This is a genomic window from Telluria sp. LT2P80 (assembly GCF_059685955.1).
In genome coordinates this window covers 172,023-227,874 of record NZ_JCASIO010000007.1, presented here as the reverse complement: position 1 = coordinate 227,874, position 55,852 = coordinate 172,023, and the positions used below count along the sequence as shown (strand labels likewise).

53 protein-coding genes, 1 tRNA gene and 1 riboswitch (2 of these 55 only partly in view) are annotated in these 55,852 nt (G+C 64.0%); of the genes, 40 read left to right on the top strand and 14 right to left on the bottom strand.

The genetic code is table 11. The annotated features are described in order from the left end of the window. The 16 genes from dapB to AC56LW_RS18385 form a co-directional block, all read left to right on the top strand. Positions 1-253 carry the 3' end of a 4-hydroxy-tetrahydrodipicolinate reductase gene (gene dapB, locus AC56LW_RS18460; protein WP_332533225.1) on the top strand. 557 nt of this gene lie to the left of the window's left edge, so 253 of the gene's 810 nt are visible here — the last part of the coding sequence; its start codon lies beyond the left edge, outside the window; its stop codon occupies positions 251-253. Position 254: 1 nt separating this feature from the next. After that, the gene (locus AC56LW_RS18455) at positions 255-581 is read left to right on the top strand and encodes a barstar family protein (RefSeq protein ID WP_332533224.1); all 327 of its coding nucleotides are present in this window, start codon (positions 255-257) and stop codon (positions 579-581) included. 129 nt (positions 582-710) lie between these two features. Then, entirely contained in the window at positions 711-3,353 is a 2,643-nt protein-coding gene (gene leuS / locus AC56LW_RS18450; RefSeq protein WP_332533223.1) for a leucine--tRNA ligase, read from the top strand. Then, complete coding sequence (locus AC56LW_RS18445) at positions 3,353-3,922, top strand: LPS-assembly lipoprotein LptE (protein WP_499636645.1); 570 nt, start codon at positions 3,353-3,355, stop codon at positions 3,920-3,922. The genes leuS and AC56LW_RS18445 overlap by 1 nt, the downstream gene beginning before the upstream one ends. Before the next feature lie 3 nt (positions 3,923-3,925). Beyond that, positions 3,926-4,939: a DNA polymerase III subunit delta gene (holA, locus tag AC56LW_RS18440; protein ID WP_332533221.1), complete on the top strand. Its 1,014-nt coding sequence runs from the start codon at positions 3,926-3,928 to the stop codon at positions 4,937-4,939. A gap of 81 nt (positions 4,940-5,020) precedes the next feature. Beyond that, positions 5,021-6,286: a glutamate-5-semialdehyde dehydrogenase gene (locus tag AC56LW_RS18435; RefSeq protein ID WP_499636643.1), complete on the top strand. Its 1,266-nt coding sequence runs from the start codon at positions 5,021-5,023 to the stop codon at positions 6,284-6,286. Positions 6,287-6,311: 25 nt separating this feature from the next. Then, complete coding sequence (locus AC56LW_RS18430) at positions 6,312-6,725, top strand: CopD family protein (RefSeq protein ID WP_183556051.1); 414 nt, start codon at positions 6,312-6,314, stop codon at positions 6,723-6,725. Between the two features lie 91 nt (positions 6,726-6,816). Next, positions 6,817-8,019: a THUMP domain-containing class I SAM-dependent RNA methyltransferase gene (locus tag AC56LW_RS18425; RefSeq protein WP_482896451.1), complete on the top strand. Its 1,203-nt coding sequence runs from the start codon at positions 6,817-6,819 to the stop codon at positions 8,017-8,019. 14 nt (positions 8,020-8,033) lie between these two features. Then, entirely contained in the window at positions 8,034-9,317 is a 1,284-nt protein-coding gene (locus AC56LW_RS18420) for a multidrug effflux MFS transporter (protein WP_499503962.1), read from the top strand. A gap of 344 nt (positions 9,318-9,661) precedes the next feature. Further along, complete coding sequence (locus AC56LW_RS18415) at positions 9,662-11,776, top strand: HDOD domain-containing protein (protein WP_499636761.1); 2,115 nt, start codon at positions 9,662-9,664, stop codon at positions 11,774-11,776. Between the two features lie 8 nt (positions 11,777-11,784). Continuing rightward, positions 11,785-14,007, top strand: a complete 2,223-nt coding sequence (locus tag AC56LW_RS18410; RefSeq protein WP_499636640.1) for a putative bifunctional diguanylate cyclase/phosphodiesterase — start codon at positions 11,785-11,787, stop codon at positions 14,005-14,007. Positions 14,008-14,013: 6 nt separating this feature from the next. Continuing rightward, a complete protein-coding gene (locus AC56LW_RS18405) occupies positions 14,014-15,564 on the top strand; it encodes an SEL1-like repeat protein (RefSeq protein ID WP_499636639.1) in 1,551 nt (516 codons plus the stop codon). Between the two features lie 108 nt (positions 15,565-15,672). Then, entirely contained in the window at positions 15,673-16,902 is a 1,230-nt protein-coding gene (locus AC56LW_RS18400; RefSeq protein WP_332533217.1) for a putative DNA modification/repair radical SAM protein, read from the top strand. Then, a complete protein-coding gene (locus tag AC56LW_RS18395) occupies positions 16,899-18,434 on the top strand; it encodes a UdgX family uracil-DNA binding protein (RefSeq protein WP_499636637.1) in 1,536 nt (511 codons plus the stop codon). Before AC56LW_RS18400 ends, AC56LW_RS18395 begins: the two co-directional genes overlap by 4 nt. 169 nt (positions 18,435-18,603) lie before the next feature. Further along, on the top strand, positions 18,604-19,632 hold the full coding sequence (locus AC56LW_RS18390; RefSeq protein ID WP_499636635.1) for a TraB/GumN family protein: 1,029 nt from the start codon (positions 18,604-18,606) through the stop codon (positions 19,630-19,632). A gap of 93 nt (positions 19,633-19,725) precedes the next feature. Further along, positions 19,726-19,799, top strand: a tRNA-Gly gene (locus AC56LW_RS18385). A 27-nt stretch (positions 19,800-19,826) separates the two neighbouring features. On the opposite strand, the gene AC56LW_RS18380 is transcribed toward AC56LW_RS18385, so the two are convergent. Next, positions 19,827-20,150, bottom strand: coding sequence for a hypothetical protein (locus AC56LW_RS18380; protein WP_499636633.1), 324 nt, complete (start codon positions 20,148-20,150; stop codon positions 19,827-19,829). Positions 20,151-20,173: 23 nt separating this feature from the next. Between AC56LW_RS18380 and AC56LW_RS18375 the strand changes: the two genes are divergently transcribed. Both AC56LW_RS18375 and AC56LW_RS18370 read left to right on the top strand, forming a co-directional pair. Beyond that, a complete protein-coding gene (locus AC56LW_RS18375) occupies positions 20,174-21,103 on the top strand; it encodes an aldo/keto reductase (RefSeq protein ID WP_499636631.1) in 930 nt (309 codons plus the stop codon). After that, positions 21,100-21,792, top strand: coding sequence for a DUF6064 family protein (locus AC56LW_RS18370; protein WP_499636629.1), 693 nt, complete (start codon positions 21,100-21,102; stop codon positions 21,790-21,792). Before AC56LW_RS18375 ends, AC56LW_RS18370 begins: the two co-directional genes overlap by 4 nt. On the opposite strand, the gene AC56LW_RS18365 is transcribed toward AC56LW_RS18370, so the two are convergent. Continuing rightward, positions 21,764-22,879, bottom strand: coding sequence for a succinylglutamate desuccinylase/aspartoacylase family protein (locus AC56LW_RS18365; protein ID WP_499636628.1), 1,116 nt, complete (start codon positions 22,877-22,879; stop codon positions 21,764-21,766). The genes AC56LW_RS18370 and AC56LW_RS18365 overlap by 29 nt on opposite strands. Positions 22,880-23,033: 154 nt before the next feature. Between AC56LW_RS18365 and trmB the strand changes: the two genes are divergently transcribed. From trmB to AC56LW_RS18350, 3 genes are all read left to right on the top strand, one after another. Continuing rightward, on the top strand, positions 23,034-23,714 hold the full coding sequence (gene trmB / locus AC56LW_RS18360) for a tRNA (guanosine(46)-N7)-methyltransferase TrmB (RefSeq protein ID WP_499636626.1): 681 nt from the start codon (positions 23,034-23,036) through the stop codon (positions 23,712-23,714). A gap of 114 nt (positions 23,715-23,828) precedes the next feature. Then, positions 23,829-25,043 carry a sensor histidine kinase gene (locus AC56LW_RS18355; protein WP_499636624.1) on the top strand — a complete coding sequence of 405 codons (1,215 nt, stop codon included), beginning with the start codon at positions 23,829-23,831 and terminating at the stop codon, positions 25,041-25,043. Continuing rightward, positions 25,040-25,789: a LytR/AlgR family response regulator transcription factor gene (locus AC56LW_RS18350; protein ID WP_499636622.1), complete on the top strand. Its 750-nt coding sequence runs from the start codon at positions 25,040-25,042 to the stop codon at positions 25,787-25,789. The genes AC56LW_RS18355 and AC56LW_RS18350 overlap by 4 nt, the downstream gene beginning before the upstream one ends. A 2-nt stretch (positions 25,790-25,791) precedes the next feature. On the opposite strand, the gene recQ is transcribed toward AC56LW_RS18350, so the two are convergent. Together recQ and AC56LW_RS18340 are read right to left on the bottom strand one after the other, a co-directional pair. Continuing rightward, positions 25,792-27,648, bottom strand: a complete 1,857-nt coding sequence (recQ, locus tag AC56LW_RS18345; RefSeq protein ID WP_499636620.1) for a DNA helicase RecQ — start codon at positions 27,646-27,648, stop codon at positions 25,792-25,794. A gap of 58 nt (positions 27,649-27,706) precedes the next feature. Next, on the bottom strand, positions 27,707-28,540 hold the full coding sequence (locus AC56LW_RS18340) for an undecaprenyl-diphosphate phosphatase (protein WP_499503947.1): 834 nt from the start codon (positions 28,538-28,540) through the stop codon (positions 27,707-27,709). A 183-nt stretch (positions 28,541-28,723) separates the two neighbouring features. Between AC56LW_RS18340 and AC56LW_RS18335 the strand changes: the two genes are divergently transcribed. Then, positions 28,724-29,131 carry a hypothetical protein gene (locus AC56LW_RS18335; protein WP_499636618.1) on the top strand — a complete coding sequence of 136 codons (408 nt, stop codon included), beginning with the start codon at positions 28,724-28,726 and terminating at the stop codon, positions 29,129-29,131. A gap of 10 nt (positions 29,132-29,141) precedes the next feature. Here the strand turns inward: AC56LW_RS18335 and AC56LW_RS18330 are convergent, their stop codons facing one another. Next, positions 29,142-29,426, bottom strand: coding sequence for a YkgJ family cysteine cluster protein (locus AC56LW_RS18330; protein ID WP_499636616.1), 285 nt, complete (start codon positions 29,424-29,426; stop codon positions 29,142-29,144). Between the two features lie 179 nt (positions 29,427-29,605). On the opposite strand from AC56LW_RS18330, the gene AC56LW_RS18325 reads away from it, so the two are divergent. From AC56LW_RS18325 to AC56LW_RS18310, 4 genes are all read left to right on the top strand, one after another. Beyond that, positions 29,606-30,256: a TetR/AcrR family transcriptional regulator gene (locus AC56LW_RS18325; RefSeq protein ID WP_332533180.1), complete on the top strand. Its 651-nt coding sequence runs from the start codon at positions 29,606-29,608 to the stop codon at positions 30,254-30,256. A 183-nt stretch (positions 30,257-30,439) separates the two neighbouring features. Beyond that, positions 30,440-31,093 carry a protein-L-isoaspartate O-methyltransferase family protein gene (locus tag AC56LW_RS18320; protein WP_258835862.1) on the top strand — a complete coding sequence of 218 codons (654 nt, stop codon included), beginning with the start codon at positions 30,440-30,442 and terminating at the stop codon, positions 31,091-31,093. A gap of 10 nt (positions 31,094-31,103) precedes the next feature. Beyond that, the gene (locus tag AC56LW_RS18315) at positions 31,104-31,427 is read left to right on the top strand and encodes a rhodanese-like domain-containing protein (protein ID WP_258835861.1); all 324 of its coding nucleotides are present in this window, start codon (positions 31,104-31,106) and stop codon (positions 31,425-31,427) included. Positions 31,428-31,466: 39 nt separating this feature from the next. Further along, positions 31,467-32,825, top strand: a complete 1,359-nt coding sequence (locus AC56LW_RS18310; RefSeq protein ID WP_499636613.1) for a TolC family outer membrane protein — start codon at positions 31,467-31,469, stop codon at positions 32,823-32,825. 58 nt (positions 32,826-32,883) lie between these two features. On the opposite strand, the gene ribB is transcribed toward AC56LW_RS18310, so the two are convergent. The 4 genes from ribB to AC56LW_RS18290 form a co-directional block, all read right to left on the bottom strand. Continuing rightward, entirely contained in the window at positions 32,884-33,531 is a 648-nt protein-coding gene (gene ribB, locus AC56LW_RS18305; protein WP_332533178.1) for a 3,4-dihydroxy-2-butanone-4-phosphate synthase, read from the bottom strand. Positions 33,532-33,634: 103 nt separating this feature from the next. Then, a riboswitch (FMN riboswitch) is annotated at positions 33,635-33,787 on the bottom strand. Positions 33,788-33,856: 69 nt separating this feature from the next. Then, positions 33,857-34,270, bottom strand: a complete 414-nt coding sequence (gloA, locus tag AC56LW_RS18300; RefSeq protein WP_332533177.1) for a lactoylglutathione lyase — start codon at positions 34,268-34,270, stop codon at positions 33,857-33,859. 93 nt (positions 34,271-34,363) lie between these two features. Beyond that, positions 34,364-34,795 carry an OsmC family protein gene (locus AC56LW_RS18295; protein ID WP_183556076.1) on the bottom strand — a complete coding sequence of 144 codons (432 nt, stop codon included), beginning with the start codon at positions 34,793-34,795 and terminating at the stop codon, positions 34,364-34,366. A 3-nt stretch (positions 34,796-34,798) separates the two neighbouring features. Then, positions 34,799-35,140: a hypothetical protein gene (locus tag AC56LW_RS18290; protein ID WP_332533176.1), complete on the bottom strand. Its 342-nt coding sequence runs from the start codon at positions 35,138-35,140 to the stop codon at positions 34,799-34,801. Between the two features lie 144 nt (positions 35,141-35,284). Here AC56LW_RS18290 and AC56LW_RS18285 point away from each other — a divergent pair, with 144 nt between their 5' ends. The 8 genes from AC56LW_RS18285 (at position 35,285) to dnaJ (ending at position 44,759) form a co-directional block, all read left to right on the top strand. Further along, the gene (locus AC56LW_RS18285) at positions 35,285-36,169 is read left to right on the top strand and encodes a DUF3667 domain-containing protein (protein ID WP_332533175.1); all 885 of its coding nucleotides are present in this window, start codon (positions 35,285-35,287) and stop codon (positions 36,167-36,169) included. 130 nt (positions 36,170-36,299) lie between these two features. Further along, on the top strand, positions 36,300-37,202 hold the full coding sequence (locus AC56LW_RS18280) for an NAD kinase (RefSeq protein ID WP_499636610.1): 903 nt from the start codon (positions 36,300-36,302) through the stop codon (positions 37,200-37,202). A 76-nt stretch (positions 37,203-37,278) separates the two neighbouring features. Continuing rightward, positions 37,279-38,943, top strand: coding sequence for a DNA repair protein RecN (gene recN, locus AC56LW_RS18275; protein WP_499636608.1), 1,665 nt, complete (start codon positions 37,279-37,281; stop codon positions 38,941-38,943). A 76-nt stretch (positions 38,944-39,019) separates the two neighbouring features. Next, entirely contained in the window at positions 39,020-39,448 is a 429-nt protein-coding gene (locus AC56LW_RS18270; RefSeq protein WP_183556081.1) for an organic hydroperoxide resistance protein, read from the top strand. Between the two features lie 147 nt (positions 39,449-39,595). Further along, entirely contained in the window at positions 39,596-40,705 is a 1,110-nt protein-coding gene (hemH, locus tag AC56LW_RS18265) for a ferrochelatase (RefSeq protein WP_499636606.1), read from the top strand. 196 nt (positions 40,706-40,901) lie between these two features. After that, positions 40,902-41,465: a nucleotide exchange factor GrpE gene (gene grpE / locus AC56LW_RS18260; protein WP_183556083.1), complete on the top strand. Its 564-nt coding sequence runs from the start codon at positions 40,902-40,904 to the stop codon at positions 41,463-41,465. Between the two features lie 93 nt (positions 41,466-41,558). Continuing rightward, positions 41,559-43,511: a molecular chaperone DnaK gene (dnaK, locus tag AC56LW_RS18255; protein WP_183556084.1), complete on the top strand. Its 1,953-nt coding sequence runs from the start codon at positions 41,559-41,561 to the stop codon at positions 43,509-43,511. Positions 43,512-43,631: 120 nt separating this feature from the next. After that, complete coding sequence (dnaJ, locus tag AC56LW_RS18250) at positions 43,632-44,759, top strand: molecular chaperone DnaJ (RefSeq protein ID WP_183556085.1); 1,128 nt, start codon at positions 43,632-43,634, stop codon at positions 44,757-44,759. Between the two features lie 57 nt (positions 44,760-44,816). On the opposite strand, the gene AC56LW_RS18245 is transcribed toward dnaJ, so the two are convergent. Beyond that, complete coding sequence (locus tag AC56LW_RS18245) at positions 44,817-45,785, bottom strand: IS1595 family transposase (RefSeq protein WP_499636604.1); 969 nt, start codon at positions 45,783-45,785, stop codon at positions 44,817-44,819. A gap of 224 nt (positions 45,786-46,009) precedes the next feature. On the opposite strand from AC56LW_RS18245, the gene can reads away from it, so the two are divergent. Together can and AC56LW_RS18235 are read left to right on the top strand one after the other, a co-directional pair. Next, a complete protein-coding gene (gene can, locus AC56LW_RS18240) occupies positions 46,010-46,708 on the top strand; it encodes a carbonate dehydratase (RefSeq protein WP_332533168.1) in 699 nt (232 codons plus the stop codon). Further along, a complete protein-coding gene (locus AC56LW_RS18235; protein WP_482900146.1) occupies positions 46,671-47,066 on the top strand; it encodes a nucleotide pyrophosphohydrolase in 396 nt (131 codons plus the stop codon). Before can ends, AC56LW_RS18235 begins: the two co-directional genes overlap by 38 nt. A gap of 13 nt (positions 47,067-47,079) precedes the next feature. Here AC56LW_RS18235 and gabD read toward each other — a convergent pair whose 3' ends face one another. Beyond that, positions 47,080-48,534, bottom strand: coding sequence for an NADP-dependent succinate-semialdehyde dehydrogenase (gabD, locus tag AC56LW_RS18230; RefSeq protein ID WP_499636602.1), 1,455 nt, complete (start codon positions 48,532-48,534; stop codon positions 47,080-47,082). A gap of 251 nt (positions 48,535-48,785) precedes the next feature. On the opposite strand from gabD, the gene AC56LW_RS18225 reads away from it, so the two are divergent. Both AC56LW_RS18225 and AC56LW_RS18220 read left to right on the top strand, forming a co-directional pair. Next, the gene (locus AC56LW_RS18225; protein WP_332533166.1) at positions 48,786-49,556 is read left to right on the top strand and encodes a gamma-glutamyl-gamma-aminobutyrate hydrolase family protein; all 771 of its coding nucleotides are present in this window, start codon (positions 48,786-48,788) and stop codon (positions 49,554-49,556) included. A gap of 55 nt (positions 49,557-49,611) precedes the next feature. After that, positions 49,612-50,982, top strand: a complete 1,371-nt coding sequence (locus tag AC56LW_RS18220) for a glutamine synthetase family protein (RefSeq protein ID WP_332533165.1) — start codon at positions 49,612-49,614, stop codon at positions 50,980-50,982. 106 nt (positions 50,983-51,088) lie between these two features. On the opposite strand, the gene AC56LW_RS18215 is transcribed toward AC56LW_RS18220, so the two are convergent. From AC56LW_RS18215 to AC56LW_RS18205, 3 genes are all read right to left on the bottom strand, one after another. Beyond that, positions 51,089-52,531 (bottom strand): high affinity choline transporter 1, encoded by a 1,443-nt coding sequence (locus tag AC56LW_RS18215; protein WP_499636600.1) that lies wholly within the window; start codon positions 52,529-52,531, stop codon positions 51,089-51,091. Positions 52,532-52,607: 76 nt separating this feature from the next. Beyond that, complete coding sequence (locus AC56LW_RS18210; RefSeq protein WP_332532757.1) at positions 52,608-53,342, bottom strand: LytR/AlgR family response regulator transcription factor; 735 nt, start codon at positions 53,340-53,342, stop codon at positions 52,608-52,610. A 2-nt stretch (positions 53,343-53,344) separates the two neighbouring features. Next, positions 53,345-54,406 (bottom strand): sensor histidine kinase, encoded by a 1,062-nt coding sequence (locus AC56LW_RS18205; protein WP_499636598.1) that lies wholly within the window; start codon positions 54,404-54,406, stop codon positions 53,345-53,347. 181 nt (positions 54,407-54,587) lie between these two features. Here AC56LW_RS18205 and AC56LW_RS18200 point away from each other — a divergent pair, with 181 nt between their 5' ends. Further along, positions 54,588-55,364, top strand: coding sequence for a DeoR/GlpR family DNA-binding transcription regulator (locus tag AC56LW_RS18200; protein ID WP_499636596.1), 777 nt, complete (start codon positions 54,588-54,590; stop codon positions 55,362-55,364). After that, a protein-coding gene (locus AC56LW_RS18195) for an MFS transporter (RefSeq protein ID WP_499636594.1) crosses the window boundary here: on the top strand, positions 55,361-55,852 show its 5' portion. It continues 660 nt past the right edge of the window; only the first 492 of its 1,152 coding nucleotides appear in the window; its start codon is at positions 55,361-55,363; the stop codon falls past the right edge of the window. Before AC56LW_RS18200 ends, AC56LW_RS18195 begins: the two co-directional genes overlap by 4 nt.

Here is a 55,852-nt window from a genome sequence, read left to right as displayed (position 1 = left end):
CGCCGTGTACGGCCGCGAAGGCGTCACCGGCGAGCGCGATCCGTCGACGATCGGCTTTGCCACCGTGCGCGGCGGCGACGTCGTGGGCGACCACACCGTCATGTTCCTGGGCACGGGCGAGCGCATCGAGATCAGCCACAAATCCAGCAGCCGCGTGACCTACGCACACGGCGCGCTGCGCGCCGCGCGCTTCCTGGCAGACAAATCCAACGGCCTGTACGACATGCAGGACGTGCTGGGCCTGAAAGCCTGATATGGCCGTTGCAGAACTGAACGGCGCCGCGATCGTCGACGAAGCGTCGTTTCATGCGCAAAGCCGGGCCGCCTTTGGCTTCCCAGCGTCGTATGCGAACAGTATCGACGCCTGGGTGGACTGCCTGAGCTACCTGCGCGACGACGAAAACATGACCAGCTTCCAGCTGGCGCCGGACGAAGTGCTCGAGATCGTACTCCGCGACGCCGCAGCCATGAAGGCCGCCGCGCCGGATCTGTTCGAGGAGCTGGCCTTTTGTATCGGCGGCATCAACGAGCGGTATGAGGATTATGGCGAAACGCCGGCACTAAAACTCGTGCTGCGCTGAATTACCCGGGGCAGCGTTCAGCGGACGCTGTCTCATTGCACCATCCTGCCTGCACCACGCCACGCCGTAGTGCAAAATCAACAGGTTATAATGACCGGTTCCATCTCCCACATTACGTCTGCAGAAATCATGCAAGAAAAATATAGTCCAGCCGAAGTCGAACAGGCCGCCCAGGCCTACTGGAAATCGATCGACGCCTATAAAGCCGTCGAACACGATCCGCGTTTCCCGAAGGGCAAGTATTACGCCTGCTCGATGCTGCCTTACCCATCGGGCAAGCTGCACATGGGCCACGTGCGCAACTATACGATCAATGACGTGATGTACCGCTACCTGCGGATGAACGGCTACAACGTCCTGATGCCGATGGGCTGGGATGCATTCGGCATGCCGGCGGAAAACGCGGCCATGGCCAACAACGTGCCGCCGGCCGAATGGACCTATTCGAACATCGCCCACATGCGTGGCCAGATGGAGTCGATGGGCCTGGCGATCGACTGGTCGCGCGAAATGACCGCCTGCAAGCCGGATTACTACAAGTGGAACCAGTGGATGTTCCTCAAGATGCTTGAGAAGGGCATCATCTACCAGAAGACCGGTACCGTGAACTGGGACCCGGTCGACCAGACCGTGCTGGCCAACGAGCAGGTTGTCGACGGCCGCGGCTGGCGTTCGGGCGCGCTGATCGAAAAGCGCGAAATCCCGATGTACTACGTGCGCATCACCGAATACGCCGACGAGTTGCTCGACCATGTCGACAACAAGCTGCCAGGCTGGCCCGAGCGCGTGCGCACGATGCAGGCCAACTGGATCGGCAAGTCGACGGGCGTGCGCTTCGCGTTCCCGCACACGATCGCCGATGACACCGGCGCACCGATCGACGATGGCAAGCTGTACGTGTTCACCACGCGCGCCGACACGATCATGGGCGTGACTTTCTGCGCCGTGGCGCCGGAGCACGCGCTGGCCCAGCACGCGGCAAAGAACAACCCGGCGCTGCAGCAGTTCATCGCCGAGTGCAAGCTCGGTTCCGTGATCGAAGCCGACATGGCGACGATGGAAAAGAAGGGCATGCCGACCGGCCTGTTCGTCACCCATCCGGTCACGCAAGAACAGATCCCGGTCTGGGTCGGCAACTACGTCCTGATCACCTACGGCGATGGCGCCGTGATGGGCGTGCCGGCGCACGACGAACGCGATTTCGGCTTCGCCAAAAAATACAATCTGCCGATCAAGCAGGTCGTGGCCGTCGAAGGCCAGGAATTCTCGCTCGACGCCTGGCAGGAGTGGTACGGCGACAAGGACAACGGCCGCACGATCAACTCGGGCAAGTACGACGGTCTCGATTACACATCGGCCGTCAACGCGGTTTCGGGTGAACTGGCGAGCCAGGACCTGGGCGCCAAGAAGGTCACGTTCCGCCTGCGCGACTGGGGCATCTCGCGCCAGCGCTACTGGGGCACGCCGATCCCGATGATCCACTGCGCCGAGTGCGGCATCGTGCCGGTACCCGAGGCCGACCTGCCGGTCGTGCTGCCCGAGCACCTGGTCCCGGACGGCACCGGCAATCCACTGAACAAGGACGAAGCGTTCCTCAAGTGCGACTGCCCGACCTGCGGCAAGCCTGCGCGCCGCGAGACCGACACGATGGACACGTTCATCGATTCGTCGTGGTACTACATGCGCTATACGTCGCCGGGTTCGAACGACGCGATGGTCGACGAGCGCAACGATTACTGGATGCCGATGGACCAGTACATAGGCGGCATCGAACACGCCGTCATGCACCTGCTGTACGCGCGCTTCTGGACCAAGGTGATGCGCGACTTCGGCCTGGTCAAGTTCGACGAGCCGTTCGTGAACCTGCTCACGCAGGGCATGGTGCTCAACGAGACCTACTACCGTGAAGACGCATCGACCAAGAAGACCTGGTTCAACCCGGCCGATGTCGAGCTGACCTTCGATGACAAGGGCCGCCCGCACAGCGCCGTGTTGAAGGCCGACGGCCAGCCGGTCGAAATCGGCGGCACCGAAAAGATGTCGAAGTCCAAAAACAACGGCATCGATCCGCAAGCGCAGATCGAGCAGTACGGCGCCGACACCGCGCGTCTGTTTACGATGTTCGCGTCGCCGCCCGAGCAGACGCTCGAGTGGTCGAACAGCGGCGTCGAAGGCGCCAGCCGCTTCCTGCGCCGCGTGTGGGCGTTCGGCTACGCGCAGCGCGCGCGCATTGCTGCGGCACTGACCGGTGAAGTGCAGGGCACGCACACCGACGCACAGAAAACGCTGCGCCGCGAAGTGCACAAGATCCTGCAGCAGGCCGACTACGACCTGAAACGCATCCAGTACAACACCGTGGTCTCGGCGTGCATGAAGATGCTCAACACGCTCGAATCGGGCAAGCTCGATGACAGTGCAGCGTCCAACGCGATCATCGCCGAAGGCTTCTCGATCTTCCTGCGTTTGCTGAACCCGGTCGCGCCACACATCACGCACGCACTGTGGCAGGAACTTGGCTTTGCCGGTGTCCATGGCGACCTGCTCAACGCCCCATGGCCGGAAGTCGATCCACAGGCGCTCGAACAGTCCGAGATCGACATGATGATCCAGGTGAACGGCAAGCTGCGTGGTTCGGTCAAGGTCGCAAAGGATGCCGACAAGGCGACCATCGAAGCGGCTGCGCTGGCCAGCGAAGCAGTGCAGAAGTTCATCGAAGGCACGCCGAAGAAGGTCATCGTCGTGCCGGGCAAACTTGTCAATATCGTGGTCTGATGATGAACACCTCGAACAACAACTACCTCGTGCGCGCCCTCGGTGCCGTTCTGCTGGTCGCGATGCTGGCAGGCTGCGGCTTCAAGCTGCGCGGCAGCGACGGCCAGTACAACGTGCCGTTCCAGAGTCTCTGGCTGTCGTTCAACGAAGCCTCGCCGCTGGGCACGGAGCTCAAGCGCAACCTGCGCGCGGGCGATAACCTGCGCATCGAGTCCGATGCGTCCAAGGCCGAGGCGTTGTTCGATGTGATCAGCGAGTCGCGTGGCAAGTCGATCCTGTCGCTCAACAGCCTGGGTCGCGTGCGTGAATACTCGCTGAGCTACACGCTGGTGTTCCAGGTGCGCGACGCCAACAACCGCCAGCTGCTGGCGCCGACCGAGATCACCCTGCGCCGCAATATCGCGTTCGATGAATCGCAGGTGCTGGCCAAGGAATCCGAAGAAGCGCTGCTGTACCGCGACATGCAGTCCGACCTGGTGCAGCAGATCCTGCGCCGCCTGGTGGCGATCAAGCCGCTGGCGCCCGTGACGGCGCCAGCGACGCCGGCAGCCGCCTTGCCGACGCCGTAAACGATGCAACTGCGGCTCGAAGCGCTCGATGGCCACCTGGCCAAGAACCTGGCGCAGCTGTACGTGATCGCCAGCGATGAGCATCTGCTGGCGCTGGAAGCGGCTGACCGCATCCGCAAGGCGGCGCGCGCGCAAGGCTATACCGAGCGCGATGTGCTCAGTGTGGAGCGCACCTTCAAGTGGGGTGAGCTGCTGGCGGCGAATCAGGCGCTGTCGCTGTTTGGCGACAAGAAGCTGATCGAGCTGCGCATCCCGACCGGCAAACCGGGCAAGGATGGCAGCGCCGCACTGCAGGCGTATGCAAAAGACCTCAGCCCCGACAATCTGACCCTGATCACGCTGCCCAAGCTCGACTGGCAGACGGCCAAGGCGTCCTGGGTGACGGCGCTGCAGCAGGCCGCGGTCTACATCGACATCCCGAACATCGAGCGCGCGCAGTTGCCGGCCTGGATCGGCAACCGTCTGGCAGCGCAGGGCCAGAGCGCCGAGCGCCAGAGCCTGGACTTCATCGCCGACCGCGTCGAAGGCAATCTGCTGGCGGCGCACCAGGAGATTCAAAAGCTCGGCCTGCTCCACGAGCCGGGCAAACTCACGTTCGAGCAGGTGCACGACGCCGTGCTGAACGTGGCGCGCTACGACGTGTTCAAGCTGTCCGAAGCGATGCTCACGGGCGACACGGCGCGCCTGGTGCGCATGCTCGAAGGCTTGAAGGGCGAAGGCGAAGCGCTGCCGCTGGTGTTGTGGGCAGTGGCCGAAGAAATCCGCACGCTGCTAAAATTGAAGAGCGGGATGAGTCAGGGCAGGCCGCTGAATGCGCTGCTCAAGGAATACCGGATCTGGGGACCGCGCGAGCGGATGATGGAGCCGGCGCTGCGCCGCGTGTCGCTCGCGACACTCGAAGCGGCGCTGCAAGAGGCGGCGCAGGTTGACCGTATGGTCAAGGGCTTGCGTGCCAAACAATTCGCGGGCGACGCGTGGGATGCGATGTTGCAGCTGGCGTTGCGGGTGGCGCGGTAAGCCGCTCGCAGTAGAGCCTTGGCTCGACGCCGATGGACAGCGCCGCCTTGCGCGAGCCAGGTTAATGCAATGGGAAACTCGATGGACATCACCGCACACATGCACACGCTGGGCCGGCAGGCCCGCGCCGCCGCGCGCGCCATGGCACGCGCCGACACCGCCACCCGCAACCGCGCCCTGCACCTGATTGCCGATGCGATCGAGCGCGATGCCGATGCTCTGCGCGCCGCCAATGCCCGTGACCTCGAGGCCGCCCAGGCGGCAGGCCTGGCCCCGGCACTGATGGACCGCCTGGCATTGTCCGACGCGGCGATTTCGACGATGGTCGCCGGCCTGCGCCAGATCGCCACCTTGCCCGATCCGGTCGGCGAAATCTCGAACATGAAAGTGCGCCCGAGCGGCATCCAGGTCGGCCAGATGCGCGTGCCGCTGGGCGTGATCGGCATCATCTACGAAGCGCGCCCGAACGTGACGGTCGATGCGGCGGGCCTGTGCATCAAGAGCGGCAACGCGGCGATCCTGCGCGGCGGCTCGGAAGCGATCCACTGCAACCGCGCGCTGGCCAAACTGGTCGCCGAAGGCCTGGCTGGCGTCGGCCTGCCACAGGCCGCAGTGCAGGTGGTCGACACGGTCGACCGCGCCGCCGTCGGCGCGCTGATCACGATGCCGCAGTACGTGGACGTGATCGTCCCGCGCGGCGGCAAGGGCCTGATCGCGCGCCTGATGGCCGAAGCCACGGTCCCGATGATCAAGCACCTCGATGGCATCTGCCACGTCTACATCGACGACAAGGCCGACATCGACAAGGCGCTGGCCATCGCGTTCAACGCCAAATGCCACCGCTACGGCACCTGCAACACGATGGAAACGCTGCTGGTTGCGCGCGGCATCGCCCCGACCGTGCTGCCGCGCCTGGCCGAACTGTATGCGACCAAGGACGTCGAATTGCGCGCCGATCCGGAAGCGTTTGCGATCCTGGCCGGCTATCCGCATCTGGTCGCGGCAACGGAAGAAGACTGGTCGACCGAATACCTGGCCCCGATTCTGGCCGTGAAGGTGGTGGCCGGCATCGACGAGGCGATGGACCACATCGACGCGTATTCGTCGAAGCACACCGAATCGATCGTCACCGAAGACCACAGCGGCGCGATGCGCTTCTTGCGCGAAGTCGACTCGGCGTCAGTGATGATCAATGCGTCGACGCGCTTTGCCGATGGTTTCGAATACGGCCTGGGCGCCGAGATCGGCATCTCGAACGACAAGCTGCACGCACGCGGCCCGGTGGGACTGGAAGGCCTCACGTCGCTCAAGTACGTCGTGTTCGGGCACGGCGAAGTCCGCAACTGAATTCAACGTTCACCACAAGGAAAGCATGTACCTCTGGATCAAAGCACTGCACATCGTCTTCATTGCGTCCTGGTTCGCCGGCCTGTTCTACCTGCCGCGCCTGTTCGTCAACCTGGCCGAGGAAACCAACCCCGCAGCGCGTGACCGCCTGCTGGGCATGGCGCGCCGGCTATACCGCTTCTCGATGATCCTGTCGGTGCCTGCGGTGCTGCTGGGCGCGTGGCTGTGGATGGGTTACGGCATCCAGGGCGGCTGGCTGCATGCCAAGCTTCTGCTGGTGTTCCTGACCATCGGCTACCATCACATGTGCGGCGGCATCCTCAAGAAATTCGAGCGCGGTGTCAATACGCGCAGCCACAAGTGGTATCGCTGGTTCAATGAAGTGCCGGTCGTGCTGATGCTGGCGATTGTCATCCTGGTGACCGTCAAGCCGTTCTAAACCTGCATTTTTTGTATTGCTGCGTCATCGGCCCGGGCCGGTGGCGCGTTTAATTTTTCATCGTTTCATCAACGGACAAAGGGTACCCCTCATGGCTTCCTATTTTTGCCCATGCCCACGTGGCATGGAAGCGGCGCTGGCCGAAGAAATCGGCGAAATCGCCGCACAAAGCACCACGCTGAAAGTGCACAACCAGGTGCCCGGCGGCGTGCACTGCTCGGGCACGATGCAGGACGCCTGGCTGCTCAACCTGCACTCGCGCATCGCCTCGCGTGTGCTGATGCGCATGGCGCAGCGCAGCTACACCACCGAAAACGACATCTACGACCTGGTGCTCGAGCAGACCTGGGAAGACTGGTTCGGCCCCGATCACACGATCCGCGTCGACGTCACGGCCGTCAAGTCGCCGCTGCGCAGCCTTGAATTCACCACGCTCAAGATCAAGGACGCGATCTGCGACCGCTTCCGCGACCAGTACGACAAGCGCCCGTCGGTCAACACGCGCGAACCGGACATGCGCATCGTCGGTTTTCTGGACGCCCGCAACTTCATCGTCTACCTCGACACCTCGGGCGAAGCGCTGTTCAAGCGCGGCTGGCGTGAAGAGACGGGCGACGCGCCGCTGCGCGAGAACCTCGCCGCGGGTCTGCTGCGCGTCTCGGGCTGGAAGCCGGGCGTGCCGCTGTTCGATCCGATGTGCGGCTCGGGCACGATCCTGGTCGAAGCGGCCCAGATGCTGCAAGGGATTCCATCCGGCGCGCGCCGCAGCTTCGCCTTCGAAAAATTCGCCGACCACGACCGCCAGGCCTGGGCCGCGATGAAAGCGGCGGTCAAGCCGAACGTGCTGCCGCAGGAGCCGACCATCTTCGGCTCGGACATCTCGGGCGACATGGTCGAAATGACGCGCCATAACCTGAAGATCGCCGGCATCCTGTTCGACGTGCCGCTCAAGCAGATCGAAGCGCAGCACGTGTCGGCGCCGACGACCGCGCCGGGCATCCTGCTCACCAACCCGCCGTACGGCGAGCGGATCGGCGTGCGTGGCGACAGCACCGTGCCGCAGGACGACATGGCGGCCGGCTTCTACGCCGCGTTCTCCACGACGCTCAAGCAGCGCTTTGCCGGCTGGACCGCCTATCTGTTCACGGCCGACCTGGGCCTGCCGAAAATGCTGCGCCTGAAAGAGTCGCGCAAGACCCCGTTCTTCAACGGCGCGCTCGAATGCCGCCTGTTCCGTTTCGACATGGTGGCGGGCTTCAACCGCCGCGAGGAAGCCAAACCAAAGCAGGACTGACCCGGAACCGCCCCATGCTGCCAGAACCATCCGATCTGCCCAAGGACCCCGTCACACCCGTGCCGGCACCGCCGCCCCACAAGATCGCGATGCTCTCAGCAGGCGGGCTGGCAACGCTGCTGGCGGCGCTGTCGATGCTGGGGCCATTCTCGATCGACGCCTACCTGCCGGCGTTCCCGCAGATCCAGGCCCAGCTTGCCGCCACGCCGCTGCAGGTCCAGCAAACGCTCACCGCCTACATGCTGGCCTTTGCCGTCATGGTGCTGTGGCATGGCGCGCTGTCCGATGCATTCGGGCGGCGCAACGTGATCCTGGTGGCGCTGGTGGTGTTCGCGATCGGCAGCTTCGGCTGCGCCTCGGCGTCCTCGGTGGAATACCTGTGGGTGTTTCGCATCCTTCAGGGTGTGTCGGCCGGGGCCGGCGTGGTGGTGGGACGCGCGATCATCCGCGACCTGTATTCGGATACGGCGGCGGCGCGCCTGCTGTCGATGGTCACGATGATCTTCTCGATCGCCCCGGCCATCGCGCCGGTGGTGGGCGGCTGGATCGTCACGCTGCTCGACTGGCGCGCGATCTTCCTGGCGCTGTCGGTCTATACGGTGCTGCTGTTCTGGTTCTGCTGGAAGCACCTGCCCGAGACGGTGCCGCCGACCGAGCGCCAGCCGTTCAATCCGCGTTTCCTGGCGCAGAGCTACGGCGCCATCTTCAGCTCGTTCCTGTTTCTGACGATGGCCGGCGTGACGGCGCTGAACTTCGCCGGCCTGTTCCTGTACATCGCTGCGGCGCCCGTCATGCTGCCCGAAAGCCTGGGCCTGGGCCCGTCCGAATTCGCGTGGCTGTTCGTGCCGACCGTGAGCGGCATTTTCTTCGGTTCGCTCGTTGCCAACCGGCTGGCCGGCAAGATGGACTTCGCGCGCCAGATCCGCATGGGCTTTTTCTTCATGCTGGGCGCCGTGACCTTCAACGTGGTCTACCACGCGTTCCTGCCGCCGGCCCTGCCGTGGACCGTGGCGCCGATGTTCTTCTTCACCTTTGGCAGTTCGCTGATCGCGCCTGGCGCGACGCTGCTGGCGCTCGACCTGTTCCCGCGCATTCGTGGCACGGTGGCGTCGTGCCAGTCGTTCATCCTGACGCTGCTGGGCGCGGTCGTGGCTGGCGCCGTCGCGCCGGCGCTGTCGCATTCGGTGCTGGCGCTGGCGCTCGGGCAGGCATTCTTCGTACTGTTGTCGCTGGCATGCTGGGATACCGCGCGGCGCCATCGTCGCAAGCTGCGCGCGCGGGGCGAACTGACACCCTGACCTCGCATTGAATGAGCGTGAATTAGGGAAATAGTCGTATCGTTACAACAAGTTTTGGAGTATGGCTGTGTTTACGCCCTGAGGAAGCCCGTTGCAACGAGTATTCCCGTAACTATTGTTCCTGATCAGAAATGTATATATGTTACGATACGTTTTTATCATCTGGAGCAGTTGGCAGACCTCTCGCCTGTTCCATGCACTGAAGTGCAGGGCGACGTGGCATGCCTGTTCGGGCGCGATCGCCACCTACCAGAACCCTTCGACAAGTGGCGGCCGTGCTTGATAATACGCTCCTATCCGATCAGGATATTCGCAATCGCTTGCTGATCGCCCGGCTGCCGGCCATGCCGCAGATCCTGGTCAAGCTGATCGAGCACCTGCAGGCCGACGATCTCGGCATGCCGGAACTCGCCGCGCTGATTGCGAAGGATGCCGGCATGACGGCCAAACTGCTGGCGGTCGCCAACAGCTCGGCGTACCACCGCAGCACGCGCAGCGCCAACCTCGAACAGTCGCTGGTGGCACTGGGTACCGACATGATCAAGACGCTCGTGATCAGCGATTCGGTGTTCCAGACCTTCAACAGCTTCCCGCATGCCGGCAGCATCGACCTGCGCGCGTTCTGGAAAAACTCCCTGACGGCCGCCGTGATCGCGCGCGATGCGGCGCGCATGCTCGACTACGTGCATCCCGAAGAAGCCTATCTGGCGGGCCTGCTGCACAATGTCGGCCGCCTGGCGCTGCTGGCCGCCGCGCCCAAGGAATACGCATTCAACTTTACCGCGCTCGATGACGAAGACCTGTGCGCGGTCGAGCAGCGCACGCTCCAGATCACCCACGCCGAAGCAGGCGCCTGGCTGATCGAGCGCTGGCAGCTCGATTCGTTCCTGGCCGATGCAGTGCTGTACCACCACGAGCCGGGCGACCGCCTGGAAGGCAGTCATCTCCTGATCCGCATCGTGCGCCTGGCGCATGTGCTGACCTGCCACGCGCACGACGAGACGATGGTGCTGGACGCCTGCGCGCTGTGCGGGATCGACGCCGTGCGCACGGCGCACCTGATCGACGGCGCCGCGCGCCAGGTCGAGCAGGCCGCCGCGCATCTGGGCATCGATCTGACGGGCGCCGACGACATCCCGCAGCCATCGGCCTATGCGCCGCCGCCGCCGGTCGACCCGGTGCAAAAGCGCCTGAACGAAGAAGTGCGCAATATGGTGCTGGTGTCCGAGGTCGGCCAGACCCTGGCGCGCCAGCAGGGCGAGTCGGGCCTGCTCGACGCGATGACGCGCACCGCCCGCATCCTGTTCGATTTCGAAAGCGCCGTCGTGCTGCTCGAGAACCCCACCGGCCACCTGTTGTCGGGCGCCCCTGCGCCGGGCGTGGCGCGCATTGCCGACTTCTCGGTGTCGCTGGCCAAGGGCGGCCCCGTGGCGCGCAGCGCACTGGAGCGCCGACCTGCATTCGTGGGGGGCAACCGCCAGCAGCTTGGCCTGGCCGAAGAGCAGCTGCTGCGCATCCTTGGCACCGACAGCCTGGTGGTGGTGCCGCTGGTGGCCGGCGCGCGCTGCCTGGGCGTGCTGATTGGCGGCGTGCCGGCCTGGCAGCTGCCGCATTGCCAGCGCCGCGAGCGGTTCATGCAGGCCTTCGGCGCGCAGGCCGCCGGCGCCCTCGAGAACCTGCTGCTCGAACGCGGTCACGCGCGCCGCCAACTGGCCAACGTGGCCGAAGAATTCCGCGACGCGTCGCGCCGCGTGGTGCACGAAGTGAACAACCCGCTGGCGATCATCAAGAATTACCTGAGCATCCTGGACGGCAAGCTGGCACGCCAGGAACCGGTGGGCGGCGAGCTGTCGATCCTGAACGAAGAGATCGACCGCGTGGGCCAGTTGATCGGCTCCCTGGCCGAACCGCAGGTGCCGGATGCCGGCCTGCGGCCGGTCGATGCCGCCCGCGTCGTCGACGATGTGCTGCGCCTGTTCCGCACTAGCGGCTTCGTGCCGGGCGGCGTGCAGATCGTGGCGCACATGGATGGCGACAGCGCGATCGAGGGCGACCCCGATGTGCTCAAGCAGATCCTGGTGAACCTGATCAAGAATGCGGTCGAAGCATTCGGGCCACAGCACAAGAACAGCGGCCGGATCGAGGTCGTCAACCGCGGCCACGTCAACCGTGAGCGCCACCTGTACGTCGAACTGGGCGTGAACGACAATGGCCCGGGCCTGTCGCGCGAGGTGCTGGCCAACCTGTTCATGCCCGTAAAAAGCAGCAAGGAAGGCGCGCTCGATGGCGGCAAGCGCGGCCTGGGCCTGTCGATCGTTCATGGCCTGGTCAAGAAGATGGGCGGCCATATCGCCTGCCGCAGCGCCAGTTCCGGTACCTCGTTTGAAATACTCCTGCCGGCGTACACCGGCGCTGGCAAGGCGCTCGCGCTGCCGGCGCGCGCGCTCGGTTCCGCCTGACCCTCACCATGCACGCGCACCCTGCCACCATGCTCCCTGGTGAACCCTCCCCATTTTCCCCGACACTCGACGCCGACAGCCAGCCACGCCTGCTGCTGGTCGACGATGAACCCCGCCTGCTGGCGTCACTGCACGAATTGCTGCAGGGGCGCGGCTACCGCCTCACGACCGCGGCATCCGGCACGGAGGCGCTGGCGCAGCTGTCGCGCCAGCGTTTCGACCTGGTCCTGCTCGACCTGCGCCTGCCCGATATCGGCGGCCACGAGATCATGGACTTCATCAACGACAAGGGAATCGACGCCGACGTGATCGTGATGAGCGGCGAGGTAGGCATCGATGCCGCGATCGGCGCGCTAAAGCGCGGCGCTTACAGCTACCTGCGCAAGCCGTACAGCCGCGAAGAGCTGCTCTCGACCGTCAGTAATGCACTGGGGCGCCGGCGCCTGGCGCTGGAAAACGCGCGCATCGCGAACCAGCTCGAGAACTCCGAGAAGATGTACCGCTACCTCGTCGACTCGTCGCCGGACATCATCTATACGCTCAACCACGAAGGCCGCTTCACGTTCGTCAACGACCGCGCCTACCAGCTGCTCGGCTACACCCGCGAAGAGCTGATCGGCAAGCATTACTCGATCGTCGTGCACGAAGAAGACCTGGAACGCGCGCGCTACGTGTTCAACGAACGCCGCATCGACGAACGTGCGTCGCGCAACGTCGAATTGCGCCTGAAGTGCCGGGGCGGGAATGGCAACACCAGCAACGACCGCACGTTCAACACGACGCTGATGACGATTTCGCTGAACGCGATCGGCATGCACGTGCCGGACCAGGAAGTGAAAAAGCTCGAGTTCTTCGGCACCTACGGCGTGGCGCGCGACATCACCGACCGCAAGCGCGCCGAGGAAGTCATCGCCTACCAGGCCTACCACGACATCCTGACCGACCTGCCGAACCGCATCCTGTTCAAGGACCGCCTGGGGCTGGCCGTGATCCAGGCCAAGCGCAAGCAGACCGAACTCGCGGTGATGTTCATCGACCTCGATCGCTTCAAGCTCGTGAACGACACGCTCGGCCACGTCAAGGGCGACGAACTGCTGCAGCAGGCGGCCAGCCGCCTGAAGGAATGCCTGCGCAAGGGTGACACGCTGGCGCGCCAGGGCGGCGACGAATTCACCATCGTGCTGCCTGAACTGGTCAGCCACGACGACGCGCGCATGGTCGCCGATAAATTCCTCACCTGCCTGCAACTGCCGTTCGATCTCGATGGCCACGAAGTGCACATCTCTGCCTCGATCGGCATCGCGATCTATCCGAAAGACGGTGAATCGATCGACGAACTGCTGCGCCACGCCGACATCGCGATGTACCAGGTGAAAGCGCTGGGCAAGAACGGCCACAGCTTCTATCACGACTCGATGCTCGAAGTGTCGCACCAGAAGATCGCGCTGGAGCAGGCGCTGCGCCGCGCGCTCGAGCACGACGAGCTGGAGATGTTCTACCAGCCGCAGATCGACGCCATGACCGGCAACATCACGGGCGCCGAAGCGCTGATGCGCTGGAACCATCCAACGCGCGGACGCTTGTCGGCCGGTGAATTTTTGCCGTTCGCCGAAGAAAACGGCCTGATGCTGCCGATCTCGGACTGGATGATCGGCGCGCTGTGCCGCGACATGCTGCGCTGGAATGCCGTCGGCGGCAGCGACATCCGGCTCTCGCTGAACCTGTCGCCGCAATACCTCGACCGCGGCGACTTCTTTGAAAAGATGCGCGGCTCCCTGGCGCGTTACGCGATCTCGCCGCAGCAGATCGAAGTCGAGATCACCGAGAACATCTGCATCCGCAACCCGCAGTATGCGATCGAGCAGCTCAACAAACTGTGCGAGCTGGGCGTGTCGATCGCGATCGACGACTTCGGCACCGGCTACTCGTCGCTGTCGTATCTGCACCGCTTCCCGATCCACACGATCAAGATCGACCAATCGTTCGTCAAGGAGATCCACGAGGAAGACGGCCACTATCCGGTCATCCTGGCGATCATCTCGATCGCGCGCGGCCTGGGCCTGAACCTGATCGCCGAAGGCGTCGAGACCGAGGAACAGGCGCGCTACCTGCGTGCCAACGGCTGCATGACGATGCAGGGCTACCTGTTCTACCGCCCGATTTCGCTGGGCGACTTCATGGTGGCGCTGCGCACCCGGCCCGGATCGAACCTGCGCGCCGTGCTGGCCTGAGTGGGCATGCCCGACACGTCGTTGTACAGCGCCGAATTCCTGCGTGTGAAAGGACTGGCCGAGCGTGGCGTCGCTGAAGCCCAGCACAGCCTGGGCTTCATGTACGTGAACGGCCAGGGCGTGGCGCAAAGCGATGAACTGGCAGTGCGCTGGTACCGGCTTGCGGCCACGGCCAACCTGGCGCAGGCCCAGTACAACCTCGGCGTGATGCTGCAGAAGGGCCAGGGCGTAACGCAGGACTTCATGCTGGCCGCCCACTGGTACGAGCGCGCCGCCAGCCAAGGCTACGCGCTGGCCCAGTACAACCTGGGCTGGCTGTACGCCAAGGGGCAGGGCGTGGCGCAGGACGTGGGCCGCGCGCTGCACTGGTTCCGCCTCGCCGCAGAACAGGGCGAACCGGGCGCCCAGCACAATCTCGGGATGATGTACGACACCGGCAAGGGCGTGGCGCAGGACCAGGATGCGGCCCTGGACTGGTACCGGCGCGCGGCCACCCAGGGCTACGCGCGTTCGCAGTACAGCCTCGGCCTGCGCTACGACAGCGGCCAGGGCGTGGCACGCGATCCGGCGCAGGCGCTCGAGTGGTTGCGCAAGGCCGCGCTGCAGGGCTACGCGCCGGCCCAGTTCAATCTGGGCCTGCGCTACGACAAGGGCCAGGACGTTGAAGCGGACGGCGAACAGGCGATGCTGTGGTACGGCCGCGCGGGCATCCAGGGCCATGCCAGCTCGCAGTTCAATCTGGCGCTGATGTACGACACGGGCCACGGCGTGCCGCAGGACGATGCACTGGCCGCCATCTGGTACCGGCGCGCCGCGCAGCAGGGCCATGCGGGCGCGCAGGATAGCCTGGGCATGCGCCACGAGCACGGCCAGGGCGTGGTGCAGGATGCGGCGCAGGCGGTCATCTGGTACCGCCGTGCGGCCGAGCAGGGCTTGCCGGTGGCGCAGTACCACCTCGGGCAGCTTCTCGACACCGGCAACGGCGTCGAGCGCGATGCGGTGGAGGCCACCGCCTGGTACCGCAAGGCGGCCGAGCAGGGCCACCTGCGCGCGCAGTTCGACTTGGGCCTGCGCCACGAAAACGGCATCGGCGCAGCGCAGGACAGCGTGCAGGCACTCGGGTGGTACCGGCGCGCTGCAGCGCAGGGTTACGCGGCGGCCCAGTACATGGTGGCCACGCTGCTCGACCGGCTCGATCTGGGCGACCCGGCGGAAGCCACCGACTGGCTGCACAAGGCGGCCGACCAGAAGCACGCGCTGGCGCAGTTCGAACTGGGGCTGCGCTACGACTGCGCCAAGGGCGCGGACAAGGATTACGAAGCCGCCCATTTCTGGTACCTGTGCGCAGCGCGCCAGGGCCACGCGCGGGCCCAGTTCAACCTGGGCGTGATGTATGCGGCGGGACAGGGCGCGCCGCGCGATCTGGTCGAAGCGTATGCGTGGCTGCATCGGGCGGGCGGCGCCGGGATCCGGCCGGCACGCGACTACCTGGCCCGCACCGCGCGCCGCATGGATGCGCAGCAGCTGTCACTGGCCGAAAGCTTGCTGCACGCATAACTAACGTCCCGGCTTTGAACCGGCGCCACCCGCGCACGGGTGTGCTGCCGCACCCTCTGTCATGACACGCCACGCTATACTGTATGCCCATACAGCCACGGGCGTCCGATGGAACTCAACGACAAGCTCGAAATCCTGGCCGACGCGGCCAAGTACGACGCATCCTGCGCCAGCAGCGGTGCGCCCAAGCGCGGCTCCGAGGGCAAGGACGGCCTGGGCGCCACCACCGGCATGGGCATCTGCCACAGCTACACGCCCGATGGCCGCTGCGTCTCGCTGCTCAAGATCCTGCTCACGAACTTCTGCATCTACGACTGCCAGTACTGCATCAACCGGCGCACGTCGAACGTGCCGCGCGCGCGCTTTGCGGTCGACGAGGTGGTCAAGCTGACGCAGGATTTTTACCTGCGCAACTACATCGACGGCCTGTTCCTCAGCTCCGGCATCATCCAGTCGGCCGACTACACGATGGAGCAGCTGGTGGCCGTGGCGCGCACCCTGCGCGAGGTGCACAACTTCCGCGGCTACATCCACCTCAAGACGATTCCCGATGCCGATCCGCTCCTGATTACCGAAGCGGGACGCTGGGCCGATCGGCTGTCAGTCAACATCGAGCTGCCCACGCACGACAGCGTGACCAAGCTGGCGCCCGAAAAGAGCGTGCACACGATCAAGCTGGCAATGGGCTCCATCCGGCGCAAGCTCGATGAAAAAGCCGAAGAGCCAAGGTCACCCGCATTCGCGCCGGCTGGCCAGAGCACGCAGATGATCGTCGGGGCCGATGCCAGCGACGACCACACGATCCTCAACACGGCCGAGACGCTGTACGGCAGCTATAAACTCAAGCGCGTGTACTACTCCGCGTTCAGCCCGATCCCGCAAAGCCCCAAGAGCGTACCGCTTGCGCCACCGCCGCTGCTGCGCGAGCACCGCCTGTACCAGGCCGATTTCCTGCTGCGCAGTTACGGCTTCACGGCTGGCGAGATCATGCCGCAGACAGGCAACCTGGCGCTGGACATCGATCCCAAGCTGGCCTGGGCGCTGTCGAACCGCGACCAGTTTCCGATGGACCTGAACCGCGTCGATGCGACGCTGATTGCGCGCATCCCCGGCATCGGCCTGCGCAACGCCAAGCGCATCGCGGATCTGCGCCGCATTCGCCGCATCCGCTGGGAAGATTTATCGCGGCTGCGCTGCAGCCTGAAAAAGCTGGCGCCGTTCGTCGTCACCGCCGACTACAAGCCGGCGCAGGGCGCGACCAGCTCCGACCTGCTGCGCAAGCACATGGCCGACGCGCCGCAGCAGATGAATCTGTGGCCGGAGCTGCAGGCAGCATGACCCGCGCGGCCAGCGCAGCCGTCGTCGCCAGCGAGGCCGTCGCCGCGGTCCGCGCGGGGCAGCCGCTGCTGGTGGCTTCGTTCGTCGAGTGGCGTGCCACGGCCCGCGCCCTGCTGCGCGCCGGCGTGCCGCCCGAGGCGGTGACGTGGGGCGAGCCCGGTGCCGATTTGTTTTCGAGCGCGCCGGCAGCGCCCGCATCGGCCCTGGAGACGGTGCAGCCGACTGGCGACCTTCTCGCTGCACCGCCTGCCGAACGGGTGGCACAAGCCACGCCCAGGCCGCAAGTCCCGCGCTCCCTGATGGAGATGCTGCAAACCGCCGCCTGCTACCGCGACCATGACCGCTGGGCCTTCCTGTACCGTGTGGTCTGGCGCTGGCAGCAGGGCGAGCACGATGTGCAGTCGCCTGCCGACCCCGATGGCGCGCGGCTGACGTCGATGGTCAAGGCCGTGCGGCGCGAGGTGCACGACATGTTTGCGTATATCCGCTTTCGCGAACGGCCGATCGAGGCCGGGCCGCCGCAATTTGTCGCCTGGTTCGAACCCGCGCACGACGTGCTGCCGCAGGTGGCCGAACATTTCGTTGCCCGCATGGGCAAGATGACCTGGATGATCGCCACACCGGAGGCGAGCGTGCTGTGGGATGGCGCCACGCTGCACGACGCCGGGCCGTTGATGTCCGGCCCCGCCGACCTCGAAGACGACGGCGAGGCGCTGTGGCTGACCTACTACCGCAGCATCTTCAACCCAGCGCGCCTGAACACCAAAGTCATGCAAAGCCATGTGCCGTCGCGCTTCTGGAAGAACCTGCCCGAGGGCGCGCTGGTGCCGTCGATGGTCAGCCAGGCCGGCCTGGGCGCGCGCCGCATCGGCCAGGTCGCCGAGGTGGGCCAGCGCCGCGGCACGACGATCCCGATCGCGGCCGAGAAAGCGCAGCCCGACCGCGAGCAGCCATCGAAGCTCGATGAATGCCGGCGCTGCGAACTATGGCAGCACGCGACGCAGGCCGTCGGCGGCATCGGACCGGACCACGCGCAGATCATGCTCGTCGGCGAGCAGCCGGGCGACCAGGAGGATTTATCCGGTCAGCCGTTCATCGGTCCGGCGGGCCAGTTGCTCGATCGCGTGTTTGCGCAGGCGGAGGTGGACCGCCAGGGCGTGTACATCACCAACGCCGTCAAGCATTTCAAGTGGGAGCCGCGCGGCAAGCGACGCCTGCACAAGACGCCGGCGCAGAAAGAAATCGAGGCCTGCCACTACTGGCTCGAAAAAGAAATCGCTACCCGCAAGCCGAAGGTGATCGTGGCGATGGGCGCTACTGCGCTGAAATCGGTGCTGCAGAAGGGGAACGTGACGCTCAGGGACAGTCTCGGCCAACCGGTGCGCCATGGCGACGCGTGGGTGGTGACGATCTACCACCCGTCCTACGTGCTGCGCGTGCCGGACGAAGCGACCAAGCACGAGGCGTTTGCCGTGATGGTCGAGGGCTTGCGGGTGGCGCAGTCGCTGCTTGAGCAGTCTGGCGAGAACTGATCCACGTCGCGATATCGTGACGCGTGCGGAGGCGGGCTGGCACCCCTCCCAGGCCATCCTTGTCCGCACACTGCGTCTTGCGTATGCATTCGAAAGTCCTTGTGATCGCCGCGATGGCCGCCGCATAATCGGCGCACGCTTCTGGCCACTTTCACAACAGGATATCTTCATGCGCCCACTCGTCGTTCCCGCACTGTGCTTGTCGTTGCTGGCTGCCCCTGGATGGGCACAGTCGCTTGACGGGGCCGGTGCTCCGCCTGCCGCTGTTGTCACCACGGACGCGGTCGAACCTGCGCCTGAACAGATCCACGTCGTCGCCCAACGGCCCGGCCCCGGCATGTGGAAGGTGAAGAAGGGCGATCATGTGCTGTGGGTGTTCGGCACCTATGCGCCGCTGCCGAAGAACATGACGTGGCGTTCGCAGCAGGTGGAAAACGTCATCAGGAATTCGCAGGAATACCTGGCGCCGCCGGGCGCCACAGCCAAGCCGGGCTTTTTCAAAATGGTCACGCTGCTGCCGAGCCTGATCGGCGTGCGCAAGAATCCCGATGGCGCGCAGCTGCGTGACGTGCTGCCGCAGGCAGATTATGCGCAGTGGAGCACGCTCAAGGCAACCTACCTGCCCGAGAACAGCGACGTCGAACGCGAGCGGCCGATCTTTGCCGCGCAGGCGTTGACGGAAGCGGCGCGCAAGGAGGCGGGCCTGGTCAACGGCTATGCGGTGCGCAAGCAGCTGCTCGCCCTGATCAAGAAGAGTGAGCTGAAACAGACGTCGACGGAGGTTGAACTACCGACGGACAATGCGCGCGCGTTGATCAAGAACTTCAAGAAGTCGAACCTGGCTGACGCCGCCTGCCTGAGGACAACGATGGCCACACTGAAGCAGGATCTCGACGGCGCAACGGCGCGCGCCAACGCCTGGGCCAAGGGTGACGTGGATGAAATGCGCAAGCTGAACTACGCCGAACGCGAGGAGGCGTGTTTCGGCGCGCTGATGAACAGCGCCGCGCTCGATACGGAGCCTGAATGGAAGAACGTGAAGGCGCGCTCGCATGCGAAGTGGATTGCGTCGGCCGAGAAAGCACTTGCTGCCAATGCATCGACGTTTGCGCTGTTGTCGATGGACGATATTTTCGATCCGAAAGGCGTGATTGCGGTGCTGGCGGCGAAGGGGTATGAGGTCGAGGCGCCCGAATGATGTGATGCTGCGCGCATGGCTGGTGAGCAGCATGCGCGCACTTCGGTTGGGAATTTGTCAAACCTTCGCAAACGCGCGTAGAATGCTGGCAACGCGGGTGTAGCTCAATGGTAGAGCAGAAGCTTCCCAAGCTTACGACGAGGGTTCGATTCCCTTCACCCGCTCCAATCATGACCTAACGCGAACGCCTGAGTTCAAGACTTCCTCAAATCGACAGGCACATCGCCGCTGCGTATCGGCTTCACCAGCTCCCACTCATTATCGGACAATGGACGCGCGTCAGGGTCGTCCATCGCTGCCGCTGTAATTTCCGCATCTTCTTTCGGTGTCGGAACGATCGTTCCAGGTCTGAGATTTGGCATGGCATTGACTTCCTCGGCGTTTGCTTCGTTCAAACTGGATGCGGCACGTGCTTGTCGGATTGCGGCGATGATGTAGTGTAGACGCTGCCTGACCCAGCATCCCACCGTGTAGCGCTGCGCCACGTTCAGTCGCGCCGATGTAGCCTTGCGTTTCACCGTCCAAGCAAGGAGCGCTCTGCATGCCACCGACCTCCCCATCACGCCGTCATCTGCTGGCGTCCATGATTGCCGCCTCGGGCGGACTGGCCCTGTCACCTCTGCTGGCTGCTGCACCGCCCGCGCACTTGCTCACGCGTCCGATCCCTTCGACCGGTGAACAACTCCCCGTCATTGGCCTTGGCAGCTGGATCACCTTCAATGTCGGCCGCGACCCGCAAGGCCGCCGTGAATCGGTCGACGTGATGCGCCAGTTTTTTGCCGGTGGCGGCAGACTGGTCGATTCGTCACCCATGTACGGCTCGGCCCAGGACGTGATCGGCGAGGCCGTGCAAACCCTCAAACCTGCGCGGCTGTTTGCGGCCGACAAGGTCTGGGTCAGCGGCGGCGCGCGTGGCGTGGCGCAGGTCGAAGCATCGCGCAAGCTGTGGCGCGTGCCGCGCTTCGATCTGCTGCAGGTGCATAACCTGCTGTCGTGGGAAGAGCATTTGCCAATCCTGCTGGCGATGAAGCGGGAAGGGCGGCTGCGCTACGTCGGCATCACCACGTCCGAAGGCCGGCGCCACGCCGAGATCGAGAAAATCATGGCGTCGCAGCCGATCGACTTCGTGCAGATCTCGTACAACGCGCTCGATCGCGACGTCGAGCAGCGCATCCTGCCGCTGGCGCGCGAGCGCAGGATCGGCGTGATCGTCAACCGGCCATTTCGCCAGGGCGACCTGACGCAGGCGCTGGCCGGCAAGCCGTTGCCTGGCTGGGCGGCCGATATCGGCTGCACGACGTGGGCGCAGGCGCTGCTCAAGTTCATCGTGTCGCATCCAGCTGTCACGTGTGCGATTCCGGCCACGTCCAGCGTCGTGCATGTGCGCGAGAATCTGCTGGCCGGCACCGGTCGCATGCCGGACGAGGCGCTGCGCAAGCGCATCGCGCAGGATGTCGAAAGGCTGGCATGAGCGAGTGGTGGACGTATTCGCTGTCCGATTTTTTGATGTTTTCAAGCCGCAGCTACTACCGGCTCATCGAGAGCTACAACGCAGCGATCTGGCCTGCACATTTTCTGGCGCTGGTGGCGGGCATCATCGTGCTCGGCGTCATCGCGCGGCCACGCCAGCACCTGCAACGATCAGCGGCGCTGGTGCTGGCCGCCGCCTGGGGTTGGGTCGCATGGGCGTATCATCTGGAGCGCTATGCCGAGATCAACACCGCAGCGCCGTATTTTGCTGCGGCGTTTGCCGTGCAGGCGCTGCTGCTGTGCTGGCTCGCGTACAGGCCAGCTAACGTCGCTAACGCAGCGCCAGCACCGCAACCTCTAACACTCGGTCTTTCTGGCCTGGCCATCTGCGCCTATCCCTTGCTGGCGCTGGCGCGCGACAACGGCACATGGCGCCAGGCAGAAGTCTTCGGCATCGTCCCCGATCCCACGGTCGCCGCCACCCTGGGCGTGCTGCTCGCATGGCGTGCCCCTGCAATCTTCTGGCTGATCCCGGTGAGCTGGTGCCTGGTCAGCGGCGCGACACTGATGGAGTTGAAGATCAACCATGCATGGCTGCTACCGGCGCTCGCATTGACAGCCGTACTTGCCCGAGTCATGCGCAGCAAAACACCGCACGACCTTAACTCGACAGCAAATCTCCGATCCTGAACGAGTCCGTCCCGGCCACTTTACAGACGTGCATCCCGCGCAGCAGATGCCGGTGCGCCGTGCAGGCAAACAGCAACCCCGGCCGGCTCGCCGCCACCGGCGTGACCTGCCCGCTGACCGGATTGACGATGTCCGCGATCGGTTCGCCCGCTTCGACCCGGTCCCCCAGCGTCTTGCGCAGCACCAGCACGCCCGCATGCGGCGCGGTCAGCGGTTCGACCGCGTCGAGCGGTGTCGGCGCGCAGGCGTAGGCGGGCATGTTGCCAACCGGGATGTCCAGCACGCCCTGGTGTGCCAGATAGCGCAGCAGCGCGTCGGCATCCTTGCGCGCGTAGTCGTAATTGACGTCGTTCTCGCCCCGCAGTTCGACGGTGACGGCCACGCAGGCCGGCGGAATTGCAGCATCCGGATAGTGACGCGCGAGGTCCCACCACAGGCGCCCGCAGGCTTCGTCGAACGGTTCGCCGCCCGATTCCGTCGCCACCAGCAGCACGCGCGCTTCCATCAGCGCGGCCAGCGGCAGCACTGCCTCGACCAGCGGCGTGCCGGCGTACATGTGCAGCACCGCCTCGGTATCGCAGTGCAGGTCGAGCATGATGTCGGCGTCGATCGCCATCGTGAGCAGCGTTTTCTTGAGCACGGCGGTCGCGTTGCCAGGCTCCCAGTTTGCCACCGAGCGCCGTGCATGTTCGCGGATCAGCGCGACGTTGGCGGCGGCGTCCTGCCCCAGCTGGCCGGCTATTCCCGCCATCACATCCTGCGCCACGTGGCGGTAGGCGCGATTGAAGTTGGTGCCGGTTGCCAGGTCGTAGCGCCCGAACGGCGCGCCGTGGATTACCTGCGCCAGCCCGATCGGATTGGCCACCGGCACCAGGATCACCTCGCCCTGGATGCGGCCTTCCGCATCCAGCCGCTCGAGTTCCTGGCGCAGCACGTGCGCGACCAGCATGGCCGGCACTTCGTCCGCGTGCAGCGAGGCCTGGATGTAGACCTTCTTGCCGCTGCCCGGCGCGCCGTAATGGAACGAGGTCAGGTTGACGGCGGCGATATGCTCGTCGGTGGCGATCGGGTGTTTCGTGGAATGCATGGACAGACTCCGGCAAGCTGGGTGAAGACGCGATTATGGCCGATCCGGGCGGCGCGGCGCGTCGGCTATAATGACAGCCGCATTTTCCTCTTCACTTTCTTCGTCCCCACATCCCATGTCTCTTGATAAGCCCAACAATGGCCCGGCGCGGTCCATGCTGTACGATCCCACCGAACACCGCATCCGCAGTTTTGTCACGCGCGCGGGCCGGCTGTCGACCGCGCAGGCGCGGGCCTTCGATGAACTGGGCCCCAAGTTCCTGATCGGGTACAAGAAAGAACCGCTCGACGTGGCGCAGGCCTTCGGCCGCACCGCGCCGGTGATCCTGGAAATCGGCTTCGGCATGGGCGACACCACCGCCCATATCGCCAAGCTGATGCCCGAGAAGGACTTCATCGGCGTCGAAGTGCACACGCCGGGCGTCGGCAGCCTGCTCAAGCAGATCGGCGAGCAGGACATCGCCAACCTGCGCCTGATCCAGCATGACGTCTTCGAGGTGCTGAACCACATGATCGTCGACGGCTCGCTCGACGGCGTGCACGTGTTCTTCCCCGACCCCTGGCACAAGGCGCGCCACAACAAGCGCCGCCTGATCCAGCCGGCATTCGTCAAGCTGCTGTGCCAGAAGCTGGCCCCTGGCGGCTACCTGCACCTGGCGACCGACTGGGAAGACTACGCAGTGCAGATGCTGGAAGTCTTGAGCGCCGAGCCCGAACTGACCAATACCGCCGACGGCTACGCGCCGCAGCCGGCCTATCGTCCGCTGACCAAGTTCGAGAACCGCGGCATCAAGCTCGGTCACGGCGTGTGGGACCTGGTCTTCACGCGCAAATAAAGAAGTCGTCGTTCGCACCAATCCCTTCGTCGTTCGTCACGCGCCGCTGTCCATGGCAGCGGTTCTTCCCCAGACTGGTCTCGTTGCTATACATTGACGAGAACGGAGGAAGCCATGTGGGGATGCGTCGCGAACTGGTGGACAGAGTGGGAACAGGAGCTGCTGGCGGTGTTGAAGACGCCTGGCCTGGCTGACCAGGCGCCAGCCGGATGGCGGCGCGCCATGGCGTGCAAGGCTGCAAAGCTGTCGCACATGGAGCGCCAGGAGGTGTATCGCATCTCGGTAACCTACCGTGGCTGGGCGCTGGTACGCCTCCTTGCCAAGCTGTGTCTGGTCTTTTCGATATTCGGCGCGCTGGTCAAGATGGCGTTTCTGCCCAAGCTGTCGATGCTGGGGGCTGTCGTGGCAGCCAATGGCGTCGGGCTGGGTGTGCTGACCGCCCTGGTCGGGATCTGGTTCAACCATGAAAAGTATTCGCTGCGCGGAGGCAAGTTGCTTGCCAATACCATCCTCCTGGGGATGCTGGGTGGCTTGTTCGGCTCGGTAGTGGCCATGATTTTTCGGGGGGGCTCCTGGGCGCGCCTGCTGGAGTCGGCGCCGAGGGTGCTGATGTTGAGCGGTTTCGGCGTCCTGGTGCTGGTGGTGTTGCCCGGCTTCGTGCTGGCGACGGTGCGCAATCGCCACTATGCGCTGCTCGCCTTGAAGCTTGAGCAGGACGCCGAACAGGCGCGCCTGGCCCGCGAACTGAGCGAAACCCAGCTGCGCCTGTTGCGCGCCCAGATCGAACCGCACTTCCTGTTCAATACCCTCGGCGCCGTGCAACAACTGGCGCAAGAGAAAGCGCCGCGCGCCGCCGAACTCACGGCGCACCTGATCGATTTCCTGCGCGCCAGCATGAGCGACATGCGCTGCGAGCAGGTGAGCCTCGCCACCGAATTCGGCCTGGTCGAATCGTACCTCGCCGTGATGCAGATCCGGATGGGCGAGCGCCTGCGGTTCCGGATCGATCTCCCCACCAGCCTGGCCGCCACCCAGGTCCCCAGCATGCTGGTACTGACCCTGGCAGAGAACGCGATCAAGCACGGCATCGAGCCGTCCCTGCGTGGCGGCGCCATCACCGTCACCGCGCAGGAAGATGCCGGCCGGATCCGCATCGCGGTGCATGACAGCGGCGTGGGCATGAGCGATACGCCCGGGAACGGCACGGGCCTGGAGAATGTGCGCAGCCGTCTGCGCCTGGCGTATGGCGAGAGCGCCAGCCTGGTGCTAAGCGAAGCCGAACCTGGCCTGCTGGCCGAACTCCTCATCCCCCGCAAGGACGCGCAATGACAGTCACGATTCTGGTTGCCGAAGACGAACCGCTGATGCGCGAGCGCCTGCTCGGCATGCTGGCGCTGGCCTGGCCCGAGGCGCAGGTGGTCGCGGCGGTCGACAATGGCCTCGATGCCTGGGACGCCTATCTGGAGCATGCGCCGCGCGTGGTGTTTCTGGATATCCGCATGCCCGGCCTGTCGGGCCTGGAAGTGGCCGAGCGCATCGGCCGCCAGGCGCACGTGGTGTTCGTCACCGCTTACGACCAGTACGCCGTCGATGCGTTCGACGCCGGCGCCGTCGACTATCTGCTCAAGCCCATCCAGCCGGGCCGCCTGGATAAAGCGCTGGCGCGGCTACGCGAAAAACTCGACGGCCAGCCGATGGATGTCAGCGCAGTCGTCCGGCAAGTGAAGGCGGCGTCGCCCGCGCCGGCGCGCGAAAAACTGAAGTGGCTCAAGGCCAGTGTGGGCAAGCAGATTCGCCTGATCGACGTCGAGGAGGTGCTGTTCTTCCAGGCCGATACCAAGTACACGCGCGTGGTGCTGGAAGGATCGGAAGCGCTGGTGCGCATCCCGCTGAAGGATTTATTGGGCGGGCTCGATGCCGACCGTTTCTGGCAGATCCATCGCGGCACGGTCGTGAAGGTGACGGCGATCCGCGCCGCCGAGCGCATCGACGCCGAGCGCATGCAGGTGCTGCTGCGCGGCAGCAGCGAAGTGCTGCCCGTCAGCCGCAGTTTCACGCACCTGTTTCGCGAATAGCGTTACAGCATCTCGTTGATGATCGCGACGATCGCGTCGCCATACGACACGAGCTTTTTCTCGCCCACGCCGGTCACGCCGCGCAGCTGGTCGATCGAGGTTGGCTTGACCTTGGCGATCTCGCGCAGCGTCGCATCCTGGAACACGACATACGCCGGCACGCCGTGCTCGCGCGCGGTGCCCATGCGCCACGAGCGCAGGCGCTCGAAGATGCCTTGCTCGGAGCGCGACAGCTCCACTTCCTCGAACGTCGAGCGTGACGTGGAAGGGCGCTTGGCCTTGACCGGTTTCTGGTACTGGCGCAGCTGCACCGTCTGCTCGCCCTTGAGCACCGGGCGCGCGGCGTCGGTGAGCTTGAGTGAGCTGAACGCGTCGTGGTCGACCGTGACGAGGCCAAGCGCAATGGCCTGGCGCAGGATGGCGCGCCATTCCTGCTCGCTGCGGTCGGCGCCCACGCCATACACGGTGAGCTTGTCGTGGTGCCACTGGGTGATGCGCTCGGTGGTCGCGCCGCGCAGCACGTCGATCACGTGGCCGCCGGCAAAGCGCTGGTCGACCCGGTAAATGGTGGACAGCAGCTTTTGCACCGGCACCGAGCCGTCGAAGCTCACTGGCGGGATCAGGCAGGTGTCGCAGTTGCCGCATGGGCCGGAGCGTTCGCCGAAATAGTCGAGCAGGCGCATGCGGCGGCACGACAGGGTTTCGCACAGGCCCAGCATGGCGTCGAGCTTCATCGAGAGCACGCGCTTGAAGGTTTCGTCGGCCTCGGATTCGTCGATCATCCGGCGCTGCAGCACCACATCTTGCAGGCCGTAGGCCATCCAGGCGCTGGCGGGGCCGCCGTCACGGCCGGCGCGGCCGGTTTCCTGGTAATAGCCCTCGATGCTCTTGGGCAGGTCGAGGTGGCACACGAAGCGCACATCGGGTTTGTCGATGCCCATGCCGAAGGCGATGGTGGCAACCATGACGATGTTTTCTTCACGCAGGAAGCGCGCCTGGTTCTTGGCGCGCACCGCGTATTCCATGCCGGCGTGGTATGCCATGGCGCGGATTCCGTTTTCGTTGAGGAAGTCGGCGGTTTCTTCGACCTTCTTGCGCGACAGGCAGTAGACGATGCCCGAGTCGCCCGAGTGCTCGCCGGCGATGAAGTCGAGCAGCTGCTTGCGGCCGTTGGCTTTCTCGACGATCGAGTAGCGGATGTTCGGGCGGTCGAACGACGAGACGAACTGGCGCGCTTCGCCCAGTTGCAGGCGCAGCGCGATTTCGGCGCGCGTTTGCTGGTCGGCCGTCGCCGTGAGCGCGATGCGCGGCACGTTTGGGAAGCGCTCGTGCAGGATCGACAGGCGGATGTACTCGGGGCGGAAGTCATGGCCCCACTGCGAGACGCAGTGCGCTTCGTCGATCGCGAACAGCGAGATCCTGGATGCATCGAACAGCTCGAGGCAGCGCTGCGTCATCAGGCGCTCGGGCGCCACGTAGACCAGGTCGATTTCGCCGGTGCGCACGAGGCGCTCGATGCGCATCGCCTCTTCGAACGTCTGGGTCGAATTGAGGAACGCGGCGCGCACGCCGACTTCTTCGAGCGCATCGACCTGATCCTGCATCAGCGCGATCAGCGGCGAGATGACCACGCCGACGCCGTCGCGCAGCAGCGCGGGAATCTGGTAGCACAGCGACTTGCCGCCGCCGGTGGGCATCAGGACCAGCGCGTCGCCGCCACTGGCCACGTGCTCGACGATTTCGCCCTGCTGGCCGCGGAACGCGGGGTAGCCGAAGACGGTCTCGAGCACGTGAAGCGCACGTGCGCTGAGGTCGGCGCCAGTGTCGGTGACCATGTCGGCGCCGGTGTCTGAATTCATACGTTCAATGTCGGACAGAGTGTTCAAGCTGTGTGTTGGACCGGCTGATGCTGCAAGTTTAGTCCGCCCAGGTAAGCAGATCGAATTGGGCGGTCACGAGGATCAGGATACCGAATACGATACGGTACCAGGCGAAGATCGTGAAGTCGTGCGTGCTGATGTAGCGCAGGAGCCAGCGCACGCACAGGAATGCGGAAATAAACGCCGAGAAAAAGCCCAGGCTAAACAGCGGCACATCGGCCATCGACAGCAGGTCGCGCTCCTTGGCGATCGAATAGACCGTGGCGCCGAGCATCGTCGGCATGGCCAGGAAGAACGAGAATTCGGTGGCTGCCTTGCGCGACAGGCCAAACAGCATGCCGCCGATGATCGTCGAACCCGAACGGCTGGTGCCCGGGATCAGCGCGAAGGCTTGCGCGAAGCCGACCTTGAGCGCATCGAGCATGCTCATGTCGTCGACCGTCTCGACCCGCGCGGCCTTCGGGTTCTGGCGGTTGCGGTGTTCGACCCACAGGATGACGATACCGCCGAGCACCAGGGCAACGGCCACGGGAATCGGGTGGAACAGCACTTCGGTAATGGCCGCGCTGAACAGCACGCCAGCAATCGCGGCAGGGAAGAATGCAATCACGACATTGCGCGCAAAGCGCTGCTGGACGGGATCGGCGCCCAGTCCGGCGAACACCTTCGCGATGCGCGCACGGTATTCCCAGACCACGGCCAGCATGGCGCCGGCCTGGATGACAATCTTGAAAACAGTTGCCTTGGTACCCGTGAAATCGAGCAAGCTGCCCATCAGGATCAGGTGGCCGGTCGACGAAATCGGAAGGAATTCAGTGAAACCCTCGACCAGGCCCATGATGATTGCCTTAATGGCGAGAACGATATCCATGGTGTTTTTGTGCTGTGGAAGTGAACTGTGGGAGGTACATGCGAGGGGGCAAAGCTTACCATGAGCGCGGGGGCTGCCGTTGGGCTAACTGAACCGTACGAGCTGCCGCGGATGGCATCGGGGCCGTTTTAATCTCGCTGTAAAGATGTGTCATGCGTAAAAACGCGTGCTACACTCAAAGCCATGAGTCTTTTTCTTGTCCTCATTCTTGCTGCGCTGGCCTGGGTAGCATTTCATGATTGGCAGTTGCCCAACGCCCTGCGTTACCGGCCTTTCCAGGGCCGGGCGTGGCGCAGTTCTTTCCCTTCCGCATCCCGCAAGGACATCCGCGATTTCCTCGCCGTATGTGGCTCGGCCTGCGCCTTTGGCGCTTGCGACCGTTTGCATTTGCGCCCTGACGACCCGGTACTCAATGTCGTGCGCGCCGCCAGGCCAACGCGCTGGATGCCCGACGCCACCGACATCGAACCGCTGGCACGCGCAGTGCGCGAACGCTATGGTGTCTTGCTGAGCGACATCTGGCACGACGGCCTGACGCTTGGCGGATTGTTCCAGCGTGTGCAACAGGCACGCGGCAAGCCAGCGGTTTAAGCCACCGCGTTTACACGCGCTCGGGCGCGGTCAGCCGTTCCAGCTCGCTCAACCAGACCATCGCCTGCGTCCGCGTATCGCCGCACATCTCGTACGACGGTTGCAGTCCGCCGCAAAAGGCCGGCCGCTCGGGTTGACCGAAGATGCGGCAACGCTCGTCCTCTCCCAATTGCACGCAACGTACGCCTGCCGGCTTGCCATTGGGCATGCCGGGGATCGGACTGGTGATCGACGGGGCGGTGCAGCAGGCGCCGCATTGCGGCCGGCACTGGAAGGGGGCGGGAGTGGACAGCATGGCGTTTGAAAAGTAGCAGACCGCGAGTATACAACGGACCGCGACGCCAGCATCAGATGATGCATTGACTACTTATTGTGGCTAAATATAATATATTTTTAGTTACGCAGCGGTCGCTTGACGGCAGCAACATGACGGGTCTATATTGGTTGTTCCTTAGATAATTTCTGAGTGGGAAAATGGACTGCCAAACAGACAGCAAGCCACGCTGGGAACGTCGCAAGGAAGCGCGGCCGCAGGAGTTGCTTTCGGCTGCCGTCGAGCTGTTCGTCGAGCGTGGCTTTGCCTCCACGCGCCTGGAAGACGTGGCCAAGCGCGCCGGTGTCTCCAAGGGCACCTTGTATCTGTATTACACCAACAAGGAAGATCTGTTTAAGGCCGTCGTGCGCCAGAGTATCGTGCCGATGCTGGGCCAGGCCGAAATCTCGGTCGCTGAATTCGAAGGCCACAGTGCCGACCTGCTGCGCAGCGTGATCCTGTCGTGGTGGCATCGGGTGGGCGCGACCAAGGCGTCCGGCATTAGCAAGCTGATCTTTGCTGAAGCCGATAATTTCCCTGAACTGGCCCGCTTTTATCAAACCGAAGTCATGAGCCGCGGCATGCGCATGATCTCCAGCATGCTCGAGCGCGGCGTGCAGCGCGGCGAGTTTCGCGCGATCGATATTCCCCAGACCACCCAGGTTTTGATCGCGCCGATGCTGATGCTGTCCACCTGGAAACACACCATCGCCCCGTGCGAGCGCTGCGACCTGCATCCCGAAGCCTTCCTCGACGCCTTCCTCGATATCACCCTCAATGGCCTCGTGCCGGCTGGCCAACCGGCCCGCTGAACGCCCGTTCACGTCAGGGACGGTTTTCTGGCGTTCATCCCCTCCAAACTGCAGACTGTCGCAATTTTCCTCTGGGGAAGGCGTGCGTCGATAAGATGTGCCTCGAGATACCTATTCAGGTAGGTTCCAGCACCGTTCACGGATTAGAATATCGGATTGTTTATTTTTCCACCGAGAACTGAAATGAATATCGAACAAGCCCGCTTCAATATGATCGAACAGCAGATCCGTCCTTGGAATGTGCTGGACCAGGATATCCTCGACCTGCTGCACGTGGTCAAGCGTGAACAATTCGTGCCACAGGCCTACCAGAACCTGGCATTTGCCGACACCGAAATCCCGCTGCCGGGCGGTGAAGCCATGCTCAATCCGAAGGTCGAAGCGCGCATGGCGCAAGAGGCTGGCGTCAAGCAGGGCGACAACGTGCTGCAGATCGGCACCGGTTCGGGTTACCTGGCAGCGCTGCTGGCGAGCAAGGCACGTCACGTGACGAGCGTTGAAATCCTGCCGGAAACCGCCGCCCAGGCCAAGCAGAACCTCGACGCTGCCGGCATCACCAATGTGGCGGTCGAAGTGGGCAATGGCGCGCAGGGCTGGGCGACCGGCACCGATTACGACGTGATCGTCGTGTCGGGCGCACTGCCGCTGCTGCCAGAGTCACTGATCAAGCAACTGAAAATCGGTGGCCGCATGATCGCGATCGTCGGTGCTGCGCCGGCCATGACGTGCCAGCTGATCACCCGCACCTCGGCCACCGCGCATGAGGCGGTCACCGTGTTCGAAACCGTCGCCAAGCCGCTGACGGGCGCAACGAAGCCGTCCGGTTTCACGTTCTGAGGACGCTGTGATGCAACAGATTACTGCTCCCGAACTGGCCGCCTTGCTGGCCGATCCGGCGCGCGAGCAGCCGCTGCTGCTCGACGTGCGCGAAAATTGGGAATTCGAGACGTGCCGGATCGCCGGCTCGACCCAGATTCCGATGAACCTGATTCCGGTGCGCGTGACCGAGATCGACGATGACCGCGAGGTCGTCTGCATCTGCCACCACGGGGCGCGCAGCATGCAGGTTGCTGCCTTCCTCGAGCGCAATGGTTTTGACAATGTAACCAACTTGACGGGCGGGATACACGCCTGGGCTGTGCAAGTCGATCCGTCGATGCCGACGTATTGACCTGATTCCAAAAACTTGATGACCCCTGTGGAGATAGCAATGCAGAAACCCCTTATCGCCGTGCTGCTTGCGAGCGCGTGCTTCTCGCTCAACGCCGGTGCTGCCGACCTGATCCAGGTGTATCAGCAGGCACTGGCCAATGACGCGACGTACGCGAGTGCGCGTGCTTCGCTGTCGGCGAGCCGCGAGCGCATCATCCAGGGGCGTGCAGGGCTACTCCCGACCGTTGGCATCAGCGGTGCACTGAGCAAGAACGACAGTGACTTCGACCCATGGAATGTGGGTCAGCTCGGCACCTTGCCGAACGGCCAGCCGGGCATCGTCGGCAGCAGTGGCTCGAATCTGCGCACCAACGAATACACGCTGGCGTTGCAGCAGCCGCTGTATCGCTGGGATCGCTGGGAAACGTATCAGCAGAGCAAGCTGCAGCAAGCCATTGGCGAAGCCCAGTTTGCCCAGGCCCAGCAAGACCTGATCACGCGCGTGGCGCAAGCCTACTTCGACGTGCTGGCAGCACAGGACAAGCTGGAATCAACCCGCGCCCAGAAGGAAGCAACCACGGAGCAACTGGCATCGGCCAAGCGCAATTTTGAAGTCGGCACCCAGACCATCACCGACACGCACGAGGCGCAAGCCGCGTACGACCTGGTGCTGGCGCAGGAATTCGCCGCCGTCAACGACCTGGACAACAAGCGCAATGCGCTGCAAGCCATCATCGGCACTGCGCCGGGCAACCTGGCGGCCCTGAAGCCCGGCACGACGCTGGCCGTGCCGCAGCCGGCCACGGTTGATCCATGGGTGTCGTCGGCCGAGAACCAGAACTATGGCGTGACGGTCAGCCAGCTCCAGGTGGAAATCGCCACGCGCGACATCTCGCGCAACCGCGCCGGCCACATGCCGACGCTCGACCTCGTGGCCAGCTCGACGCGCCGCGACGTCAACGGCCGCACGGGCAATTCGGGCGACACCAAGAACAATGCGATTGGCCTGCAATGGAGCGTGCCGATCTTCAGCGGCTATGCCGTCACCAGCCGCGTGCGCGAATCGATCGCACTGGAAGACCGCGCCCGCAACGATCTCGAAGCAACGCGCCGCAATGCAGCGCTGCAGGCGCGCCAGTCGTTCCTGGGCGTGAACAGCGGCCTGGCGCAAGTGAAAGCACTGGAAGCAGCCGAAGTGTCGAGCCAGTCGGCGCTCGAATCGAACAAGCTCGGTTACCAGGTGGGCGTGCGGATCAATATCGACGTGCTCAATGCGCAGCGCCAGCTGTACCAGACCCGCACCGACCTGTCGCGTGCGCGCTATGACGTGATCGTCAATGGCTTGCGCCTGAAAGCGGCGGCAGGTTCGCTGCGCGAGACCGACCTGACGCCAGTGAACAGTTTGCTGGTAGAGTAATTTCTGCTGCATCACGCAAGCCCGGTCGACCATGCAAGTGGCGACCGGGTTTTTTGTTTTACAGCGCCCGCGCCTTGCGCCACTGAATCAGTTCAGCAATCGTCAGGATCGGAAAATCGCGCTCCTGCGCGAACTGCTCGATCTGCTCGCCGCGCATCATCGTGCCATCGGGGTTCATCAATTCGCACAGCACGGCTGCCGGCTGCAGACCGGCCAGCCGGGCCAGATCGACCGAACCTTCGGTGTGCCCGGCGCGGGCCAGCACGCCGCCGGGCGTGGCGCGCAGTGGGAATACATGGCCCGGGCGCACGACGTCGTCCGGCCGGGCGTCATGCGCGATCGCAGCCCGGATCGTGGTCACGCGGTCGGCGGCCGAGACACCGGTGGTCACGCCATGGCGCGCCTCGATCGACACCGTGAACGGCGTGCCGAAGCGGCTACCGTTGTCCGGCGCCATCGGCGGCAGTTCAAGTGCGCGCACCTTCTCGTCAGGCAGGCACAGGCAGACGATGCCGCTGCATTCGCGGATCATCAGGGCCATGGTGTCACTGGTGATGTGTTCGGCGGCGACGATCAGGTCGGCCTCGTTCTCGCGATCGAAATCGTCGAGCAGGATGACCGGAATACCGGCGCGCATGGCGTCCAGCGCCGCGGCGATGCGGCCTTCCAGGTCGTGACTGAAAAGGGTATGGGTAGAAACCAGCATGTGAAACGCTCCTCGCAAAGTGGGCGAAAAACGCATCAGGGCAAAGCGCAGCCGCGCGCCCGTCTGCCCCACGCAAGGCAGGGCAGGCCGGGCGCGTGAACGCGCACATCTTCTTTCATCCGGACTATACCGTCGGCTCTGGCATCGCACCAGATCTGCTGACCCTGCCCGGCATGATGCCGGGCAGGCGCTCGCGGGCTCGACCGTTGCCGGTCATACCGCCGGTGGGGAATCGCACCCCGCCCCGAAGACGTAATGTTGTGTGCCTGCAGGATGCAGGCGCGGCGATTGTAGCAGCGCCGCGCGATCCCTGCAGGCGGCAGGCTTACTTGCTCAGGCCGCCACCGCTGGCGTTGTCGGCGCGTTCGATCAGCTCGACCTTGTAGCCGTCCGGATCGGTGATGAAGGCGATCACCGTGCTGCCGCCCTTCACCGGGCCTGGCTCGCGCGAGATGTTGCCGCCGGCCGTACGCACCTGATCGCACGTGGCGTAGATGTCAGCGGTGGAGATGGCGATGTGGCCGTAGGCCGTGCCCATGTCGTAGCTGTCGGTGCCCCAGTTATAGGTCAGCTCGAGTTCGGCGTGATCGGGATTGCTGCCGTAGCCGAGGAAGGCCAGGCTGTATTTGTACTCGGCGTTCTCGCTCGTGCGCAGCAGTTTCATGCCCAGCACGGTGGTGTAGAAGTCGATGGAGCGTTGCAGGTCGCCGACCCTCAACATGGTATGCAGGATGCGCATCGTGTGTGCCTTATGTGGTTCGGAAAGACCGTCATTTTATGCCTTCGACGGTTTCCTTGCCGGACAGGGCCCGATGCGCATCCAGTCCCGCTATCAGCTCTCGAGCTTGGCGTCGAGCGTGATGGTGGCGTTCAGCAGCTTCGATACCGGGCAGTTTTCCTTTGCCGTGGTCGCTGCCTTGTCGAAGGCTTCCTGGCTCGCGCCCGGAATCTTCGCGCGCAGTTCCAGGTGGATTGCCGTGATCGAGAAGCCGCCTTCGACCTTTTCCATCGACACGGTGGCCTTGGTGCGCAGTTCGTCGGCGGTCAGGCCGGCCTGGCCGAGCTGGCCCGACAGTGCCATCGTGAAGCAGCCTGCGTGCGCCGCACCGATCAGTTCTTCGGGGTTGGTGCCTGGTGCATCTTCAAAGCGGGTGTTGAAGCCATATGGCTGGTCCTTCAGTGCGCCGCTACCGGTCGACACCTGGCCCTTGCCATCCTTGATGCCACCACTCCATACGGCGCTGCCGTCGCGTTTGATTGTCATGTTTTATTTCCTTTCGTTGGTGTTGTCAGTATCGTCGTCTTCGCTTGCCTCGGGTGCCGGTTCGGCCTCGTGGTCGCGCATGTCGCGATGGCGGTCCGGCAGCGGGGTGGCCTGGCCACTAGCGCCGGGTGCGGCGTTGACCGCTTCGGAAATGCCCGGCGTGCCGCGTGCTTCGGTATCGATCAGGCCTTGTTCGAGGTCGCTTGCTGCCTGCTTCATGATGCCGCGTGGCTCGGTATCCTGGCCATCCGGCGTTTCATCGCGTTCGTGTGGCTGGCGTTTGACGCCATCGTTGCCCATCGGTTCGTCCGTATTCACGGCGCGGTCTTTTGCGTTGGTCGCCATCGCGATCTCCTTTTGTATTTTCGTCATCCTCATCCTAACTGCCCACGCCCAAAACGGTCGCTCAATTGAACTTTGTAAATATGATGCTTTTTTGCAATTACTTGGCTAAGATAGGATTTTGAACGTCTTGACGGAAGATGCACCGTGACGCCTGACACCCTGCCGCAGCACGCCACCTCAGTCTGCAAGAACTGCTGCGCCGCCACCGATGGCAACTATTGCCATCAGTGCGGCCAGGCCACGCACCTGCACGTGCCGAGCGCGCGCGAGTTCCTGCACGAATTCATTGCGCACTACGTGGCGCTGGAAGGCGCGCTGTGGAAGTCGCTTGGCGGGCTGATCTTCAAGCCGGGCTTTCTCACCTGCGAATATATTGAAGGCCGGCGCGCGCGCTACCTGCAGCCGCTGCGCCTGTATCTGACGTTCAGCATCATCTTTTTCGCACTGTTCAAGTTCAGCGGGATGGAAGTGATCAATCTCGGCGAAGAGATACCGCCGTCGGCCGTCGTCGTGTCCGGGGACAGGAAAACCCCTGAGCCTGCCACTGAATTCAACCGCGCCGTCGCGCCACTCGTGACTGGGGCCGGATCCTTCAATGCCACCCTGGGCCAGAAAGTCCAGCACTTCCTCGACCTGCCGCGGCGCGATCAGGAAGTGGCGCTCAAGGGGGCGTTCTTCAGCTATACGCCATATGCGGTATTCGCACTGATGCCGGTGTTCGCCTTCTACCTGCGCATTCTGTACGTGCGCACGGGGCGGCGCTATGGCGAGCATTTCCTGTTCGCGCTGCACACCAATGCGTTTGCCTTTCTGATGTTCAGCGTGCTGCTGACGCTGCCGCCGATGCTGGATTTTCTTGAGCTGCCGCTGGCGCTGTGGCTGCTGCTGTATCTGCCGCTGGCGATGCACAGGGTGTATGGCGGGGCGCGCCTGGCCACCGGCCTGCGCTGGATCGTGCTGAGCCTGCTTCATGTGCTGAGCCTGGTCCTGGCGGTCGTGGTGGCCATGGGAGCAGCACTGGTGGCCTGAACTTGCGGGACCGGGGCGGCGACCGGTATACTGTGCATCTGTACAGTGTTTGCCGAGCGCTGCTATGGCAGCCGCAGGAATTATCGGTTAATCTCCAGCGTGTTGTTAACCTACTACTGCCGAGATCGCTATGCCTGCATCACCCCAACCGCAACAGATCATCGCGCTCGTGGTGCGGCATAACACGCCAGGCGTCGAAGAGCCGGTCAGCCGCATCCGCGATTTTCTGGCCGGGGCCGGCTACCGCGTCGTGTTCGAGGCCGATACCGCCGCCAATCTCGCGCTCGACAATCTCGAATCGATGACCGTGGCCGAGATCGGCGTGCAAGCGCAGATCGGCATCGTCCTCGGCGGCGACGGCACCATGCTCGGCATCGCACGCCAGCTGGCCGAATACGATATTGCCCTCATCGGCATCAACCTGGGGCGCCTGGGCTTCATCACCGACATCGCGCTGGACGACATGCTGCCTCAACTGAGCAACATCCTGGAAGGCCGCGCACGGCGCGAAGAGCGCACGCTGCTCGAGGCGCGCGTCATGCGCGATGGCGTGCTGATCTTTTCCAGCGTGGCCGTCAACGACGTGGTCGTGGCACGCGGCACGGGCGCCGGCATGGTCGAACTCAAACTGAGCGTCGACGGTCAATTCATGTACAACCAGCGCTCGGATGGCCTGATCGTCTCCACGCCCACCGGCTCGACGGCGTATGCGCTGTCGGCCGGCGGGCCATTGCTGCATCCGAGCCTGGGCGGCACGGTGCTGGTGCCGATCGCGCCGCATGCACTGTCGAACCGGCCGATCGTGGTGCCCGACACGAGCGAGATCGTGGTCGAACTGGTCAGCGGGCGCGACATCAGCGTCAACTTCGACATGCAGACCTTCACGAGCCTGCAACTGGGCGACCAGATCGTGATTTCGCGCTCGCCGCACACGATCACGTTCCTGCATCCACTCCACTGGAGCTATTACCACACGCTGCGCCAGAAACTGCACTGGAACGAGTACCCCACCAACGACGGCAGGCTCAAGTAAGCTATCCATCGCAGCCGCCCGCATTTGCTACAGAGTCGTCAAAGAATCGCCCTAACCGCCGGAGACCCGATTTTTCATGCTGCGCACACTTACCATCCGCGACTTCGTCATCGTCGACGCCATCGAACTGGAATTCTCGAACGGCTTCTCGGTGTTCACCGGCGAAACCGGCGCCGGCAAGTCGATCCTGATCGATGCGCTGCAGCTGGCGCTGGGCGGCCGCGGCGACGCCAGCATGGTGCGCGAAGGCGCTGCCAAAGCCGACATCACCGCTGACTTCGCACCGACCGAAGTGGCGCGTGTCTGGCTGGCCGAGCACGACTTCAGCGCCGACGAGGGCGGGGCGCTGCTGCGCCGCGTGATCGACAACGCCGGCCGTTCCAAGGGCTATATCAACGGCGTTGCGGCCACGGCGGCGCAATTGCGCGAGCTGGGCGACCTGCTGGTCGACATCCACGGCCAGCACGCGCACCAGAGCCTGCTCAAGCCCGACGCCCAGCGCGCGCTGCTCGACAACCAGATCGGCGTGCGCGATCCGGCCGCGCGCATCGAGGCGCAAGAAGTGTCGCAAGCCTGGCGTACGTGGCGCGCGCTGGTGCGCCAGCGCGAAGAATACGAAGCCGATGCCAAGAACGTGCTGATCGAGCGCGAGCGCCTCGAGTGGCAAGTGGCCGAGCTCGACAAACTGGCCCCGAAAGCCGGCGAGTGGCTCGACATCGGCAATGAACACAGCCGCCTGTCGCATGCCGCCACGCTGCTCGAAGGCGCGCAGGAAGCGCTGGCCGCGATCTCCGAATCCGACCATCCGATCCTGTCGCAACTGTCGGCGCTCAACGCCAAGCTGGGCAAGCTGGTCGACGTCGATACGCAGCTGCAATCGGTGCTCGACTGCATGGAGCCGGCGCGCATCCAGCTGCAAGAAGCCGTGTCCGAACTGAACACCTATATCGACAAGGTCGAGCTCGACCCGGCGCGCCTGCGCGAAGTGGACGCGCGCATGGAGGCGCTGCACACGGCTGCGCGCAAATACCGCGTCACGCCCGAAGAACTGCCGGACGAACACGCGCTGCTGGCCACGAAGCTGCGCCAGCTGGCCGACGCCACCGACATCGACGGCCTGCGCAAGCAGGAAGAAAAAGCCGAGGCGGCGTATATGGACGTGGCCGGGCGCCTGTCGGTGCGGCGCGCGGCAGCGGCGCACGAGCTGGGCACGCAGGTCACAGCGGCGATGCAGGAGCTCAGCATGAGCGGCGGCAGTTTCGCCATTGGCCTGAACCGCGGCGAGCCGGGCGCGCATGGCCTGGAGCACATTGAATTTCTGGTGGCCGGTCACGCGGGCGTCGTGCCGCGCGCGCTGGCCAAGGTCGCGTCGGGCGGCGAGCTGGCGCGCATCTCGCTGGCGATCTCCGTCATCACGTCGAATGCAACGACGGTGCCGACGCTGATTTTTGACGAAGTCGACACCGGTATCGGCGGCGGTGTGGCCGAGGTGGTGGGGCGCCTGCTCAAGCGCCTGGGCCAGCAACGCCAGGTGCTGTGCGTGACGCACTTGCCGCAGGTGGCCAGCCAGGCAAACCAGCACTTCCAGGTGGCCAAGGGCACGACCGACGCCGGCCGCACGGTCTCGCGCATCGATGTGCTCGACAAGCGCGCGCGGGTCGAGGAAGTGGCGCGCATGCTGGGCGGGATCGAGATCACCGAGACCACGCGCAAGCATGCAAGGGAGTTGCTGGCGTCCTGATGGCTTGCATGGCGCGGGTGCCTAGCGTTTTTGTGGCACAGTAAGCACCCCATCAACCACTCCGGAAGGAACTCTCATGAGCATCGAAAAAGTCCTGTATCGCGCACAAGCCACGTCGCAAGGCGGCCGTGAAGGCACGTCGAAAAGTTCGGACGGCGCCCTGGACGTGACGCTGTCCACGCCGAAAGAACTGGGTGGCGGTGGCGGCGCGGGCACCAATCCCGAGCAGCTGTTTGCAGCCGGTTATTCGGCCTGCTTCCTGGGCGCGCTGAAATTTGTCGCGGGCCAGGCCAAGGTCACGCTGCCGGCCGACCTGACCATCACGGGCGACGTCGGCATCGGCCAGATCCCGACCGGCTTTGGCATCGAAGTCGACCTGAGCATCAAGGGCCCGGGCATGGACCAGGCCCAGCTGCAGGAGCTGGTCGACAAGGCCCACATCGTGTGCCCGTACTCGAACGCCACCCGCAACAACATCGACGTGCGCCTGCACGTGAGCACCTGATTCTGATCCTGATCTTGCGCTAGCCTTGCCGGTCCGTGGCTCGAACACCACGGACCGGCAACCCAAAGCGCGCTGACCCGCTGTTGGGTCCTGCGGGCAGGACATGCCAGACTTATAATGGCCAGATCCTGTCTTCACTACGCCCCCATGTCATTTCGCCCTGAACCGCCTTACACCCACGGTACCATCCCGCGCAGCGCAGTCTTGCTGGTCAATCTGGGCACGCCGGACGAGCCCACACGCGGCAAGGTGCGCAGCTACCTGAAGCAGTTCCTGTCCGATCCGCGCGTGGTCGAGGTGCCGCGCCTGGTCTGGTGGTGCATCCTGCACCTGATCATCCTGCCGTTCCGCTCGGGTCAGTCGGCCGCGAAATACCGCACGATCTGGACCCGCGACGGTTCGCCCCTGCGCGTGAACACGGCCCTGCAAGCCACGCGCCTGCAGGCGATGCTGACCGAGCGCGGCCACGAAGACGTGAGCGTGGCGATGGCAATGCGCTACGGCTCGCCATCGATGCCCGAGGTGCTCGATCGCTTGAAAGAAGAGGGCGTCGACCGCATCGTCGTGCTGCCCGCCTATCCGCAATATTCCGGCACCACCACGGCCTCGATCTGGGATGCCGTGTTCCAGCACTACGCGAAGGTGCGCAATATTCCCGAGCTGCGCCTGGTGAAGCACTACCACGACCACGAAGGCTATATCCACGCGCTGCGCGACAATGTGCTGGCGCACTGGGACAATCATGGCCGGGGTCAGAAGCTGGTGATGAGCTTCCACGGCGTGCCCAAGCGCACCCTGCTGCTGGGCGACCAGTACCACTGCGAGTGCTATAAAACGGCGCGCCTGCTGGCCACCGCGCTTGAGCTGTCGCAGGACGAGTATATGGTCACGTTCCAGTCGCGCTTCGGCAAGGCCGAGTGGCTGCAGCCGTACACCGCGCCGACCGTCGCGCAACTGGCGCGCGATGGCCTCGAACGCATCGACATGATCTGTCCGGGCTTTACCAGCGACTGCCTGGAAACGCTGGAAGAAATCTCGATGGAAGTGCGCCACGATTTCGAAGCGGCCGGCGGCAAGGAGTTCCATTACATTCCGTGCCTGAACGCATCGCCCGCCTGGATCCGTGGCCTGGCAGAAATCGCCGAACAGCACCTGATCGGCTGGCCGACCATCCTCACGCCGGCGCAGCGCGAAGCGCGCCGCATCGATGCCGAACGTGGCGCCGCGCGCGCCAAGAGCCTCGGCGCTCCCAACTAGTCCATACCGACTTGCCTGTTGACAACCTGCTAAAATAGCGGGTTGTTGGCGCTGCAGGGCCGCATTTGCCTGAATTTCAGATGGCTTTCCTGCAATTCCCCTTGTAATTGTAGGAGATCGCCCCATCTGGTGCGCTGTGTATCAATCAGGATACGTTTTTAAATCAGCCAAGTCCTTGATTCCAGGAGTTTTTCCGATGCAAGACCAAGAGAACAAAGAGATGAGCAACGAACAGGATGTACAGGCGCCTGGCGCTGACATCAATGATGGTGCTACCGCTGGCGCCGCGCAGGCGGGTACGCCGGGCCTCGAAGAACAACTGAGCGCCACCGAAGCCAAGCTGGCCGAGATGCACGATGCCTTCATGCGCGCCAAGGCCGACGCGGAAAACATCCGCCGCCGCGCCCAGGAAGACGTCAGCAAGGCCCATAAATTTGCCATCGAAAGCTTTGCCGAGGCCATGGTGCCGGTGCGCGACAGCCTGGAGATGGCACTGAAGGTCGAAGCGCCGACGGTCGAGTCGATCAAGGAAGGCGTTGAAATGACGCTCAAGCAGCTCACCAGTGCGTTTGAAAAGAACCGCCTGGTCGAGGTGCTGCCGCAAGTGGGCGACAAGCTGGATCCGAACAAGCACCAGGCCGTTGCCGTGGTGCCGGCGGAGCAGGAAGCCAATACCGTGGTCACCGTGCTGCAAAAGGGTTACATGATCGCCGACCGCCTGCTGCGGCCAGCCATCGTGACGGCAGCAGCACCAAAATAAGAATGGCCGCGTGCCGCGTAATGCTCTTGAAAGCACGCCGTTTTTCCCAATATTGAATCCATCAGAAACTCAGCATATAAAAAGGAATACATCATGGGCAGAATTATCGGTATCGACCTTGGCACCACGAACTCGTGCGTGGCCATCATGGAAAACGGTCAGCCAAAAGTGATCGAGAACGCCGAAGGCGCGCGTACCACGCCATCGATCATCGCTTACCAGGAAGACGGCGAGATCCTCGTCGGCGCGCCGGCCAAGCGCCAGGCCGTGACCAACCCGAAGAACACGCTGTTCGCAGTCAAGCGTCTCATCGGCCGCAAGTTCGATGAAAAAGAAGTGCAAAAAGACATCTCGCTGATGCCATACGCCATCGTCAAGGCCGACAACGGCGACGCATGGGTTGGCGTGCGCGACAAGAAACTGGCTGCCCAGCAGATCTCGGCTGAAGTGCTGCGCAAGATGAAGAAGACCGCCGAGGATTACCTGGGCGAAGAAGTCACCGAAGCGGTCATCACCGTGCCGGCGTACTTCAACGACTCGCAGCGCCAGGCAACCAAGGATGCCGGCCGTATCGCGGGCCTGGACGTCAAGCGCATCATCAACGAGCCAACCGCTGCCGCACTGGCATTCGGCCTGGACAAGACCGACAAGGGCGACCGCAAGATCGCCGTGTATGACCTGGGCGGCGGCACGTTCGACGTCTCGATCATCGAAATCGCTGACGTCGATGGCGAAAAGCAGTTCGAAGTGCTGTCGACCAACGGCGACACGTTCCTGGGCGGCGAAGACTTCGACCAGCGCATCATCGATTACATCATCGACGAGTTCAAGAAGATCAACGGCCTCGACCTGTCGAAAGACGCGATCGCCCTGCAGCGCATCAAGGCTTCGGCCGAGCGCGCAAAGATCGAACTGTCGTCGTCGCAGCAGACCGAAATCAACGAGCCGTACATCGCCATGGCGAACGGCGCGCCGGTCCACCTGAACCTGAAGATGACCCGTGCCAAGCTCGAGTCGCTGGTGGAAGAGCTGATCATCAAGACGATCGAGCCATGCCGTATGGCCATCAAGGATGCCGGCGTCAAGGTTTCGGACATCGACGACATCATCCTGGTCGGCGGTATGACCCGTATGCCGAAGGTGCAGGAGAAGGTCAAGGAGTTCTTCGGCAAGGAAGCACGCAAGGACGTCAACCCGGATGAAGCCGTCGCTGTCGGCGCTGCGATCCAGGGTTCGGTCCTGTCGGGCGAGCGCAAGGATCTGCTGCTGCTGGACGTGACGCCACTGTCGCTGGGTATCGAAACCCTGGGCGGCGTGATGACCAAGATGATCCACAAGAACACCACGATCCCGACCAAGTTCTCGCAGGTGTTCTCGACTGCCGACGACAACCAGCCGGCCGTGACCATCAAGGTGTTCCAGGGCGAGCGTGAAATCGCGGCCGGTAACAAGGGCCTGGGCGAGTTCAACCTGGAAGGCATCCCGCCAGCATCGCGTGGCACGCCACAGATCGAAGTGACCTTCGACATCGACGCCAACGGCATTCTGCACGTCGGCGCGAAAGACAAGGCCACCGGCAAAGAGAACAAGATCACCGTCAAGGCGAACTCGGGTCTGACGGAAGAAGAGATCCAGAAGATGGTCAAGGACGCCGAGCTGAACGCCGAAGAAGACAAGAAGGTCAAGGAAATGGCGGAAGCGCGCAACCAGGGCGACGCCCTGGTGCACTCGACCCGCAAATCGCTGACCGAATACGGCGACAAGCTGGAAGCCGGTGAGAAAGAGCAGATCGAAGCGGCAATCACCGACCTCGAAGGCGCGATCAAGAGCGGCGACAAGGCGGACATCGATGCCAAGACGGCAGCCCTGTCGAGCGCGTCGCAGAAGCTGGGCGAGAAGATGTACGCCGACATGCAGGCGCAGCAGGCTGGTGGCGCTGGCGCGGCCGGTGGCCCAGGCGCCGGTGCAGCCGGTGGCGAGCAATCGGGCAAGCAGGATGACGACGTTGTCGACGCCGACTTCAAGGAAGTGAAAGACGCGAAGTAAGCGTCTCCGGCGCGAAGGCCTTGTGCCTTCGCGTACAGGCCGAGCCGACACCTTCCAGGTACTCGGCTCGGTTTTTTTGGTTTAAAGAATTCAGTTTTCAGATAACTTTAGGTGCCGACCATGGCGAAGCGTGATTTTTACGAGATCCTTGGGGTCGCGAAGGGTGCGTCGGAAGACGAGATCAAGAAGTCTTATCGCAAGCTTGCGATGAAGTTCCACCCTGACCGCAACCCGGATAACAAGGAAGCGGAAGAGAAGTTCAAGGAGGTCAAAGAGGCCTACGAGATGCTGACCAACCCGGAGAAGCGCGAAGCGTATGACCGTTACGGTCACGCTGGCGTCGATCCGAACAGCGGCATGGGCGGCATGGGCGGCGGCGCCGGTGGTTTCGGCGATGCGTTCGGCGACATCTTTGGCGACATCTTTGGCGGTGGCCGTGGCGGGCGCAGTGCCGGCCCGCAGGTGTACCGCGGCGCCGACCTGCGCTACAACCTCGAGATCACGCTGGAACAGGCCGCTCACGGCTTCGACACGACGATCCGCGTGCCAAGCTGGGACAAGTGCGACACCTGCCACGGCAGCGGCGCCAAGCCGGGCACCCAGCCTGTGACTTGCACCACCTGCGCCGGTCATGGCCAGGTGCGCATGCAGCAGGGCTTCTTCAGCGTCCAGCAGACCTGCCCGAAATGCCATGGCAGCGGCAAGATCATCCCTGAGCCGTGCGCAGCCTGCGGTGGCGCCGGACGCATCAAGCGCAACAAGACGCTGGAAGTGAAGATCCCGGCCGGTATCGACAACGGCATGCGCATCCGCTCGTCGGGCAATGGCGAACCGGGTACCAATGGCGGGCCGGCGGGCGACCTGTATGTGGAGATCCACATCAAGCCGCACACCGTGTTTCAGCGCGAAGGCGACGACCTGCACTGCGAAATGCCGATCTCGTTCTCGAAAGCGGCTTTGGGCGGCGAAATCGAAGTGCCGACCCTGACCGGCAAGGTGTCGTTCACGGTGCCTGAAGGTACCCAGACCGGCAAGACCTTCCGCCTCAAGGGCAAGGGCATCAAGAACGTGCGTTCGGGCTACACGGGCGACCTGTTCTGCCACGTGATCGTCGAGACGCCGGTCAAGCTGACCGACAAGCAGAAGGACATGCTGCGCGAGTTCGAACGCCTGACGATCGAAGGCGGCGCCAAGCACAGCCCGCAGAGCAAGGGTTGGATGGACAAGGTCAAGGACTTCTTCGAGTAAGTCTACTTACCGCTGAACGGCATATGCCTTCAGCGGTTTTTTTTGGCTCAGTCAGCGTTATCTGTTGATGACGCTGATGGCAATGCGAAGCAACTGTTCCGGCGAAATAACTCGCTCTCCATCCAGCGCCCAGCGCCAGCCCAGGTAATTGGGCAGGTAGCGCGACGCCACGCCACGAAAACCCTGCAGCCAGGCCTTGAAGCGCTGGTGGTAAGCGTTCACGTTCTGCACATGGATGGCAAGATTGCCCAGACGCCTTACACGCACACCGGCGCGCACAGTGACCGCCTCATGCGCGATCCTGTGCTTGCGTGCAAAGGCACGGTAGGCGGGATGTCCGTCACTGACCAGCAAGGCCTGCCTGTCGAGCCTGGGCAGCAAGTCACGCTCGAGTTGCGCAGCCGTGAGGGCACCCCGGCCAGTGACGGCATCGACCGTGCGACCCTCGCGGTCGCGCCCGACCAGAATGCAATCGAGTTCGCTGGAAATGCCCCGTTTGGCAGCATGGCCGCCGCGGTGGCGCGGTGGCCGATCAAGCGTACGCGAACCTTTTTGTGATTCGAGCAGAAATGTTTCGTCAGCCTCGACGATGCCATTCAGGAGCGAGGGCCGGTCGAGCTTGACCCAATGCAGGAAGCGATGTCGCCAGCGAAAGGCGGTGTTGCGGTGTACGCCGATTCGATCTGCTCTCTTGCGTACGGGGAGGGAGTCAAGCAGCACCTGCGAATAAGCGAGCCATTTGGCTTTGTGCCTGAGCCGCGCCAGCGGCGTGCCGGTGAGGTCGTTGAAGGTGCGACCGCAGGCACAGCAGCGATAGCGCTGTAAATCGTTGGCGAACCCGTGCCGGTAGCAGCGATCGTTGCCGCATCTGGGGCAGCAGCGGCCTGGCGCTCTGACCTCAGTGATGAGCGCAACCACCTGATCGAGCCCGGCGGCAGGATGCAGGGCATCAAGCACTTGCCGGCGCTGCGGCTGGTTCAGTGACGCCAGTTTTGCGAACCAGCCCTTGAAACGTGGCGCTTTCATGATCGACTCCTGACGCTGGGGACAGGGGTTGGACCACTGGACTACTCGTCAGTTCAAAGCTAGTCTCTATTTAACGTTGACTGCGCCTTTTTTTTTGCCTGTCCGGTTGGCCCGCCAACACGGTTATACTCCCCCTGTTTCGAGACCTACCCGCCTTTGAAGCCTGCTCCAGAACAGGCCTGGCAACGCCCCTTTTGGGACGGTAACAAGCACAAGGAACCATGATGGACAAATACAAGACCAAGGGATTGACCGCGGCAGAGCTGTTCGAACGCAACCGCACGTGGGCCGCCACGATGGTGGCCGAGGACCCGAACTTCTTCAAGGCGCTGTCGGAACAGCAGGCGCCGGAATACCTGTGGATCGGCTGCTCGGACAGCCGTGTTCCTGCCAACGAATTGCTGGGCATGGCGCCGGGCGAACTGTTCGTTCACCGCAATATCGCCAACGTCGTCGTGCATTCGGATCTGAATTGTCTGAGTGTGCTGCAGTTCGCCATTGACGTGCTGAAGGTCAAGCACATCATCATCTGCGGCCACTACGGCTGCTCGGGCGTGCACGCGGCGCTGACCGATGCGCGCGTGGGCCTGGCTGACAACTGGCTCGGCCACGTGCGCGACGTGCGCGACAAGCACGGCAAGTACCTGGGCCACGTGAGCGGCCGCGCCGCCACCAACCGCCTGGTCGAGCTGAACGTGGCCGAGCAGGTCATGAACACGGCCCACACCACCATCGTGCGCGATGCGTGGGAACGCGGCCAGCCATTGACCATCCACAGCTGGGTGTACGGCGTGCACGACGGCCTGCTGCGCGACCTGGGCATCACCGTCAGCAGCTTCGACGAGATCGAACCGAAGCTGCGCCGGGTGCTCGATGGCTACGTCGATGGCGGCGTCGTGCGTGAAGAGCGGCGTGGACAGTGATCTGATGCGACTGCGCGCGCTGGTACGCGCGTTTGTCGACGAGCGTGACTGGGATCAGTTCCACACGCCGAAGAACCTGGCCTCGGCCTTGACGGTCGAGGCGGCCGAGCTGCTGGAGCATTTCCAGTGGCTGCAGTCGGGCCGCGCCGACGAGCTCGGCGCGGATAAACTGGTCGAGGTGCGGCACGAGATGGCCGATGTGCTGGTGTATCTCGTGCGGCTGGCCGACAAGCTCGACGTGGATCTGGTCGCGGCCGTCGAAGAAAAGATGGTGCTCAACCGGGCAAAGTACCCGGCCGAGCTGGTGCGCGGCGATGCACGCAAGTACTACGAGTACAAAGAATACAAAAAACCGTGATCGCCGGCGCCGCTTACATGCCGCCCATGCAGATGTACTTCACGACCAAATAATCATCCATCCCGTAGGTCGAGCCTTCACGGCCCAGGCCTGACTGCTTGACCCCGCCGAACGGCGCGACCTCGGTCGAGATGATGCCGGTATTGACCCCCACCATCCCGCTCTCGATCGCCTCGGCCACGCGCCAGACGCGGCCGATGTCGCGCGCATAAAAGTACGACGCCAGCCCGAACTCGGTGTCGTTGGCCATGGCAATCACTTCGTCTTCCGTCTTGAAGCGGAACAGCGGCGCCAGCGGGCCGAAGGTTTCTTCGCGTGCCACCAGCATGTCGGACGTCACATCGGTCAGCACCGTCGGTTCAAAAAAGCTGTGCCCCAGCGCGTGGCGTTTTCCGCCCAGCAGCAGCTTGGCGCCCTTGGCCTGCGCATCCTCGATGTGCTGCTCGATCTTGCGCACCGCTTTCTCTTCGATCAGCGGGCCTTGCGTGACGCCTTCTTCGCGGCCATCACCCACTTTCAGTTTGCCCACCGCGACGGCGAGCTTGCGCGCGAATTCGTCATACACGCCATCCTGCACGTACAGGCGGTTGGCGCAGACGCAGGTCTGCCCCGCATTGCGGAATTTCGACGCGATTGCACCCTCGACCGCCGCGTCCAGATCGGCATCGTCAAACACGATGAACGGCGCATTGCCGCCCAGTTCGAGCGAAATCTTCTTGACCGTCGGGGCGCACTGTTCCATCAGCAGGCGTCCCACGGCGGTCGAGCCGGTAAAGCTCAGCTTGCGCACGAGCGGATTGCCCGTCATTTCGCCACCGATGGCTTTCGAGTCGCCAATCACGACGCTGAACACGCCTTGCGGTACACCCGCGCGCTCGGCCAGCACGGCCAGCGCCAGTGCCGACAGCGGCGTGAGTTCGGCTGGCTTGAGCACGATCGGGCAACCGGCGGCCAGCGCCGGCGCGACCTTGCGGGTGATCATCGCGGCCGGGAAGTTCCACGGCGTGATCGCGGCGCACACGCCGATCGGTTCCTTGGTTACCACAATGCGTTTGTCCGGCCACGGCGAGGCCAGCGTCTCGCCGGCGACGCGCTTGGCTTCTTCGCCAAACCACTCGAAGTACGAGGCGGCGTAGGCGACTTCGCCTTTGGCCTCAGCCAGCGGTTTGCCTTGTTCCAGCGTCATCAAGAGCGCCAGGTCGTCGGCATTTTCCAGCATCAAATCGTTCCACTTGCGCAGGATCGCGGCGCGTTCTTTCGCGGGCAGTTTGCGCCAGGCCGGCCAGGCGGCGTTGGCCGCATCGATGGCGCGCTTGGTTTCAGCAGCGCCCATGTGCGGCACGCTGGCCACGGTTTCGCCGTTGGCGGGATTGATCACGGCAATGGTCTGGCCGTCATCGGCGTCGCACCAGGCGCCGCCAACAAAGGCTTGCTGGCGCAGCAGGGAAGGGTCTTTCAAATTCGGCATAGTGTCCTCGTCAATTCATGTCGAGCATCGGCTGCAGAGCGCGGATGCAAGCCGTCATGGTAGACCCATTTGCAAACGAACGTGCCGCCGCGCCCGATTACTGCATACTGAAATTCTCGAAATTGTCATGACTTTTGGAAACGTGTGGGCTGCCTCAGCCAAATGAAGTTAAGCTTTTGACATGAAATTTCCCCCGCGCCCGATCCGTTGACTGCCTTGTGGTCGCGCGCCTCAAAGAGAAGGACAACACCATGCGCCCTATCGTAATCGTCCCCGCATGCACGCGTGATTTTGGCGAACATCCGTATCACGCCGCCCAGCACAAGTATGTCGACGCCGTCACCCTGGGCGCCGATTGTGCCTCGCTGATCCTGCCATCGTCCGGCGAATCGCTGGACCTGGAAACCATCTTCGGCACCATCGACGGCATCATGCTGACCGGTTCGGCTTCGAACGTGCATCCAAGCTACTACTCGGAAGAAGTGCTGGATCCAACGCTGCCGCAAGACCCGGCGCGCGACCAGACCACCTTGCCCCTGATCCGCGAAGCAGTGCGCCGCGGCGTGCCGATCATCGCCATCTGCCGGGGTTTCCAGGAGATGAACGTGGCCCTCGGCGGCAGCCTGCACCAGGCAGTGCAGACGGTCGTCGGCAAGTTCGATCACCGCGAAAAAGCCGAGCTCGGCATGGATGAGCAATACGGCGACGCGCACAACGTCACAGTCACCCCCGGCGGCATGCTGGAAGCCATTCTCGGTGCGGCCGAGATCCCCGTGAACTCGCTGCACGGACAGGGCGTCAATGAACTGGCGCCGGGCCTGTCGGTCGAAGCCGTGGCCGAAGACGGCCTGGTGGAAGCATTCACCGTGTCGACCTCGCCCGGCTTCACGCTGGCCGTGCAGTGGCATCCCGAATGGCGCATCCAGCACAACCCGTACTCGATGAAGATGTTCCGCGCCTTTGGCGACGCCTGCCGCGCTTACCGCGAGCAGCGCCTGAGTGGCGGCTCGCTGTTGAAATGACCCGGCGTGCCCCGCATGAAGCGGGCGCGCAATCGACTACCGACATGAGGCAATGATGGCAATACGTGAAAATTTCAGTTACACCGATATGGAAGAGTGGCTCGACGCAAAGCGGGTCACTGAAATCGAATGTTTGGTGCCCGATCTGACCGGCGTTGCGCGCGGCAAGATCCTGCCGCGCGTGAAGTTTACGGACGATCGCGGCATGCGCCTGCCCGAAGTCGTGCTGGGCATGACCGTGACCGGCAACACGCCGGAACGCGACGATGCCTACGAGCGCGCCATCTCGAGCATCGACCGCGACATGATCCTCAAGGCCGACCCCACCACCATCACGATGGTGCCGTGGGCGGTCGACCCGACCGCGCAAGTGATCCACGACTGCTATTACGCCGACGGCCGCCTGGTCGACTTCGCGCCGCGCAGCGTGCTGCGCCGCGTGCTCAAGCTGTACGAGCAGCGCGGCTGGAAACCGCTAGTGGCGCCCGAACTCGAGTTTTATCTGACCGCGAAGAACATCGACCCGAACCTGCCGCTGGTGCCGCCGATCGGCCGCAGTGGCCGCGCCGAAACGAGCCGCCAGGTCTACAGCATCGATGCGGTCAACGAGTTCGATCCGCTGTTCGAAGACATCTACGATTACTGCGAGCTGATGAACCTGGACGTCGACACGCTGATCCACGAGATCGGTGCCGGCCAGATGGAAATCAATTTCCAGCACGGTGAGCCGCTGGGCCTGGCCGACAAGGTGTTCTACTTCAAGCGCACCTTGCGCGAAGCGGCGCTCAAGCACGACATGTACGCGACCTTCATGGCCAAGCCGATGGTCGACGAGCCGGGCTCGGCGATGCACGTGCACCAGAGCGTGGTCGATGCCGGCACCGGCAAGAACATCTTCAGCACCGAAGACGGCGCGCCGTCCGACCTGTTCCATCACTACATCGGCGGCCTGCAGCGCTATATGCCGTCGGCGATGGCGATCGTCGCGCCGTACGTGAACTCGTACCGCCGCATCGTGCGCCACACGGCTGCGCCGATCAATCTGCAGTGGGGTATCGACAACCGCACGGTGGGCTTCCGCGTGCCGGTCTCGGGTTCGCAGGACCGCCGCGTGGAAAACCGCGTGATCGGCGCCGACGCTAACCCGTACCTGGCGCTGGCGATCACGCTGGCCTGCGGCTACCTGGGGATGGTCGAAGCGATCGAGCCATCAGCGATGGTGGAGGGTAGCGCCTACGACCTGCCGGTGGAACTGCCACAAGGGCTGTCCGAAGCGATCACGGTGCTGCGCCGCGAAGACCGCCTGCGCGACGTGCTGGGCGAGCGCTTCATCGATGTCTACACGGCAGTCAAGGACCTGGAACACCAGGAGTTCATGCGGGTGATCAGCCCGTGGGAGCGTGAGCATTTGTTGCTGCACGTTTGATCGGACGATCGTTGAACGCGTGGACGGGGAACCCGTCCACCCTACCACTTGGGATGATTATCGACGTAGGGTGGACGGCTGTGCCGTCCACGCGTCCAGCGAAAGCTTACGCCGCCACTTCGCGGCGATTGACCAGCACCTGCGGCGCCAGCGACCCGACGACCATGCCGACAAACGCCATGATCAACCCTGCCAGCTGCCCCGGGAAATGCACGCCCCACCCGGTGATCTGCTCGAAGAACAGCACCCATGTCAGCAAACCACCCGCGATCGACAGGATCGCACCCTGGGTGGTCGCACGCTTCCAGTACAGGCCCATCACCAGCGGCACGAAGGCCCCCACCAGCGGCACCTGATACGCGCTCGACACCAGCTCATAAATCGACGTGCCTTCCATCGCAATCGCATACAGCAGCACCAGCGTGGCAAAGATCACGATCGTGATGCGCATCGCCAGTAGCTGCTGGCGGTCGGTCATCCCGGGCCGGATATTCTTGAGGATGTTTTCGACGAAGCTGGTCGACGGCGCCAGCAGCGTAGCTGACGACGTGCTCTTGATCGCCGAGAGCAGGGCGCCGAAGAACAGGATCTGCATCACCAGCGGCATCTTGGTCATCACGAACGTGGGCAGCAGGCGCTGGTAGTCGTTCTGCGCAATCTCGAGTGCCTGGCTGCCCATCACCACCACGGCAGCGGCCACGATGAACATCGGGACAAACGCGAACAGGATGTAGCTCACGCCGCCGATCACGGCGCCGGTGCGCGCGGTCGGGGCGTCCTTGGCCGACATCACGCGCTGGAACACGTCCTGCTGCGGGATCGAGCCGAACATCATCGTCACGGCCGCGGCGATGAAGAACATGATGTCAGTGAAGCTTGGCTCGGGCCACACGCGCCACAGGTCGGCGTTCTGCGCCATCGCCATCACGTTACCGGCGCCGCCGGCCAGGTCGGCCGCGAACCAGGCGATCACGCTCATGCCCACGACCAGCACGATCATCTGGATGAAGTCCGTGATCGCCACCGCCAGGAAGCCGCCCACCACCACGTAGATCAGCACCGTCAGCGTGCCGACGATCATGCCGGCGGCCGGCGACATCGCTCCCGCCGTCAGGACGCTGAACACCAGGCCCAGCGCCGTGATCTGCGCGGCGACCCAGCCGAGATAACTCATGATGATCGCGACCGAGCAGAAAATCTCGATGCCCTTGCCGTAGCGCTGGCGGTAGTAGTCGCCGATCGTGAGCAGGTTGAGCTTGTACAGTTTGGTGGCGAAGAACAGGCCCACCAGCACCAGGCACATGCCGGCCCCGAACGGGTCTTCGATCACGGCGTTCAGGCCACCCTGAACGAATTTGGCCGGGATGCCCATCACCGTCTCGGCACCGAACCAGGTCGCAAACGTGGTGGTGATCACCATGACCAGCGGCAGGCTGCGCCCGGCGACGGCAAAGTCGCTGGTGTTCTTGATCCGCGTGCCCGCCCACATGCCGAGAGCCAGCGTGCCGAGCAGATAGAGCACGACGAAGGTGATCAAAGTGAGGTTCATGCAGTAGGTGCTCCGAGGCCAGGAAATTTATGAGCGGAAAATTCCGCGATTATAAATCCGAAACCTGGCCGGCGGCCTAAATTGCCATCTCGCGCAGCAGTCGGGATGCCTCGCGGTTGGCGCCGATGCAGGTCCCGTCGCGCATGAAGATCTGCAGTTGCGACTGGTCGTCCGCGCGCATCGATTCGACGAAGTCCAGGTTCACCAGTGCCGAGCGGTGCACGCGGATGAAGCGTTGCGGGTCGAGCTGCGCCTCGAGCTCCGAAATCCCGATCCGTACCAGGAAATGCTGGCCCCGCGCCGCGATCACGGTGTACTTCGAATCGGCCTTCATGTACTCAATCTCGTGCGCCGCGAGCGGGAAGATGCGGCCACGGTCGCGCACGAGGATGCGGTCGAGCCGCGCCGGTCCTGCGCTGGCGCGGACCAGCGCGCCTTCGACGGCGGCGCGTTCCGGCTGCGCACCATCGAGCAGGCGCGCCACGCTGTCGGCAAAGCGCGCCCGCGTGAACGGCTTGAGCAGGTAGTCGACGGCGTGCAGCTCGAACGCGGCCACCGCATATTGATCATAAGCGGTCGTGAAGACGATCTGCGGCAGGTAGTCGAGCTGGCGCAGCACCTCCAGGCCCGTCATCTCCGGCATCTGGATATCCATGAACACGACGTCAGGGCGCAGCGTCCCGATGCAGGCCAGTGCGCTCGCGCCATCGGCCGCTTCGCCCACCAGGCGCAGGCCCGGATGGGCGTAGATGGCGTCGCGCAGCACGTCGCGCGCGAGCGGTTCGTCTTCGGCGAAAAATACGGTCTTCATGGTCATGGCGTGATGGGCACGGTGACGCAGGCGGCAAAGCCGGCGCCGGGTTGGGAGTCGATGCGCAGTGCGGCGCGGCCGGCGTAGTCGAGGTCCAGACGCCGGCCGATGGTGCGGATGCCCAGGCCGGGCGAGGCATCGATCGTCGCCGCTGCGGCACCGGGGCCATCGTCGCGCACGGTCACGCGCAGCAGGCCGGTGACGGGTTCATGTCGGCTCTCGATGCGCAGGATGCCATGGCGGGTGAACGGATTGAAGGCGTGCTTGATGCTGTTCTCGACCAGCGGCTGCAGGCTCAGGGCCGGCACCAGGCAATCGCCCAGGTCGGGGTCAAGATCCCACTCGACCCGCAGGCGCTCGCCCAGGCGCAGGCTTTCCAGCTCCAGGTAGTCGCGCACGAAATCCAGTTCGGCGTCCAGCGTCACGCGGTCGATGCCGGCGCGTTCGGTGTCGAGCACGTAGCGCAGCATGTTCGAGAACTGGAACAGCGCTGTTTCGGCCGCCTGCGGATTGCGGCCGGTAAGGGCGATGATCGAGTGCAGGGTGTTGAACAGGAAGTGCGGATTGAGCTTGCTGCGCAGCGCGCCCAGTTCGCTCGCCACCAGCAGCGTCTGCGCCTGCTGCGTGGCGAGCGCCTGGCGCTGGGTCGCTGCGTTGGCGCGCACCAGGTGAAACACGCCGGCCACCACGGCGTAGCTCATCATGTTGTACAGGAAGGGCCACAGGTGCCAGGACAGCGGATGGGGTGGCGGGTTCTGCGTTACCACCAGCACCGTGTGCGCATAGGTGGCAAACGCCACTGCCGCCAAGACATGGATGACGAAGCGTTGCACGCCGGGGATGGCGCGCCGTTCGAAGCGGCCACTGAGCGGCCAGAGCAGGGCCAGCATCGCAGCCGATGGCGCAATGCTCACGAATGCTCGCCAGAACAGGGATGGGTCGAGCCGGCCCGCCAGCAGGGTGTCGGCCTGCATCACCAGCGCAATCACCAGCATGTAGCTCAGCCAGGCGGCGATGTACAGTCGCCACATCGGCGAGAGGACGTAAGACTTGGTCGTGGTCATCTGTCGAGTATCGCGCAGAAAAACCCCGCTGCGGCGGGTCTTGCGCCGAAATGCGGGAATCCGGTGCGAACTGCAGGATTGCGTCATCAGGACACGGATCACGTCATTGCGTTTTTATGCATGTTATTGCATGAACTTGCATGTTTGTGTACAGTGACGTGTCTAGAACAAGGAGAACGCCATGCAATTAGCCGAAGAACGGCGCGATGCCATCGTCGATGCGGTCGAGCGCGAGGGCAGGGTACTGGCGGCAGAACTGGCCACACGCCTGGCAACCTCGGAAGATACGATCCGGCGCGACCTGCGCGAACTCGATGCAGCCGGCCTGCTGCGCCGCGTGCATGGCGGCGCGATCCGGCGTCAACCGGAGCCCAGCTTCAGCGAGCGTGCGACCACCGACCTGCCGCGCAAGACCGCACTGGCGCATGGTCTGCGCGCCTGTATCCGGCCCGGCGACACCGTCCTGATCGACGCCGGTTCGACGCACCTGGCGCTGGCGCGCCTGCTCGACGACGGCTGCGCCGCGACGATCGTCACCAACAGCCCGCAGATCGCGCTGGCACTGGGCGCGTTCCAGCGTACCCGCATCGTGCTGCTGGGCGGCACTTACCATCCCGCGCTCGGGGCGACGGTTGGCGCAGCCACGCTGGCCGAGGTGGCACGCCTGCGGCTCGATCTGGCGCTCGTCGGCGTCTGCGGCCTCGATCCCGCGCGTGGCGTGAGTGCCTCCGACCCCGAAGAAACAGCGCTCAAACGCGCGATGTTCGCCGCCAGCACGCGCCACGCGGTCGGGGCGCTCAACGAACGCTTCGACGACAGCGCGGCGTTCCTGTTCGGCGCGCTGTCAGAGATCGACCATCTGGTGCTGGAGCACGACGCACCCGCCGCCAGCATTGCCCTGCTGCGCCAGCATCATCCGGCGCTCGACATCACCATGACCACAAAGGCTGCCGCATGAATCCTGTCACTACCGCCAATCCACGCAGCATCGACGCGGCGCGCTGGGCGATCTCCACCGTGTTTCTTCTTAATGGCGCCGGCATCGGCCTGTGGGCCGCGCACGTGCCAACCGTGCAGGCGCGCATGGGGATCGATACCGGCATGCTGAGCATGGTGCTGCTGACCGTCGCCGCCGGCGCGTTGCTGGCGATGCCGCTGATGGGCGGCCTGACCGGCCGCTGGGGCACGCGCCGCATGGTGCTGCTCTCGGGCTTTGCGTTTGCAACGATGACGCCGCTGATCATGGGCGCGCCGAGTCTGCCGCTGCTCTTCATCGCCGCGTTCCTGTTCGGCGTCAGCAATGGCGCGCTGGACGTGGCGATGAACGCCAACGCGAGTGAAGTCGAAACCGCGCGCGGCTTGCCGACGATGTCGTCGTTTCACGGCTTCTTCAGTCTTGGCGGCCTGTTTGGCGCCGGCATCGGCGGGTTGCTGGTCGGGCAGGGC

What these genes read in the sequence shown, in the direction of transcription:
- AC56LW_RS18455 (WP_332533224.1), top strand. Translation starts at nt 255, where the DNA reads ATGGCCGTTGCAGAACTGAACGGCGCCGCGATCGTCGACGAAGCGTCG.
- leuS (WP_332533223.1), top strand. Translation starts at nt 711, where the DNA reads ATGCAAGAAAAATATAGTCCAGCCGAAGTCGAACAGGCCGCCCAGGCC.
- AC56LW_RS18445 (WP_499636645.1), top strand. Translation starts at nt 3,353, where the DNA reads ATGATGAACACCTCGAACAACAACTACCTCGTGCGCGCCCTCGGTGCC.
- holA (WP_332533221.1), top strand. Translation starts at nt 3,926, where the DNA reads ATGCAACTGCGGCTCGAAGCGCTCGATGGCCACCTGGCCAAGAACCTG.
- AC56LW_RS18435 (WP_499636643.1), top strand. Translation starts at nt 5,021, where the DNA reads ATGGACATCACCGCACACATGCACACGCTGGGCCGGCAGGCCCGCGCC.
- AC56LW_RS18430 (WP_183556051.1), top strand. Translation starts at nt 6,312, where the DNA reads ATGTACCTCTGGATCAAAGCACTGCACATCGTCTTCATTGCGTCCTGG.
- AC56LW_RS18425 (WP_482896451.1), top strand. Translation starts at nt 6,817, where the DNA reads ATGGCTTCCTATTTTTGCCCATGCCCACGTGGCATGGAAGCGGCGCTG.
- AC56LW_RS18420 (WP_499503962.1), top strand. Translation starts at nt 8,034, where the DNA reads ATGCTGCCAGAACCATCCGATCTGCCCAAGGACCCCGTCACACCCGTG.
- AC56LW_RS18415 (WP_499636761.1), top strand. Translation starts at nt 9,662, where the DNA reads ATGCCGCAGATCCTGGTCAAGCTGATCGAGCACCTGCAGGCCGACGAT.
- AC56LW_RS18410 (WP_499636640.1), top strand. Translation starts at nt 11,785, where the DNA reads ATGCACGCGCACCCTGCCACCATGCTCCCTGGTGAACCCTCCCCATTT.
- AC56LW_RS18405 (WP_499636639.1), top strand. Translation starts at nt 14,014, where the DNA reads ATGCCCGACACGTCGTTGTACAGCGCCGAATTCCTGCGTGTGAAAGGA.
- AC56LW_RS18400 (WP_332533217.1), top strand. Translation starts at nt 15,673, where the DNA reads ATGGAACTCAACGACAAGCTCGAAATCCTGGCCGACGCGGCCAAGTAC.
- AC56LW_RS18395 (WP_499636637.1), top strand. Translation starts at nt 16,899, where the DNA reads ATGACCCGCGCGGCCAGCGCAGCCGTCGTCGCCAGCGAGGCCGTCGCC.
- AC56LW_RS18390 (WP_499636635.1), top strand. Translation starts at nt 18,604, where the DNA reads ATGCGCCCACTCGTCGTTCCCGCACTGTGCTTGTCGTTGCTGGCTGCC.
- AC56LW_RS18375 (WP_499636631.1), top strand. Translation starts at nt 20,174, where the DNA reads ATGCCACCGACCTCCCCATCACGCCGTCATCTGCTGGCGTCCATGATT.
- AC56LW_RS18370 (WP_499636629.1), top strand. Translation starts at nt 21,100, where the DNA reads ATGAGCGAGTGGTGGACGTATTCGCTGTCCGATTTTTTGATGTTTTCA.
- AC56LW_RS18365 (WP_499636628.1), bottom strand. Translation starts at nt 22,879, where the DNA reads ATGCATTCCACGAAACACCCGATCGCCACCGACGAGCATATCGCCGCC.
- trmB (WP_499636626.1), top strand. Translation starts at nt 23,034, where the DNA reads ATGCTGTACGATCCCACCGAACACCGCATCCGCAGTTTTGTCACGCGC.
- AC56LW_RS18355 (WP_499636624.1), top strand. Translation starts at nt 23,829, where the DNA reads ATGTGGGGATGCGTCGCGAACTGGTGGACAGAGTGGGAACAGGAGCTG.
- AC56LW_RS18350 (WP_499636622.1), top strand. Translation starts at nt 25,040, where the DNA reads ATGACAGTCACGATTCTGGTTGCCGAAGACGAACCGCTGATGCGCGAG.
- recQ (WP_499636620.1), bottom strand. Translation starts at nt 27,648, where the DNA reads ATGAATTCAGACACCGGCGCCGACATGGTCACCGACACTGGCGCCGAC.
- AC56LW_RS18340 (WP_499503947.1), bottom strand. Translation starts at nt 28,540, where the DNA reads ATGGATATCGTTCTCGCCATTAAGGCAATCATCATGGGCCTGGTCGAG.
- AC56LW_RS18335 (WP_499636618.1), top strand. Translation starts at nt 28,724, where the DNA reads ATGAGTCTTTTTCTTGTCCTCATTCTTGCTGCGCTGGCCTGGGTAGCA.
- AC56LW_RS18330 (WP_499636616.1), bottom strand. Translation starts at nt 29,426, where the DNA reads ATGCTGTCCACTCCCGCCCCCTTCCAGTGCCGGCCGCAATGCGGCGCC.
- AC56LW_RS18325 (WP_332533180.1), top strand. Translation starts at nt 29,606, where the DNA reads ATGGACTGCCAAACAGACAGCAAGCCACGCTGGGAACGTCGCAAGGAA.
- AC56LW_RS18320 (WP_258835862.1), top strand. Translation starts at nt 30,440, where the DNA reads ATGAATATCGAACAAGCCCGCTTCAATATGATCGAACAGCAGATCCGT.
- AC56LW_RS18315 (WP_258835861.1), top strand. Translation starts at nt 31,104, where the DNA reads ATGCAACAGATTACTGCTCCCGAACTGGCCGCCTTGCTGGCCGATCCG.
- AC56LW_RS18310 (WP_499636613.1), top strand. Translation starts at nt 31,467, where the DNA reads ATGCAGAAACCCCTTATCGCCGTGCTGCTTGCGAGCGCGTGCTTCTCG.
- ribB (WP_332533178.1), bottom strand. Translation starts at nt 33,531, where the DNA reads ATGCTGGTTTCTACCCATACCCTTTTCAGTCACGACCTGGAAGGCCGC.
- gloA (WP_332533177.1), bottom strand. Translation starts at nt 34,270, where the DNA reads ATGCGCATCCTGCATACCATGTTGAGGGTCGGCGACCTGCAACGCTCC.
- AC56LW_RS18295 (WP_183556076.1), bottom strand. Translation starts at nt 34,795, where the DNA reads ATGACAATCAAACGCGACGGCAGCGCCGTATGGAGTGGTGGCATCAAG.
- AC56LW_RS18290 (WP_332533176.1), bottom strand. Translation starts at nt 35,140, where the DNA reads ATGGCGACCAACGCAAAAGACCGCGCCGTGAATACGGACGAACCGATG.
- AC56LW_RS18280 (WP_499636610.1), top strand. Translation starts at nt 36,300, where the DNA reads ATGCCTGCATCACCCCAACCGCAACAGATCATCGCGCTCGTGGTGCGG.
- recN (WP_499636608.1), top strand. Translation starts at nt 37,279, where the DNA reads ATGCTGCGCACACTTACCATCCGCGACTTCGTCATCGTCGACGCCATC.
- AC56LW_RS18270 (WP_183556081.1), top strand. Translation starts at nt 39,020, where the DNA reads ATGAGCATCGAAAAAGTCCTGTATCGCGCACAAGCCACGTCGCAAGGC.
- hemH (WP_499636606.1), top strand. Translation starts at nt 39,596, where the DNA reads ATGTCATTTCGCCCTGAACCGCCTTACACCCACGGTACCATCCCGCGC.
- grpE (WP_183556083.1), top strand. Translation starts at nt 40,902, where the DNA reads ATGCAAGACCAAGAGAACAAAGAGATGAGCAACGAACAGGATGTACAG.
- dnaK (WP_183556084.1), top strand. Translation starts at nt 41,559, where the DNA reads ATGGGCAGAATTATCGGTATCGACCTTGGCACCACGAACTCGTGCGTG.
- dnaJ (WP_183556085.1), top strand. Translation starts at nt 43,632, where the DNA reads ATGGCGAAGCGTGATTTTTACGAGATCCTTGGGGTCGCGAAGGGTGCG.
- AC56LW_RS18245 (WP_499636604.1), bottom strand. Translation starts at nt 45,785, where the DNA reads ATGAAAGCGCCACGTTTCAAGGGCTGGTTCGCAAAACTGGCGTCACTG.
- can (WP_332533168.1), top strand. Translation starts at nt 46,010, where the DNA reads ATGGACAAATACAAGACCAAGGGATTGACCGCGGCAGAGCTGTTCGAA.
- AC56LW_RS18235 (WP_482900146.1), top strand. Translation starts at nt 46,671, where the DNA reads ATGGCGGCGTCGTGCGTGAAGAGCGGCGTGGACAGTGATCTGATGCGA.
- gabD (WP_499636602.1), bottom strand. Translation starts at nt 48,534, where the DNA reads ATGCCGAATTTGAAAGACCCTTCCCTGCTGCGCCAGCAAGCCTTTGTT.
- AC56LW_RS18225 (WP_332533166.1), top strand. Translation starts at nt 48,786, where the DNA reads ATGCGCCCTATCGTAATCGTCCCCGCATGCACGCGTGATTTTGGCGAA.
- AC56LW_RS18220 (WP_332533165.1), top strand. Translation starts at nt 49,612, where the DNA reads ATGGCAATACGTGAAAATTTCAGTTACACCGATATGGAAGAGTGGCTC.
- AC56LW_RS18215 (WP_499636600.1), bottom strand. Translation starts at nt 52,531, where the DNA reads ATGAACCTCACTTTGATCACCTTCGTCGTGCTCTATCTGCTCGGCACG.
- AC56LW_RS18210 (WP_332532757.1), bottom strand. Translation starts at nt 53,342, where the DNA reads ATGAAGACCGTATTTTTCGCCGAAGACGAACCGCTCGCGCGCGACGTG.
- AC56LW_RS18205 (WP_499636598.1), bottom strand. Translation starts at nt 54,406, where the DNA reads ATGACCACGACCAAGTCTTACGTCCTCTCGCCGATGTGGCGACTGTAC.
- AC56LW_RS18200 (WP_499636596.1), top strand. Translation starts at nt 54,588, where the DNA reads ATGCAATTAGCCGAAGAACGGCGCGATGCCATCGTCGATGCGGTCGAG.